This window comes from Butyrivibrio sp. AC2005 (assembly GCF_000424145.1).
Taxonomy (GTDB): domain Bacteria; phylum Bacillota; class Clostridia; order Lachnospirales; family Lachnospiraceae; genus Butyrivibrio.
Genome location: NZ_AUJI01000019.1, coordinates 57,672 through 115,342 on the forward strand (window position 1 = coordinate 57,672; position 57,671 = coordinate 115,342).

The window sequence follows — 57,671 nt, forward strand, 5'->3', positions numbered from 1 at the left end:
TCAGCGAAGCTGACGGATGAGGGGAAATATGGAATACAGAAAACCAATCGTAATTGCAGAAGCCGGTTGCAACCACATGGGACAGATGGACATCGCCCATGAACTCATTAACGTTGCCGCATATTTTTGTAAAGCAGATGCCATAAAATTTCAGAAACGTTGTCCTAAGGAACTTTTGACTGAGGAGCAGTACAATGCACCTCATCCGAATCCGTATAATTCCTATGGTAAAACCTACGGCGAACACAGAGAGTTCCTGGAATTTGACGTGGATCAGCATGCACAGTTAAAAAAGTGGTGTGAGGAGGTTGGAATTATATACTCGACTTCTGTCTGGGATATGACAAGTGCCAGAGAGATTACAAGCCTTAATCCCAGATTTATAAAGATACCATCAGCCTGCAATACGCATTATGAAATGCTTGAGTGGCTCTGCGATAATTATGAGGGCGAGATGCAACTCTCTTTTGGCATGACAAAGCGTGAGGAGGAGGAGCAGATAGTTTCTCTTTTTGAAAAGAAGGGGCGCGCAAAGGACCTGATACTATATAACTGTACTTCAGGTTATCCCGTACCCTTTAAGGATGTATGTCTTCTTGAAATTACCCGTATGCGCGAGCAGTACGAGGGCAGAGTAAAGGCTATCGGTTTTTCCGGTCATCATCTTGGAATCGCTGTGGATGTAGCAGCATATACTCTTGGGGCAAGCTACATAGAAAGACATTATACGCTTGATCGTACCTGGAAGGGTACGGATCATGCGGCTTCACTAGAGCCTGATGGTATCCGTAAGCTTAAGAGAAATCTTGACGCCGTGTATGAGGCGCTTAGATACAAAGATTCTGAGATACTTCCGATTGAGGAAGAGCAGAGAAAAAAACTGAAATATAGGAAGCACTAATGATGCATATAATAATAACGGCAGGTAATGAAATAATCATTAACCTGTCGCTATTTTTATTTGATTATTTGTTTGAACTCAATTTCTTTACGTATTTATACAAACGTTCTTTTGTGTCTTCCGGGTATGATTTGTATTGCTCTATTATGAAACTTAACCTGGAATCAGAGCAGTCTACTATGTATTCTACAGGACGATCGTCATTGGTTTTTCCGGTAAGATATTCTACGGAGGTTCCCAGTGTTAAAGCCATGTTTTTTATGGCAGAGTATGAAGGGAGGCTTTCGCCGCTTTCATATCTAAAATAGACACTTTGTGAAAGATTCATTTCTTCAGCTGCATAGTTTTTACTCCAGCCTTTTTCTAATCGTTTTTCTTTCAAACGTTCTGCATTCATAATAGGTTTTCGCATCAGATTATCCTCCAAGATTATATATATTTATTATATATGTTATTGACATAGGAAATCAAATCGCATAACATATGCATATAACATATGTGATAAATATATATACATAACAAATAGTATATATATTTGAGAATTAAGGGAGGTTGATATTGGTGGTGAGCATTGTGCTGTCAGGATTTTGGGGTTTGACATGCCTTTGACATCAATGATTATGCCTGAAATTAGCATTGATCTATCATCATGGAATATGGATTATTTAATAAAGTGAGGTTGCGGTAAATCATGTTGCAATTAACGATAATAGCACCCTGGGATTTTGCTGATAAATACTGCGGAACAGAAGGCGGTCATATACTTACGGATTCCCGGGAGATAAAAGATTATTTCAGATGCACATTTATGCATGATAGTTTTGACGATATGGAGAGTACTTCAATCTATGATTTAAGAAGGGAGGTTTATAGGGATTATCTACGGCGCTTTCATGGATCAGAATTATATACTGAACCATTTGTGGTGGAAAATAAATGGATTATCAAAAGCGGAGTGATGCATTGTTTGGCGGATTCAATATATAGCGATATACTATTAGGATTGATTATTATGGCTGAGTCGGAAACTAATAAACCTCTGTTAATAAGTGATATAAATAATGTGGCACTTCGATTTCTTATAGAAAGTAAAAATGTATACGTGGCATATTATTCATGCATGGCTGATTTTGGGAGACTATGGGATATCGATGCAGATGTAGGGCGTTCTTATAAGACATCAGAAAAAGCGTTTTTGATAAATGGAAATACTGTAAGTTATGAATACATTAATGAATTAGCGAACCGTTATAAAGGATTAACAGATACAATTCTCAGTGGCTTTAAAAGATATGATAGTCGCTACATATATAAGAAAAAAGAAATACCACCACATTGTTTTATACTGTCTCTTACTAATTTTCAGAGGTATATGGATTGGGCACCTGATAATGATTATGCTGCAGGCCCGGATTGGGTTGTTAGAATATACTCCGAGGCGTTGGAAAATAGTACCATTGCTAAATATGTATCTGCAATTGTGGTCTCTAAAAGTTCGAATGGGGAGTATGGCTATAACAATGAAAGCATTTATACAAACTATGGAGGAGTTTGCAATGCTATAAATAAATTTAGAATAATGATGGATGAAAAGAAACTTGATTCATTAGCAGTAGCTATTTTTTCAAGCGATAAGATGCTGGATGATGCAGGAACATTAGATATATTAAAAGATGTTTCGTGGTATATCTTTATGGATGGTAATATGCGGTCAGTGAAAATCTGGGACGGACATAGTAGAGAAGGAAGGAGCCTTTTTTATGAAGCATTTTTATCGTATGAAATAAATAAAATGCATAATGAATTATCGACTCTGAATAATCTGTGAGGAGATCAAAGATTAAGCAGAGTCGATTACTCTTTTATTTATTCGGATTAATAACTATATCCAATATCCTATCCTGATCCTCCGGTGTCAAATCCTCAAATATAGGAAGCATAAGTACATGGTTCGCCATATCTCTTGCATTCCCCAGATCACAGTGTTTGTATTTGTTCTTAAAGCATGCCTGATCGGAGGTTATTGGATAGAAGTATTTCCTTGGATAAATATTGTGCTCCCTTAGCTTGGTGTAGAGCTCATCGCGAGTGCACTTATATCCATCCCCGATTATGATGGGGTAGTATGCATAGTTCCTGGTGGCGTCTTCGCGGGGAGTGAGGAGCCTTATTTTGGGAACACGGATAAGTGTGTTTGTATATCTTTCGTGGCACTTTTCGCGGGCACTTATTGCCTCTCCGATGTGCCTTAAATTGCACAGACCCATAATAGCGCAGAGTTCGTTCATCTTTGCATTTGCTCCGACTTCAACGACCAGCTCCTCACCTCGGATTCCGAAGTTTTTGAGGTTGTAGAGCTTTTCATATAATTCGGGATTGCTGAAAACCGCAGCACCGCCTTCCACGGTGTTGAATACCTTTGTTGCATGAAAACTGAAAACGGAAGCATGTCCCAGATTGCCGACACCGCGCAGTACTTCTTTACCATGCGAATCGGTAGAAATCATTTTTTCACCAAAAGCATGGCATGCATCGTAGATGACTTTCAGATTATATTTGTGCGCTATTTTTGAGATCGCCTCATCATTGCAGATGTTTCCGTAGACATGTACTGGCATGATTGCAACAGTTTTTTCTGTAATAAGATCTTCGATTTTTGTCTCATCTATTGTTCCGTCTTCAGGTTTGATATCACAAAAGACAGGATTGAGTTTGTTTCTGACAATCGCATGAGTTGTGGATATGAATGTGTATGGTGTGGTGATGACCTCAGAGCCTGCGGGGAATCCGAAGGACTGGAGTGTCAATTCCAGGGACATGTGACCGTTTACCATGAGGGAGACATAGGGGACATCCAAATATTGCTGGAGCTTTTTTTCCAGCTCCTTATGATATTTGCCCATGTTTGTAAGCCAGTGTGAATCCCACAATGGCTTGATGGCTTCAATATATTCTTCATATGAAGGCATTGACGACTTTGTTACAAAAATTGTTTCCATATGAAAATTGTCCCCTTGGTTTATATTTGATTTGGTTAAAAAATATACGGTTATTTATATTATATAGCCTGAATACCGTTCAAATTATTATAAAAGAATAAAAAAAATATGATTTTCTAAAGAATTTTTCACAAAATGTTATTGCGCAAAATCATTTGATGGTGTATAAAAAACTAAGAAAATTTAACAGACGGGAGCTTGTATTACAGGCTGAGAGGAAGGTGCGACCTTCGACCGAGAACCTGATTTGGATAATGCCAACGTAGGGATGCCTAGTATTGTATTAGGAGAATTCGCGGAAGCAACCGGATTGGGGGCTTCCGATTTTTTGCGTGAAATGCAGAGCCATTTAACGCAAAAATCAAGATGCAGAGCTATCTCCCTCACCGTCTGGGATTGGAGAAGAGGTATGAAAAAAAGTAACTATCTGCTTAGGATGGTGATGCTTGCCATGTTTGTGGCGTTGGGAGTTGTCATATCACCAATACTAAGAGTTGAGGGCATGTGTCCGATGGCACATCTCATCAACATCACCTGCGCGGTTTTCATGGGACCCGCATATGCGCTTCTTTGCGCACTTCTGATTGGCATTATCAGGATGCTTGTCATGGGAATTCCGCCCCTTGCTCTTACAGGGGCAGTTTTCGGAGCAACTCTTTCGGGAGTTTTCTACAAATTATCCAAAGGAAAAATAATTGCAGCTGTTCTGGGAGAAGTCATAGGAACCGGTCTTATCGGTTCTATCGTATCTTATCCAGTGATGACGTACCTTTGGGGGAAAGAAGGACTTACCTGGTTTTTCTATGTCCCTTCATTCATTATGGGTACGCTCATAGGTGGAAGTATTGCGTTTTTGCTGCTGATAAGACTTCAGGCAGCAGGTGTGTTATCTAAGATCCAAAACGCACTTAAGGACATTGATACTACAAAAGATGATAAGGAAACGGTGGCATAAATGGCAGAGCTGATCCATTGTATTACAAATCCGATTTCAATGATGCAATGTGCAAATTCAGTACTGGCACTTGGAGCAAAGCCAATTATGGCAGAGCATCCTTTGGAGGTGGGTGAAATAACATCGACAGCGTCGGCCCTTGTGTTAAATGTGGGTAATATATCGGACAGCAGAATGGAAGCCATGAGAATTTCTTTTGAAGTGGCTATGAAAAAAGGGATTCCGGTGGTGATAGATGCTGTTGGCGTAGCGTGCTCAAAGCTAAGGAGAGATTTTGTAATTGATTTACTAAGACTCCATGTAGAGACTGAAGAAAAAACATTTGATAAGTTGTTGGACAGTAAATGCAGATACCTTTCTGAAAGCATAAAGAATAAGGCCTTTTATGAGAAGCAAAGAGTCCGCCCACAGGTAAGGTTACTTCTTCTTAAAGGCAATTATTCGGAGATAAAGGCACTTGCAGAATCTTCCTACAAGGGAAAGGGTGTTGACGCTGATGTAAGTCTTGATGTGAGGGAGATAGATGATATAGCCCTTACGCTCTCTAAGCGCTATAAATCCGTGATTCTTGCGACCGGTGCAAAGGACATCATTGTAGATAGAGAGCGGACATTTTTCATAAGTAATGGTAATCCCATGATGGGACAGATTACCGGAACAGGATGCATGCTTGGAGCAATCTGCGCGACATTTTTATCAAAGGTACCCTGTGTAGGATCAGTGATTAAGGCTTGCGGGTTCTTCGGAATTGCCGGTGAGATTGCTTATGAAAAGCTCTCGGGAAAAGAAGAAATTGCAGGCGAAATTGCTTATGAAAGTCTTCCGGAAAAAGAAGGAAAAGTCGGAAGCGGAAGCTTTCTGGTGGAGCTTTTAAATGAAATCTCTCTCATGGACGAGGAGAAGACGGTGGCGATGATAAAGGTTGAAACAGCTTAGTTGGAGGAATAGGTGAAGAATTTAGAAGAAAAATTGAGATTATACCTTGTTACTAACAGCGATGGTTTGGAGGAGTCTGTTTTCCTAAGAAAAATAGAAGAGGCTATAAAAGGTGGTGTCACCATCGTGCAGATACGTGAAAAAGACAGAAGTACCAGGGAGTATATCGAACTCGCGACAAAGGTTCATGAGATAACAAGGCGTTATGATGTTCCACTTATTGTGGATGACAGAATTGATGTTGCGATGGCGGTTGGTGCTGAGGGCGTGCATCTTGGACAGAGTGATATGCCTGTGAAAATGGCAAGGGATATTCTCGGTGAAAATGTGATAATCGGCGCTACTACAAAGACTGTGGAACAGGCGAGAGAAGCCTATGAGAGCGGAGCAGATTACCTCGGAGTTGGTGCGATTTATCCTACGACGACCAAGGTGAAAACAGTGCTTACTTCAGTGGATACCTTAAAGGATATTTGTGCTTCGGCTCCTATTCCGGCTAACGCAATCGGAGGGCTTGCGAAGGACAATCTGCAGATTTTGAAAGGCGCTCCTGTTGCAGGGATATGCGTTGTGTCCGCAATTATGAAAGCTGAGGATACAAAGGAGGCAGCAGCCGGACTTCGCAGGGCTTATGAAGAGTTGGCTGTGTGAAAAACTAAAGATGCGAGAGCATTTGAAAGGGAAGAAATTGAAAGAAGATTTATCTGAAAATAGACAGGGCAGAATGACTCAAAAAACTGTCCTAACAATTGCGGGAAGTGATTCCTCCGGCGGCGCAGGAATTCAGGCTGATTTAAAGACGATAGAAGCACACGGTCTATATGGGATGAGTGTGATAACAGCACTGACAGCCCAAAATACATTGGGTATTACAGGGATTATGCCAATCAATCCTGAGTTTGTCGCAAAACAGCTTGATGCTGTTTGCAGCGATATATTGCCGGATGCAGTGAAGATTGGAATGCTTCCGGATGCCGGTGTAATGAGCGCTGTTGCTGATGCAATAGATAAATATGAATTGAAAAATGTTGTGTTGGATCCGGTTCTTAGTTCCACCTCAGGAACCCATTTTTCAGGAAAAGAAGCGTTGGAATATATGAAAGAAGAACTGTTTCCAAGAAGCATGATTATTACACCTAATATTCCGGAGGCGGAGATTTTGAGGAGAGATAAGGGGATTTCTTCAAGAGAAGATATGGTTGAAGCAGCGAAATATCTTGCTGAAAGATATGGCAGTAACGTGCTTTTAAAGGGCGGACACAGTAATTTTGATAATGATATAGCAGCAGATTTGTTGTATTACGTTCTTGATTATGACCACATTGGCCCGGAGATGTTTAAAGCAACTGAGCCTGCGAGTTCTGATAATACAGAAACAATGTATGATAGCATCAGAAAAGTAAAGGTTATAAGCGACGGATTTGCTCAAAATGATTTCCGTTTTAATGAGATAAGGTTGGAGTCCAAGCGTTACTCTTGGCTAATTGGAAAACGTTTCAATAATCCGAATACCCATGGGACAGGGTGTACTTTCTCCAGTGCCATAGCCTGCGAACTTGCTAAGGGGCTTGACCTTGAGCAGGCAGTTAAAGAAGCCAAGCTTTATATAGGAAAATGCATTGAAGCGGGGCTGAATATTGGACATGGCAGAGGCCCGCTATTACATGCTGTTGTGTCTGTGACGGATAAGAATTTCACTTTATGAAAGCATGGTGCAACAAGATGCCATTTTGTGAAGAAAGTCAGAAAATTATAGTTTTCGGACTGATATTAAATTTATTTAGCCCAATTTCTACCTTTTGAGTCCTATTGACGTAACCTGATTTTGGGTGTTATGCCACCACAAGAAAAATGGAATTGTTGACGTAATGACTAACGAAATATAAGTAAGATATTTAAGAGAATTGTTACTTGTATTACGTCGAAAATTCTACACAACCCACTGTAGACTGAAAAAATTGTTGGTAAAGACTTTTCAAATTTCATAGTTATGGGATTTCTCCGGAAAAATACGTCAAAACACAGAAAAATAAGAGACTGACATAACGAGTACGAAATAACGTAAATTTTTCAAAAATGATATTAGCCCAAAATTATGTGAAGAAGGAAAATAGACTGAAAAAACAAAAAACTAAGTGAAAATCAAATTTAAAAACTAAAAAACATGACTTAATAAGCGAAAAAACATAAAAGTAAAACGGAAAAACAAAATAATAAAACAAAAAGCAAAGACAAAAAGCAAAGACAAAAAGGAAAGACAAAAAGTAAAAACAATAAAGCAAAAAAACAACAATCTAAAAACACCTAAACAAACATAATAAATACATTAAGGAGACAATAAAAATGAGCAATTACGCAACTCAGATGGAAGCAGCAAGAAAAGGAATTATAACCCCACAGATGGAGAAAGTTGCAAGGGATGAGTATAGAACCCCTGAAGAGATAAGGGAGCTTGTGGCAAAGGGGCAGGTTGCAATATGTGCAAATAAGAATCACAAGTGTATAGATGTAAAGGGTGTAGGCTCGATGCTGCGTACAAAAATCAATGTAAACTTAGGTGTGTCAAGGGATTGCAAAGATTACAATATCGAGATGGAAAAGGTAATGGCTGCGGTAAATATGGGCGCGGATGCAATCATGGATTTATCTTCTCATGGTAATACACAGCCTTTTAGAAAAAAGCTTGTGGAGGAGTGTCCGGTAATGCTTGGGACTGTGCCGGTGTACGACAGCGTCATTCATTATCAGAGAGACTTGGCGGAACTGACAGCTAAGGACTTTATAGATGTAATAAGACTTCATGCAGAGGACGGAGTGGACTTCGTGACACTTCACTGCGGTATTACAAGGAAAACCATTGAGCAGATTAAAAAGCACAAGAGAAAAATGAATATCGTATCCCGTGGAGGTTCGCTTGTGTTTGCATGGATGAGCATGACAGGGGAAGAGAATCCTTTCTATGAATATTATGATGAGATTCTTGATATCTGCAGAGAATATGATGTGACCATATCACTTGGGGATGCCTGCAGACCCGGATGTCTTGCGGATGCCAGTGATGTATGTCAGATTGAGGAGCTTGTGAGACTTGGAGAACTCACGAAAAGAGCATGGGCAAAGGATGTTCAGGTAATGGTTGAAGGCCCCGGCCACATGCCCATGGACCAGATTGAGGCGAACATGAAAATTCAGCAGACAATCTGCATGGGAGCTCCTTTTTATGTACTGGGACCTCTTGTTACCGATATTGCACCCGGGTATGATCACATCACTTCTGCAATTGGCGGAGCAATCGCAGGTGCTGCCGGTGCAGCTTTCCTATGCTATGTGACTCCTGCTGAGCACCTGGCTCTTCCCAATGTTGATGATGTTAAGCAGGGAATCATAGCATCAAGAATTGCAGCTCATGCGGCTGATATCGCAAAGAAAATTCCTCATGCCATGGATATTGATAATGAAATGGCTGACGCACGAAAAGAGTTCGACTGGGAGAAGCAGTGGGAATGCGCACTTGACCCTGAGACAGCAAAGTCAATCAGGGCTGACAGAGCACCGGAATTTGATGATACCTGCTCAATGTGCGGCAAGTTCTGTGCGGTTCGCAGCATGAACAAAGCACTTGCAGGAGAATATATTGATATACTGTAAGCAAATATAATTACAGATGGAAAAAGATTAAGTGATATTATAAAATAATTAGGTAGATTATTTCATAATCTGCAAGGGGATTTTCTAAAGAGGGGAACTATATTATCCAAAGGGAGAAAAGGGGAAGTATGAAGAAAGTTACCAGGTTTTTATCACTTATGGTGGCTGTCGCTCTGACGGTCATCTCTTTTCACAGTACAGATTTATCAGTAAGCAGCGTAAGCGCTAAGGGCGAGAATTATCTTGATCCGATCATGATTCCGATTAATTCGACTTATCAATTATCAGCAACTGATGGGAATGGAGCTATATGGTATGCATTTGATCTTCCGCAGGATGGTGATTTAAAAGTAACCATAACAGGTGAAGTTTTTATTGATAAATTCACCACGGATCATAACTGGATCAGGAGTTGGGACAGTGTTCATAAAAATGAACCGTTTGTAAGTCATTTTTCAGCAGCAGCAGGAAGACATTATTTGAAATTGCATGCTGATGATAGTAATTCGAAGGTAAAGATAGAGTTTTCAGGCTACGGCTTTAAGGATGCCTTCGAAGATGAGTATGAGAATCCCATTACTTATGTGCCCGGAACAGAGAACAATAATGTAGTTTCATATGCTGATCCGATAGATTGGTACAAATTCGAAATTCCTGAAAATGGTAAGTACAAGATCAGCTATATTGCAAATACCGGTCAGTTCAAGTTTTATATAATGGATTCCGACTTAAAGGACTATTGGTCTGATGTACCTGTTTCCGGAAATGAGCTTCACACAAGCACAGCGTATTTCGTAGGCGGAACATACTATATTAAAATTGAGGGTGACTATGCCTCAAAGTATAAGTTCAATATTGAAAGACAGGGAATCAATCCGACAACTATCAGGAAGATCAAGTCCAATAAAAAGGGACAGGCAGAAGTTAAGTTTAAGTGTGTGGATAATGTGAATGGCTACCAGATTCGTTATTCAACCAGAAAAGACTTTACAGGCAATGTTAAGACCAAGGAGGTCAGCAGTTCTTCCTACAGTCAGCCAAAGAGCATGACGGCAACCTTGAAGAAGTTAAAGCGTCACAAGAACTACTATGTTCAGATAAGAACCTTTGAGAAGAGTAGTTCAGGGAATTACTATTTTTCAGACTGGTCAAAGGTGAAAAAAGTCAGAGTGAAATGATAATCAAAAAGCCGCACAGCAGATTTGTTGTGCGGTTCTTTATTTCATGGCTTTCTATGAAATAAAAATTGCTCAGCGAGAATGCCATAAGCGACAGTCTTTCTTATGTATGACTTTCTCATGGTTAATTGGCTGGGATTGATTATGAAAAAATGCCCATTTTTCTGTAAAAATGCATATATTTCTGCTATAATTCAGTTTGGTAAAAAAGAATTATCTATAATTGAATGGATGTTTAGTGTAACTGTTTAGTATAAAAAACTATACTAGCGTCCGGGATAGGATGACTGTGAAATTATTCTATCCGGTGAATTAAATTTGTAAGGAGTTAAAAATGGCACATAAGTTCAGTTTTTACAATACTCTCTCCAGAACAATCGAAGAGTTTATACCAAACGAAGAGGGCAAGGTTTCCATGTATACCTGTGGACCTACAGTTTACCACTTCGCACATATAGGTAATATCCGCACATACATCATGCAGGATGCGCTTATCAAGGCACTTGAATATTGTGGCTATGATGTTAAGCGTGTAATGAATATCACTGATGTCGGCCATCTTTCATCGGATGCTGACACAGGTGAAGATAAGATGCTTGCAGGTGCTAAGCGTGAGCACAAGACAGTAATGGAGATTGCTGATTTTTATACTAAGGCATTCTTCAAGGATTTCGATGCTGTCGGAAATAAGCGTCCTGAGGTTATCGAGCCTGCAACCAACTGCATACCTGAGTTCATTCACATGGTAGAGGTTCTTCTTGAGAAGGGTTATGCATATGTGGCAGGCGGAAATGTGTACTTTGATACCAGTAAGCTTGAGGACTACTACGTATTTTCATCTGCTATAGAAAAAGAGCAGCTTGCAGTCGGTGTTCGTGACGATGTTGAAGAGGACACCGCTAAGAAGAATAAGACAGACTTTGTACTGTGGTTTACAAAATCAAAGTTCGAAGATCAGGCTCTTAAGTGGGACAGCCCCTGGGGTGTTGGTTATCCTGGCTGGCATATCGAGTGCTCATGCATTTCAATGAAGCATCTTGGCGAATACATTGATATTCACTGCGGTGGTGTTGATAACATTTTCCCTCACCACACAAATGAAATTGCCCAGTCCGAGAGCTATCTTGGTCACAGATGGTGCAAATACTGGTTCCACTCAAATCACTTAAATGACAGAGCAGGGAAAATGAGTAAGTCCAAGGGAGCAGTTCTCACTGTTTCCGTTCTTCAGGAGAAGGGCTACGATCCCCTAGTTTACAGATTCTTCTGCCTGCAGTCACATTACAGAAAGCCTCTTGAGTTCTCCTTCGAGGTGCTTGATAACACAGTGACAGCCTACAATAACCTTGTTAAGAAGGTAGAGGCGCTGATTGGTTCTGATGAGAAGATAAAAGCAGCTGCTGAGAAGTTTAAGAACGAGAATGCAGGAAAGGCAAATGAAGGTGCCGGCAGCAATGAGACTTCATCAAGGGATGAGAAAAGCTTTGCTGAATTCCTTGAGGTTGTAAGAAACAGTTCTGATATAGATAAGGACGTGGTAAAGGATTTTGAGGATAAATTTGCAGATGCAATTTCAAATGACCTCAACACTTCAATGGCAGTAACACTCCTTTATGATATCCTCAAGGCTGACACAAACGCAGTTACCAAGCTTGCTGTTGTAGACAGCTTTGACAAGGTTCTTTCACTTGATCTTATCGGACATGCACTTGCGGATGATTCTGCAGATATCGATCCTGAGCTTGAAGCATTCATCAAGGATGCGATCGAGAGAAGAGCAGCTGCCAAGAAGGCAAAGGATTTTGCTACAGCAGATGCTATTCGCGACGAGCTCCTTGCTAAGGGCGTAGAGATCAAGGACACACGCGAAGGTGTTAAGTGGTCATTGGTATAATAGATTTCATATTTTTACCGACCTTCAATAGTTAGACCTGTATATCTAACGATTGGGGGTCGGTATTTTTATGTATGAAAAAATAAAAATGCGAGCTGTTTTATGTTTTTTTACGGTGAATTCATCCGGATTTAATCGTTTTTTACAATATAGTAAGTGTCATGGGCTAGAATTAATGATGATATAAAATAAAACAGGCACTGTGATTTTAAGTCACAATGCCTGTTTTTTTAGGACATCTTCTTGTACATGAAGTTTCCGAGCATCTGAATTGCCTGAACGAAAGCAATCAGTATGATTGAGCAGACAATAAGGTAGTCTGTCTTGTACTGCTGGTAACCATAGCGGATTGCGATATCACCGATACCGCCACCACCGACGGTTCCTGCCATTGCGGAGTAACCGATGAGCGAGATTACGAGGAGTACAATACCGTTCAGCATTCGCGGAATTGATTCTTTTACATAAACACGAAGGAGAATCTGGAAGTTCGATGCGCCGAAGGATCTTGCAGCCTCGACAACTCCGGGATTCGTCTCACGAAGAGCGGATTCAAAAACCCTTGCGATGAAAGGGATTGCTGAAATTGTCAGCGGAACAATTGAAGCTGTTGTTCCGATTGATTTTCCAACAACCATTCTTGTAAAAGGAATCAGAATTACCAACAGGATAATGAACGGAAAGCTTCTGAATACATTTACTATAAAACTCAGAACCTCGTAAACAAGCTTGTTGGGCTTAAGGCCGTCAGGTGCGGTCAATGTCAGGATTATTGCAGGGATAAATCCCAATACTACTGAAAAAAGTGTGGACCAGAAAACCATATAAAGGGTCTGGTTAAAAGCTTTTAAAATGATAGCTGTCATTACTTAATAACCTCCCATGTAACATCGTGTTTATCAAGAAAAGCGCATACGTTGTCCAGGTCATCAGGGTTAATGTTGAGAACAAGGCTTCCGTATACATCCTCTCGGAAATCTTCGAGCTTAGCCCAGCAGATATTGAAATCTCTGTGAAGCTCCTGGGACATCATTGTTACTATAGGACGCTGATTACCTTCACCGTAGAAGAAGAGCTTGATATTAAGCCCTGTAGCAGGAAGCTTATCACTTTCTTCTCTAAGGAAATCTCTGATTTCTTTTTCCTTAGGCCATACAAAGAGCTTCTCAGGCTGACCTACGGAGAGAACCTGTCCGTTACTAAGAAATGCAACCTTTTTACAAATCTGCTTAACAACCTCCATCTGATGAGTTACGACGATGATGGTTATTCCCATTTCCTTGTTGATCTTCTGTAAAAGAGCAAGAATTCCCTTTGTAATCTCAGGATCAAGGGCACTGGTTGCTTCATCGCAAAGAAGGAACTCGGGATCAAGCACAAGCGCTCTGGCGATAGCTACACGCTGTTTCTGACCACCGGAGAGTTCACGGGGCTTTGCGTGCACCTTTTCCTCAAGACCGACAAGCTTGATGAGTTTTAGGATTTTCTCCTTAGCCTCGGGAGTGTTGGTCTTCATGCCCCAAAACTTCATAGGCAGAGCGACATTCTGGTATACATCAAGTCTCTCAAGAAGATTGAAGCTCTGGAAAATCATACCCATACGCTTTTGCAGCTGGCGAAGAGCCTTCTTGTCTCTGATATTAACTTCCTGTCCGTCAACTGTGATAAGACCTGAATCGTAGGATTCCAAACCGTTGATACAACGAAGAAGAGTGGACTTACCGGCACCACTCTGACCAATGATACCGAAGATCTCATGATCCTCGATCTCCATGGAAATACCCTTAAGAACATCTGTATCCTTAAAGGATTTTGTTACACTTTCAATTTTAATCATTATTCAACTTCCCTAACAAATACTTTTTCTAAAAATTACCTATGTATTGTACCACAAAAAGGGGCTCAGAAATGCATTGATTATAAGATTCAAGGCATGCTTTTTGCCTTTTTTATTTCATTGCTTTCTTTTTCTTGTTTTTGGGGATATTGATTGAGTTATTGAATACATTATTGGCAGGTGTATCCTGGGGTATATTTTGTGTATTTTGGTCGTGTTTCAAGAATATATCACCCGCTAATTCCGTATTAAGCAAATTGGATGAATAAAAAACTTGCATACGAACAAAAAATATCATTATATAGTATATGGTCATTCGAAAATGTGAAAACTTTGATAAATGGATGAATTTAAATCTAAATAACAAATGTAAATAAACTAAATATTGATTTGAGGTAACCCGTTTTTTATGAAAAATGAAAAGTGGATGCACTGTATGCATAATGCCGATAATTAGTGAACGATAATATAAATTTTGAACATCCAAAAAGGTAAGAAAATAAATAATGGGTTACTATACGCGATAAAACAATAAAAACATAATGCCAAAACGATAAAATGCTGAATGTATTTCATCCGAAAAGGATAGTATCCAAAAATATTGTCAAAAGATAAAACCATATCTAAGGAATCATTATAAAAAATATACCAACAAACAGTACCCCGGAAGTGTGTGTGTTCAAATCCAATCGATTATACGCATGGGACCTTGTTCCAGCGAAGAAATATACTAATCCAAATGAGATTCATACATAAAAATAGCCCACCCGGATGTGTATGTTCAGATCCAATCGATTATACGCGAAGCGTAACGAGATTGGAAATGAATATACACATTAAGGTGGGCGGACTCTTATATATTACTGAGCATCTGTAAAGGAGGGAATAACGGCTCCCTTATAGGTTTCCTCAATATATGCCTTAACTTCATCTGACTGAAGTGCTTTTACAAGTGCCTTGATCTTGTCAGAATCCTGTGTGCCATCCTTAACTACAAGGAAGTTTGTTCTCTTAATAGTTGTCTCATCATCGAATTCCTCGATATCAAGTGCAGGGTGTGAATCCGGAAGACCTGCTTCAAGAGCGTAGTTACCGTTGATTGTTGCTGCATCAAGATCAGGAAGTGATAACGGAAGAGAAGCTGCCTCAAGAGGTGTGATTACATAACCGTGAGGGTTAGCATCTGCATCATTTGTAAGAGTATCCTCTGTGTAGTTGGCATCTGTGCCGTAGTCACCCTTGGAAGTAAGAAGACCCTTCTGAACAAGAAGATCAATTCCGCGCTCTGCGTTGTCGGGATCGTTGGGAATACCGATTGAAGCGCCATCCGGAAGCTCCTCAAGTGAAGTATACTTCTCGGAGTAGATACCCATGGGCTCGATGTGAACACCTGCTACAGCTGTAAGGTGAAGACCTGCGTCCTCATTCTGCTGGTTCATATAACCAAGTGTCTGGAAATAGTTGGCATCAAGCTCACCTTCTTCAAGTGAAGTGTTGGGAAGTACATAATCATTGAATACAACTGTCTCAAGCTCCCAACCGTCCTTTGCAAGAACTTCCTTAACGATGTTGTCAAGAATCTCAGCGTGAGGAACAGGTGTAGCACCAACGGAAATCTTGTTGTCACCGTCTGTAGGAGTGATTGCTTCAGCATCCTCAGTGCTCTCGGCATCTGTAGCATCCTCAGTGCTTTCAGTATCAGTAGCTTCTTCAGTGCTTTCAGCTTCAGTAGCTTCTTCTGTGGTCTCTTCATCAGAGCCTTCCTGTGTAACAGTTGCTTCTACAGCCTCTGCAGAGCTCTCTGTTGAAGCCTCGCTTGCAGTATCAGCGCTTCCGCCACCGGCGCAGCCTGTGAGTGCACCAAAGCTAAGAACTGTAGAAAGGATAATACTTGTCAAAACTTTCTTTTTCATAAATAAATGTCCTCCTCTTAAAACCTATCGAATAGGTAGTTTTAATATGTGTATGATATACCACTTTTGTTATATTAGCAATTAAAAAAGACGTTTTTTCGAATAACTAAATGTTATAGGCGGCGAAAACAGCTATATTTCGCCATGTAAGAATATGTATAAATAATTAACTATTATTTTAGAAAAAGATTAGGATGTCGAAAAATTGTATATGCTAAGATGATAAGTAGAGGAACCAGCTACAGCTATAAAAAAGGGCTTAAAAAGGGGAATGTTATGAGTACGACAAAGAAAGGCCTGATGGTAATGGCCGGATTCTTTTATCTGCTTACTGCTATTTTCACTCTGACTGAAAATCAGGTAGCTACTGAATTATGTGCACCAATAACAGCTTTTTTGGTGTTCCTGATTTTGATGTCCAATCTTCCCGGACTTGGTCCCCATAAGTTCTCTACAGCCTGTATGGGCATGGGATTTCTCGTAATAGATATCTACTATATTTTTCGATTTTTCAATCATTACATAGTAAACCTTGAACAATATATAGAGATTGTTGGGATAATCTATATTACTCCAAGCTTCTTTTTCTTTTTAAATGAGACGACCTTCCTTATTTACAAACTTAAGGGAAGGCGGCGCGATCTTGCCCATCTGTTTGCAAACAGCTTCGCTGTGGCAATTATCGGTTTTGTTTTCATATATAAATATTTCAGTCAGGTTGTAGGCCATATTCATAACCTGAGGGAACTGATTTATCTGCTGCTGATATTTGCTGCATTTAATGTGGCTATGTTCAGCCTGCAGACCTATCATCTGGTGGGGGTGGAGAATCTTAAAAAAGGAACTCTTATGACCACTACAGCGATGCTCATTTATGAAATAATGGACATCCAGTACATATTCACCCAGGCAATTGGCGGAGTTCCTGATGATTATTACGCTGACCTTGTGTATATGGCACTTCTGATCTTTATGACAATGGGAATTACCATACAGGTTCAGAAAAAATATTACTTTGAATTTAATGGCTGGTCATATTCTGCACCTGCGACAAGGGCACGTTTTATTGTCGCCATTATTGCAGCCATAGCAGCTGTGATAATGGTTGTTGTGGGTTTCGTAACACGCTCGGAGGCATCCTATATTGTAATAGTTGCTATGGCCTACATTATCATGACCTATATTTTGAAGGCAGACAGCCTTAATGATGAGCTGCTTGAGCACGAAAAGCGGCAGAATGCCATGCTTGAGAAAAAGGTGGAGGAGCAGACCAGGGATTTAACAAAGGCAAATGAGAAGCTTGAGCTTTTGTCCTCCACGGATATGTTAACGGGGCTTTACAACCGCTGGTATGCGGGGACTTATATGAAAAATCTGCAGGAAGATCAGATATCCGGAAAAAAGTATGCATTTTTCGTTATAGACCTCAATCATTTTAAGCCGATTAATGATACCTATGGGCCGGAAATGGGTGATAAGGTTCTTGAGGAATTCGGTAATAGAATGCGTGAGCTTCCGGATGATTATACCTGCTTTAGAATGGGCGGTGACGAATTCCTGATCATCATGAAAATACGGGGAGATTTGGAAAATCTTGAAGATGCAGCAGAGAATCTGAGAAAGTTGTTTAATACTCCTATTAAGCATAATACCTATGTTTTCAAGCTCTCCGCAAGTATCGGTGTCTCCGTGTATCCGCAGGATGGAACGGATATAGAAGAGCTTCTTCAGTATGCAGATACGGCCATGAACTATGTAAAACATGGTGGGAACAAGGATGGCTATAAGTTTTTCAATTCCGGTCTTGTTCAGATTATTTCGACCCAGAATGCTATTGAGACCAGACTTAAGATAGCAAAGCCTGACAGGGATTTCGTTCTTTTCTATCAGCCACAGGTCAATGCACAGACTAAGGAAATAATCGGAGCTGAGGTTTTCATACATTTTAATGGTGAGCTGGAAAAAGTATCCCCATTGGAAGTTATTGATGCGGCAGAAGAGTGCGGCTTTATGAATATACTTGGCGAATGGATTGTTAATACCGCAGTCAGACAGATTGCAAGCTGGAATGAGAAGTATCATAAGAATATGGCTGTAACCCTGAATATATCACCGCTTCAGCTGATCAGTGCGGAATACGCAAATGTCCTTAATAAGATAACGAAGGAGCTGAATTACCCTACGTCAATGGTTACACTTGATATAACAAATACAGTAATAATGGGTGCATCATACTCTTCAAAAGCTGCAATGATAAGACTCCATGAGGATGGATACATGCTTTCACTAAATGATTTTGGAGGAGGCGATATAAATCTGGCATTCGTTCAGGATTGTGGAATCGATAGTATTAAGATATCCAGAGCACTTGTTACAAATTCTGTAAATGATCCGAGAATTAAAAAACTGGTAAAATCCATTATGGCCATTGCGGAAACTCTTGGCATGACAGTGTCGGCTGTCGGCATAGAAACAGAGGTACAGTCAGAAAATATGCAGTCTCTCGGGGTTAATACATTGCAGGGATATTACTATGGAAAACCTGTAAAGGCAGATGCATTTGAAATGATGCTCAAGTAGAAAAATTACAAAATTTTACAAATGTTAATAAAATAGTTGCAATTTTGAAAATTACATGTATAATTACTTTTGTCGAGGGGATTACAATTTAAAGATGGTTATTGACTGTTGAGTATTCGGTGAGGGAACACAGAGGATATTCAATGTTAATCGGGGAAATCATTTGGAGGCTGAAATACGATATGTATGGATGCAAAGTTGTAAATCTTTTGGGACTTTTTTAAGATGTTTAGACTGCAAGGTTAGGGATTTTCCTCTGAACTTGCAGTCTTTTCATTTGTTACAATTGTTACAGAAGAAGGGAACCGGTATGAAAAATAATGTGATTATTATGATCCTGAGTGTTTTGATAACAGTGAGCATGACAGCCTGCGGTGGAGTAAAGGAAGCTGATGTTGCTGTAGGAGATAAAGAGCAGGCACCTGAGGAAACAGGCATAGAAGGTGAAGAAGGTAAAGAAGGTAAAGAAAGTTTAGAGGAATCCCAGATAGAGGATTTTGAATATATCTTTTTGGAGGATGGAACTGTTGCCATACGGGCATACAATGGTACGGCAGCCATAGTAAATATACCGGAAGAAATAGATGGAGCAAAGGTTACCAGTATCGATGGAATTAAAGGGGATTCGATAGTAAAGATAGTTATTCCAGATAGTGTAACTACTATTGAGCAGGCAGCATGCTGGGCCAATGATAATCTTGAAGAAGTTGTTATGGGTGAAAATGTAACAAAAATCGGTGCAAAGGCATTTGATCTGGATTCAGAGCTAAAAGTAATAAATCTTCCGGATTCTGTTGAAGAAATTGGAGAAGCGGCCTTTAGCACGGCAGCAATTAAGGAAATAAATATTCCAAAGTCGTTGACGGATATGAGTAAAGGAGTATTCTCTCTTACGGAATTAGAAAGGGTAACCATTCCGGGAAACGTAAAAACAATCGGTATTTGTGCATTTGAAGATTGTGAGAACTTACAGGAAGTAGTTGTCGAAGAGGGAGTTGAAATGATTGATGAAGGAGCATTTAAAGGTAATGATGCTCTTACTCAAGTAGAGCTTCCGGCGTCTGTAACAGAAATAAAATGTAAGTTTCCAGGAGACTGTACTATTATAGCCCCCGCAGGAAGTTATGCAGAATCATATGCCAATGAAATTGGTTGTAATTTTAAGGCGAAATAAGAAATAATAATTATACCGGAACTGTATGAGCGCTTGCTTATACAGTTCCGGTTTTTTATAATTTGAAATTAGTTCTAATATGGAAGGCAGGGATTTGTGATATGGAGAATTTGGTTTTTAGTTTGAATGCAACGCTTCCGATTTTTTTGATGATGACACTTGGGAATGTCTTCAGGAGGCTTGGGATAATAGATGAAAAGGCAGCAGCTTTTATGAATAAATTTGTGTTTAAAGTTGCTCTTCCTGTCCTGCTATTCTCTGACCTTGCAGATCAGGATTTCGTCGGAACCTGGAATCCGGGATTTGTTTTCTTTTGTTTTTCTACAACAATAATCAGCATATTTTTCATATGGATACTTGCTAAAGTTTTTGTGAAGACGCCTTCAAGAAGAGGTGAGTTTCTGCAGGGCTCATACAGAAGTAGTGCTGCACTTTTGGGACTCGCGTTTATCCGCAGTATCTATGGAGACTCAAGTAGCGGGATGGCTCCGCTTATGATCCTGGGAAGCGTACCTCTTTACAATATTTTTGCAGTAATAATTCTTACGCTCAGTGCGCCGGATACAGAAGGTGATGAGGGAGATTTGGCCGATAAGAATCAACTAATAAAGAAGACAATAATCGGCATAGCTAAAAATCCTATAATTATAGGTATTGTGGCAGGACTTCTGTGGTCAGTATGTGAGTTTCCCATTCCCAGAATAATGGGAACGGTTGTGGGAGACATCGGTGCTCTGGCAACACCTCTTGGACTCATGTCAATGGGAGCGACCTTTGAATATAAGAAGGCGCTGCAAAACGTTAAACCTGCACTTGTAGCAAGCTTTATTAAGCTGTTTTTACTGGTAATGATTTTCATGCCAATTGCTGTTCATTTGGGATTTGCAGGCGAGCAGATAGTAGCAATTCTTGTTATGCTTGGCTCTGCCACAACAGTCAGCTGTTATATCATGGCTAAGAATATGGGACATGAAGGCACTCTTAGCAGCAGTATAATTATGATAACGACCTTCGGATGCTCGTTTTCTCTTACTTTTTGGCTTTTTGTGTTAAGGACGCTTGGGGTTATTTGAAAAAATAAAAATATATTTTTTTGCAACATTTCTGTTTCCTTATCTGTATATAGGGTAGAAGCGTAAATAGGTTGCTTCTTTTGGTTGAATTGCAGGAGGAAACAGATTATGAAAATTAAAACATTATTGATACTTGCACTTGTAGCATCAATTACACTTGGAGCATGCTCGCAGCCGACAGTTTCTGTTGATAATGGGACTGTACAGACGCAGCAGGAAAATCAGGAGAATCAGGAAAAACAGCAGAAAAATAAAGAGAATAAAGAAAGTCAGCAGGATAAAGCAGATGAGGATAAGACTGACAAGAAAGAGGATAAAAAGGCAGAGAAGACACCTGCAAAGTCATCAGATGAGATGGATAAGCTTATAAGTAAGGCAGGAGAAGATTATGAGAACTATCTCAAGGATGGCATGTCTTACGATGAAAATGAAGATTATGCTACAGGAGTTATGAAAAATGCTGGCGGATCTTCCAAGAACGATGCAGTAGCAATGGCAGCTGACTGTGTGGAAGAGGCCTGCGAGGAAAGCTACTACGAGGCACCCGGAGCAAGTGAAGAAACCGGATATGCAGAAAGTAGCGCAGTGCCGAATGAACCTGTTAACTGGGATACAGAGTCCTATAAGAATGTTGATGAATCCAGCTTTGTGGCTGTAAGTACACAGCCCTTCTCAACCTTTGGGGCAGACACCGACACAGCCGTATACTCAAATCTCAGAAGAAAAATTCTTGGCCGCGATTATGACTGGTATGGTTATGGCATAGACAATAATGCTATCCGTGTGGAAGAGATGATAAATTACTTTAACTACGACTACAAAAATCCTGAGAACGGTGAAAAGTTCGGAGTAACAACAACACTTAATCCCTGCCCGTGGAACGAGGATACACTTCTTCTGAAAATTGGCTTAAAGACAGAGGAAGCTATACCGGAAAAGGGAAGCAATATCGTATTCCTTATCGATACTTCAGGATCAATGTACGATTTTGATAAGCTCCCGTTGGTACAGGATTCCTTTAAGACACTTACTGACAGTCTTGATGAAAATGACAGAGTATCAATCGTTACTTATGCCGGTTCTTCTGATGTGGTTGCAGAGGGTGTTTCCGGCAATGAACATGAAAAAATAAAGGAGATGATTGACAAGCTTGAAGCAGGCGGCTCAACAAATGGGAGCGAAGGCATAATCACAGCCTATGAGATTGCTGAGAAATACTTTATAGAGGGCGGTAACAACCGCGTTATTCTTGCAACAGATGGTGATCTTAATGTCGGAACAACTTCTGAAGCGGGACTTATAGACCTTATTGAAAAAGAGAAGGCATCAGGCGTGATGTTTTCCTGCCTTGGATTCGGAACAGGCAATTATCAGGATGATAAGATGGAAGCGCTGGCAGATCATGGAAACGGCAACTATGCATATATTGACTGCCCGGATGAAGCAGACCGTGTACTGAAGAAGGAGCTCTGGTCAACAATTTATACAGTTGCCAAGGATACTAAGTTCCAGGTTGAGTTCAATCCCGAAAACGTAAAGGGATATCGTCTTATCGGATATGAAAACAGAAAAATGGCAGCAGAGGATTTTGCAGATGACACAAAGGATGGCGGCGAGATCGGTTCTAATCAGTGCGTTACTGTTCTGTATGAGATAGTTCCTGTAGGCTCAAAGATGGATATGGCAAAAGTACAGTCCAAATATCAGGACACTGAAAAAGAAGAAGCAAAAGCGCCGGAAGGTGAGCTTCTTACAGTAAACATCAGATACAAGGAGCCTGATGCTTCTGAGAGTATCCTTAAGGAATATCCTGTAACCTACGATATGCTTGAAGAGACAATGGATGATGATACCTCCTGGGCAGCAGGCGTTGCACAGTTTGGCATGCTCCTTAGAGATTCCAAGGATAAGGGAACAACAAGCTATGACTCGGTTTATGACAGATTAAAAACTCTCTCCGGAGTTGTTGATGATACTTCCAAGCTTGAGTTCCTTTACATGGTTAAGAAGGTTTCAGAGGATCCGTCCAGGTTCATGCCCGAATAATCTGTATTTTTCAGGAAAAATAGTTTTATTCATCTCCAAAATGAGTTATAATGGTGCTTTGTGAGGGCAAACATACAGTGATGTATGGACGCAAAGTTGTAAATCTTTTGGGGAGTTCTATTAGTTATATATAAAAGATGGTTTGACTGCAAACATTGGCGGAGTAATCCGCCTGTTTGCGGTCTTTTTTGTGGGAAAACATACGAAAATATGGGGAATTACGACTATCTATTTTGCGTCATATTATGTTTATAATTACGATTTATAATTATACAATTTTAATCAAGAAGGGCGACAAAGCAGATAAAACCTGAGATTTATGTGGATAAAAACTCTATATGCGCATAGAGATTTTTATAAATAAACGAGAGAGGAATGAAAAAAGTGAAGAAAAGTAATTTATTATCAAGGGGATTGGCTACAGTATTAACCGTGGCACTTTCATTGGGAGGAGTCATTGTAACACCGGTTGCATCGCAGCCTGTACATGCTGCAAGTGCTGAGATTCATCAGGTAAATCCGGATCAGACAACATTAACTGTTAACTGGACAAAGTATTCTGATGTTTCAGACCAGAAAATTGATAAGATGCATATTGGTATCGGAAGAACTCTGGAAGATGCCAGAGCAATGACTAAGGCAAAGAAGCTTGCGATTGATCCGAATCTGACATCATATACATTTACAGGTCTTCAGCCTTCATGCCAATATTATGTGAATATAACTGTGGATTATAAAAAGTATGGTCTCAACTGGGACGATTACGGATATTTATGTGATCCTTTTTATACTACACCTGATAAGGCAGCAGCACCTTACCAGACTCATAACTGGAGAAATCTTGGAAGCTTCTCTTTTGAATGGGAGCAAAAGCCTGATGTTTCCGGATATGAATATGAAGTCTATGAAGGCAACACAATGATAAAGAACCAGGAAACCGGCACGGGCGTATTTAGTGGCGGCGGATTGAGCAGTGCTAAAAACAATAAGAAATATAATGTTAAGGTAAGAGCATTCACAGAAATCAATGACGAAAAGTATTATGGTGACTGGTCCGATTTCACTCAGCTTCTTGTAGACTCTGAGATTACATCATCACGCAAAGGCTATGATGTAAAAATCAAGAAGGGCAAGCTTAGTGTAAAATGGATGAAGACCAAAGGCGCCAGCGGTTACCTTATTTATGTTTCAGATAAGGAAAAGACAGGCTATAGTGTATACAATGTTAAGGGCGGTAAAAAGCACAACGCTACTATAAAGAAATTCAGAGGCAGCAAGTTTAATAAGAACACAGGATACTATATTGCTGTTATGCCTTATAAAAAGGATGACGGAAGAACTTATACAGGAACTATCGGAGGAAAAGTATTTCTCAAGGGCAAGGTAACAAGATATGTTTCCAGCGATGAACTTATGCAGTAAATAATTAAATAAGAAATACCTGTGATTTAGATGATTGCACCCTCACTATCGTATAATCGGTAATGAGGGTGTATTTTTATTGTTTTTTCATAAATAGAACACAATTTACTGCTACTATGTAAACTGTTATTGGTATAAACTAATAAATAAGATGAAATTTAATAAGTTGGGAGGATACAAAAATGAGTCAGGAAAAAGTTGATGCTTACAAAAAGGAGAAGAAGGGCAGAAAGGCAAGGATTGCAAAGCATAAGAGAAATGTGAAAATAGCAAAATGTGTCAGTCTTGTTTTACTTCTTGCAGTTTGTTCATTGGTAGGATGGAGAGTATATGCTTCAAAGAATCCCGCTGAGCAGGTTGCCACAACAGAGATAACAGAGGAGGAGACTCCTACAACATCTGAGGCAGAGACAACAGATGGTGCTGAGGCTACTGATGGAACAGAGACAGCAGATGGTACTGAGGCCACTGATGGTACAGAGACAACAGATAGCTCTGAGTCTGCTTCAGAATAAATAAGAGTTTTCTTATGAGGGCTTAACGTTTGAAACAGATTCTTGTCGAATTAAAGGACAGACCTGAATTGAATATTCAGGCTGAGGAAATCATAAAGACCTGGAAATCCGGCAAATATAAGCAGGTCCTTTTCCATATTTACAGTGGTATGGAGGAGGAAAAGTTTACGGCTTATGCTGCGAAGAGACTTCAGGAACTTTTCCCTGAGGCTGATATAGCAGGAACTATGTCAGCCGGGGAAATTATGGAAGGACACCTTATAAAAAGAGGTATCCTTATTGGCGCGCTCTTTTTTGAGAGTACCAATGTGGAAGTCTTTCGTTATGACAATATTAAAGGAAATGAGACCTCTGTTGGAAGGAAAATCAGGGAAAAGCTTGATAGCATTCCGGATATTAAGGCCGCAGAGCTTTTGCTTCCGGGGACAGAGTTTGATACAAAAGAATTATTCGACGAGATTGATGAATGTGATAAGTCCATTAGGATTTTCGGCGGATATTCGGGCGGACATACGATGAATTCCCCGGTGCATTATGTTTTTGATGCAAGCGGAATAATGTATGATTCCATGCTGGTAACGACCTTTGCGGGCAGGGATTTTCATATAGACATAGACAAGGTCATAGGCTGGGAGCCGCTCGGAGTACCCTTCAGGGTTACGAAGGCTGACGGTCACAGGCTCATGGAGCTGGATAACAGGCCGGCTTCCGAGATTTATGAAAAGTTCCTGGAGATTGACAGAAAGCTGAATAATAATGCGAAGGAAGGTTATACCTTCCCGCTGCTTGCAGAATATAAGGGTGAGGAGTGGCTTAGAAGTGCCATTCATATTGAAGAGGACGGATCTCTTAACATGCATGGCTCTGTAATGGCTGGCATGGATATTCAGCTCTCTTACGGTAATCCTGCGACAATTGTTAAGCAGGTAAATGAGAGACTCGAGAGAGTTCGCGAATTTAAGCCGCAGGCTATTTTGATTTATTCATGCATAGTTCGTAAGGCGTTTTGGGAAAAATATGTTGATCTGGAACTTAAGCCCTTTGATCAGCTATGTACCACTACGGGATTTTATACCTGGGGTGAGGTCATCCGTGATGCGGAATCAGGAGAGATTGTAGAGCATAATGTTACGCAGCTTTCCATTGCTATGCGTGAGGGAGCACCCTCTGATGAAGAGCTTCCTGTGGTTCATGTGGATGATTCTGTATTAAAGGGGCCTGCTGCTCAGATGAGAAGGCTGACAAGTCTTGTCTACACGACAATGGAGGAACTCCATAAGGCGCAGAACGACCTTAGAGTCCTTAATGAAAAGCTTCGACTTATGGCGGAGAGAGACGCCCTTACAGGTCTTTATAACAGAGGAAAGACTGAGGAGATCATCTATAACCTGCTGCGTAAATCAGCTTCAAATGAAACGCCGCTTAGTCTTCTTATGATAGATATTGATTATTTCAAGAGTGTGAATGATGAATATGGTCATCAGACCGGAGATATAGTTCTGAAAGAAACTGCGGCTATTCTTGATGATGTTGCAAGTGGAGGCAGTGAGGGTCGTTCAGATAATGAAGGACACGACGAACATGTTACAAGCGATGGAAAGAGTGCCTCTGTCGGAAGTGAAAAACAGGACAGCTATGCGGAAGAAACTCAAAAAGGTTACGCCGGAAGATGGGGCGGAGAGGAGTTCTTCGTGATACTTCCTGATACGGAGTCTGAGACAGCAATATCTGTCGCAGAGACTCTTAGGAAAAGGGTGGAGGCTCACGTTTTTCCTGATGTCGGACATCTTACTATAAGCCTTGGAGTTATAACGGTGAAAGAATGTGTTAACGAGAAGGATATGTTCCTTAAAGTTGATAAGGCGTTGTATGACGCCAAGGAAGGTGGCAGAAACCGCATAGTAAAGGTTGAGATATAACGCATAGATATTTATTTTTCTAACATAAAACGGGAATGGTCAAATACCATTCCCGTTTTTGAGATTAAAGAATTCTCTCGTAATGATCGCCCTTTTGAACGAAGCCTGTCTTACTGAGATAAGCTTTGTGATTTTCATCAGATCCTTTGTAAATTAGCTTGTCTATACTCTCGTGTACAAGATTTGACATAAGGAATTCACCAATTGAAAAATCACGATATTCAGGTATTGAATAATCAAGCTTGATATCAACAGTGTGATCCTTCAAATTTCCAAGCATTATTCCAACTGGTTTACCTTTATGGCATACAACAAAGCCGCAATTTACTCCTGAGAAATCCATGGATATTCCGGGGAAGCATTTCGCGATGTCATCCTTATACAAGTCAATTGTGTATTTCGTAAGCCCATCATCACCGGATACTTTGACCAGATCATAGTTCTTTTCCGTATTTAACATTTTTGTCAGGTAATAGACATTGATTGCCACAAGCGCTATGTTCATGACAACAGTGGGATATGCGTGAATAAGCAAACCGTATATCACACAGAATAAACTACCGATGGTGTTAACGATTCTCAGCTTGTATACAGAGACCATCATAAATGAAAGAAGTACAAGCGCTGAGCCAATATAACCGATTACTTCAAAAATAGTAGCTGTATTCATAACTATCTCTCCTTAAGAAAAATGAAGTTTTACATATATTAACTATACCATAAGCGGAGTAATTAAGCTAAGTTTTACTCACTATTTGGTGTCTATAGGAAGCAATTTGTTTATTATTTCATCCGCGATGAGATCAGCTACTATGAGTTTGTACTCATGCCTGGAGGATGCTGAGGGTAATGTGAAGCTGCATGCGTGACAAAGGCAGGTGAAGGTGCTGTCTGGCCTGTTGTTATCAGCATCTGGGGTGTCAGAGGTTGTACTGGCGTTATCAGGGATAATTAATCCGATATGAACTTCGCCAGGGACGCTGTCTGTGTTATTGGGATCTGTGTTTCCGAGCGTGCCTGTAACACCAATTCCTATATCTGCGCTGTAAGAATCCATGCAGGCAGTAGCCATGGCAAGAGCAGTTTCTTTTGAATAAACACCATATTTATCTATTGTTTCAGCAGGTACTCCCTGCTTGATTTTTGCCTCATTACAGTATGTTATATATGCGCCTTTCAGAGTGGCGGAGGATCCTTCGGTATCCGTCAGGAATGATGCCACCATTCCTGCTGTGCAGCTCTCCATTGTACTGATGGTAAGCTTGTGTTTGATGAGATAGTTTGTTATGGATTCATATTTTTTTACAATTTTTTCTTCTATAGATTGGGTAGAGTTGTCTGTTTGGTTATGCATGTGTGGGTTCCTTCATTTTGTTTTTGCTATATTTTCAACCCCATAATCTAATATTTCTATTGCGGGTGTACTAAAATTTATAGTTTTCATACATAAGACGAATATAGTAGATATTGGATGAACGAAAAAAATAATAATTCATCCGATATGTTAATTTATCTATATGAGAATGAAAAAAGTATTCAAATAGTCAGTTACTAAATTAGTATAGTTCACCCGGATTTTTAAGCATGATGTATAGGGATGAATTGAAGATATAAATGGTTCACCCATAAGTAATCTAACTGAAAATAAGAATGAACTGCTCTAAAAATTTTTCACCCCCATCTGGGAAATACATATTTTTGGGTACTTTCTCATCATAACATAAATATCCTACATTATAATAATGTTTGCATAAAACAATTTAGTATGGTAGAGTGTTAAAGGGTGAAGATACTAATTTGTTATCAGACGTTTACATAAGGAGGAAAATATTATGAAAAGAAAGCTTATAGCAGCAATGCTTACTGCAACAATGGCAATCGGAATGACTGCTTGCGGAGGAAACGGTGGTGCACAGAACAGTGCAGAGAATGCAGCAAGTGAGGCAGCAGAAGATAATGCAGAAGAAGCAGAAAGTACAGCTGCTTCAGAGGATACTGCAGAGGCAGCAGATGACGGTGCAGAGGCAAGTGATGCAGCAGATGACGGTGCAGAAGCAGGTGATGCAGCAGATGACGGTGCAGAGGCAAGTGATGCAGCAGGCGACAGTGCAGAAGCAGGTGATGCTGCAGAGAGTACCGGTGATTCAGATGTTGAATATATCAAGGGAAAGGGTAAGCTGATCATTGGTATTACAGATTTTGCCCCCATGGATTACAAGGATGACAATGGTGACTGGATCGGCTTTGATGCAGACCTTGCAAAGAAGGTTGCCGAGTCACTTGGAGTTGAAGCAGAGTTTGTAGAGATTGACTGGGATAACAAGATTCTTGAGCTTAAGAATAAGTCAATTGATGTGGTTTGGAATGGAATGACTCTTACAAATGAAGTTACAAGTTCTATGGAGTGCACAAAGCCTTATCTTAACAATGCACAGGTAGTTGTTGTTCCGGCAGACCAGGCAGACTCAGTTAAAACTGTTGAAGATGCTGCAGCGCTCAGCTATGCGGTTGAGGCAGGATCTGCAGGTGAGCAGGCAGCTACAGATAATGGCTTTGATTTCATTTCTGTAACATCTCAGGCAGATGCAGTTATGGAAGTTCAGGCAGGTACTTCAGGTGCTTGCATCATCGATCTTCTGATGGCAGGAGCAATGATCGGAGAGGGAACAAGCTATCCGGATCTTACACACACTGTTGAACTCACAACTGAGGAGTACGGAATCGGATGCCGCCAGGACTCTGACCTTGCAGCTTATATTGAGGATCAGCTTAAGGCTATGTACGCAGATGGCAGCATGCTTGAGATCGCAAAGACTTACGGCGTACAGGATGCTGTGATCGAGCAGTAATTCAGATTAAAAAAAGGAACTATGCCATATAAAGATTCCCTCATGGGGATGCATATTCCCTGTGGGGGTATATTGTTCTTCGTCAAACTAAGATGGTTTTGACGATACATACGTATGAGGGAATTATATAGTATATGGCATTATGGGTATATATATGTTTGTAACAGTAACATTGTCCCTTCTTGAAGGGTTTTTAGGAACATTAAAATTATTTATACTGACACTTGTTTTTTCATTGCCGCTGGGACTGATTATCAGCTTCGGATCAATGAACAAGGCGCCGGTAATAAAGCTTCCCATTAGATTTATTATATGGGTGGTTCGCGGAACACCGCTTATGCTTCAGCTTTTAATCATATATTACGGCCCCGGAATTTTTCTGGGGCTTAATGTATGGGGCTCAGGTGGAAACGGAAGATTTATGGCAGCGCTGGTGGCTTTTGTCTTTAACTATGCCTGTTATTTTTCGGAAATATTCAGAGGTGGAATTCAATCAATTCCGGTTGGACAGTATGAGGCCGGAAAAGTGCTTGGCATGACCAAGAGCCAGATTTTCAGAAAAATTATTCTGCTTCAGGTTATTAAACGTATCGTCCCGCCCATATCGAATGAGGTTATCACCCTTGTAAAGGACACTTCCCTTGCGAGGGTTATTGCGGTCTATGAGATTATTTGGAATGGCCAGGCCTTTATCAAAAGTAGCGGAATTATCTGGCCGTTGTTCTATACAGGAGCATTTTATCTGCTGTTTAGCGGACTTTTGACCCTGCTCTTTGGACACATTGAAAAGAAATTAAGTTACTTTAGATAATATTCTCCTGCAGAGTACTTTAAGAGATGGCTTAGAGCTTAGTGCAGGTCTGGAGAATAAATTTGTAGAGGAAGATATATGCCGATACTTGAGGTTAATAATATAAAAAAGACATTTGAAAGCAATAAGATTCTGAAGGGAATCAGCTTCAGCATGGAAAAGGGGCAGGTTATATCCATAATAGGATCATCCGGAAGTGGAAAAACAACCCTGCTTCGATGCCTTAATTTCCTGGAGAGACCTGATGAGGGAACGATTGCAGTGCATGGAGAGACAATTTTCGATGCGACGCTTCCAGAGGATAACGCTGAGACTCTTCGTGAAAAGAGGCTGCATTTTGGAATGGTTTTCCAGCAGTTTAATCTGTTTCCGCAGTATACAGCTCTTGAAAATGTAGCACTTGCACCCAAGCTCCTTGCATCTACGGAGAGCAATGATGAAATTGAACAGCGCGCGCTTGTTCTTTTGGAGCAGATGGGACTTGGAAATAGAATTGATAAATATCCGCATCAGCTTTCCGGTGGACAGCAGCAGAGAGTTGCTATAGCAAGAGCACTTGCATTAAAACCGGATATCCTTTGTTTTGATGAGCCGACTTCAGCGCTTGATCCTGAGCTTACAGGAGAGGTTTTACGCGTAATAAGAGAGCTTGCAGACAAGCACACAACAATGATTATTGTTACGCATGAGATGGCATTTGCAAGGGATGTTGCAGATGAGGTTCTTTTCATGGATAATGGAATTGTACTGGAAAAAGGTCCTGCAGAGCAGGTTATAAATAACCCGAGAGAGGAGAGAACCAGAAAATTCCTCTCAAGTCTAAACTAGTGTAGCTGTTTTTATATTTCTCGACTATATTATTTAGATAAAATCTGTAATTTACAAGGCGGAAGAAGGAGGCGATGGGGCTCCATCGGCGACTGATGACAACGCAGTAAATTCGGATTTTAGCAAATATATAGTCGAGTTAATATGAAACAGCTACACTAGTGCCGCTGTCATCCAGACACTACGCTATGGAACGGGATAGATAATAAATAGAAGATACCATAAAGTAAGCCCGCCTATAAATATATATGTGATTTCAAGCGATTATAGCTCTGCTAACGAGTGCGAAATCACATATGTATATATAGACGGGCTTATTATTGGATTTATGGTAAATCTTTACACATCAAGTTGTACTGCATCAAGGTTAATGGTTGCGGTGAAGGTACTGCCGAGACCTTCTTCGCTTTCAGCTGTGATATCACCCTTCATGAGGCAGGCAAGACGCTTGGCAACAGACAGTCCCAGACCGGTCCCGGTACCGTACTTGCTGGGATTTCTTTTTTCCTGAGCAAAGGTCCTGAAAAGGCTTGGCATGAAGGAACTACTGATTCCGCAGCCCTCATCCTTGACTACGAAGGTGATGTGATAGTGATTACCTGCTTTTTTTGAAGTAATTGTTAATTCAATGGTATCGCCCCGTTCACTGAATTTTACAGCGTTGGAGGTGAGATTTATTACCATCTGCTGTGTTCTTCCAAGGTCGCAGATCACTTGAGGATTAGCTCTGTAATTTCTGTTTACAATGACCTCTATGTTCTTTTCCTGGGCAAAAGCACGTGTAATATTTTCAACACCGTCCACGATATCATCAAGAGATGTCTTCATGGGGTCAAGGCTTAAGTTACCGCCGTCGATTTTGTCTATATCAAGGATGTCACTCATAAGCCTTGAGAGATAATGACTTGAGGTATATATCTTTCTCATGTCATTTCTTAAGACATTTATGTCTTCCTGGTTCATCCCCAGATATGAGAGCGCAGAAATTGCATTCATGGGGTTTCTGATTTCATTGCTCATGCGGGATAAAAACTCAGACATGCGTCTGTTGGCACGCTTTTCGTTTTCGAGAAGCTGATCGTTTAATTTATTAAGCCGCTCTATTTTTGCAATGCGTTCCTGTTCCTCCGTGACATCCATGAAGGAACCAACGAAACCAATTATAATGCCATCATCGTAAATGGGAGTTTTGGTTGCGATGATCTCGCGAACCTGACCTCTAATAATGCATTGTCCGTGAACGTTGTGAGTACTCTCACCGCGAAGAACCCTGAGCTCATCCTCCATGAAAGGTCTCGGATCCGGATGCCAGTTCATGTCCTCGTCTGTCTTTCCAATTACTTCATCTGCTGTATCAAAGCCGAAAAAATCCAGAAATGCCTGATTTACACCAACGAATCTTCGCTCAGTGTCCTTCCAGAAAATGCAGTCCTGAGTAGTATTTATAATCTTATCAAACAGCTGGTCAGCATGTTCGTTAAGGGAAATTTTCTTTAGTTTTTCGTTTTTATCACCCATGATTACCTCTTAAAAAAGTACATACTATTCCCCAAATGTATATATAGTATATCACGAAATTTCGTAAATGCTAGAGTGAAAGCATTAAGTTTTCATTATTAATTGTCTGGTCTATGAGAGCGATATTTTCAGGAGTAAGACAGAAGAGTTCAAAGCATATTTTATCTATCTTATTGTATAGGCTTATGAGCTCCTGTCTGCGTTGTTTTGTATCTGAAAAAATATTGTCATCGTTTCTTGAAAGAGTAATAATCTGGTTGGCTAACGCTTCTATTTTACTTTGGGTTTCCTTGTTTGCATATGGAATCGGAAGCCTTTCAAGATGTGAACGAAGTACCTTTACAGATCGGAATTTTTTTCTGAAATAGTACTCTGAAACACTTGAATTCAGTATCGCCATAATATACTTAATACTAAGATTTTCTATGTTCGGAATTACGATATTACAGCTGTTAAGTGAGAGGGTCTGTTTATCATCATATGCAAAAACAAGGTGGCCTCCGATGAATCTGTAAAGGAGTTTTTCGGGTGCCCTATACATGGGAACAGGTGCGACCTGCTGGCATTTTTCGGGAACAAAGGAGATGTAACACTTAGGTTCCCTGAAGGTGTATCTGAAGATATCAGTCCCTTTTAAGATAATCTCGTTCTTAGGACTCTTCCGTGATTTAAGCATATCCTTATTGGCTCCTGTAACTATGCCAAGAGCAAAATCAGCATTGCCTTCGAGATAGCGGACATCAGGAAGATTAGCGAGTTTTTCAAGGAGTTCATATTCATTGTCGGGCATAAGGAAATCAAATCCGGTGTCCGATATATTTCTCTCTGTCGTTATCTTATAGGATGCATCCTTGTCATATATGATGGGCTGCCTGGACAAAAATCCGGAGTCTGGATCGGTTCTCTCAGTCTGAAAAATGATGGAAGGGCACTGAACATGGTCGAAGACATCACCAAGATACTCTAGGTGTGTGAGTGCTGATTCCTCCATGAGGAGCTTCCTTGAAGCAGTGTGAGACTTTACAAGTAAGACCGATTCGGGAAGAACCAGTGATAACGCACCTCCGGTTTTCAAAAGACGCAGCCCCTGCTCTATGAAAAGGTCATAGGAGTCAAGGGATTTCTCGGCAGCAGTAATAAACTTACTGCAAAGGTACTGTTTTTCTTCTTCGTTGAAGGATGACCCCCAGGGTGGGTTTCCAAGTATGATGTCGAAGGTCATCTCAGAGGGATCACGATGCAGGAAGTCTGTTACCAAAATGTGCGCTTTCCAGAAACCTGCATCGGGAAGCTTGTATTTGAGGGCGAGATTAATCCTGGCAAGCTTAACGCTAAGCTCGTCTGTGTCGAATCCATAGATGTTATCTGCAGGGATTCCGGGAGGAAGGCAGAGCAGGAAATTACCTGAGCCGCATCCGGGATCGAGAATAAGCTTATCCTGGCCGTCAGTTAGTATGGAAGCTTCAAAGAGGTGTCCCAGAAGCCTTTGTACTATGCTGCCGGGAGTGTAATAAGCGCCTGTACTTTTTCTCGTCTGAAGGTGCCTTAGTGATATGTAAATAAGGCCAAGAGTGTCCTCTCCGGCGACGTAGGTGAGGCTGGATAAAGCTTTGGTGATTTCTGAAAAAAAGGCAGAATTATCCTGCGAATTCTCAAAACCTGAACTGAGATCATCTACAAGCTCCCGGTATTTACATATATCATCCTCTTCAACGCGGCTTTTAATAAGGCTGTTTGCACATTCGGTAAGAAGGCGGCAAATGAGATTATCGGTAGTAATTGAGGATATGGCAGTGTGTTTGGCATCAGAATCTGCTTGTGACTGAAGATTCGCCACGTCCATTACAAGTTTTTGGACGATAGGCAGATTAGGAGATGTGCCTGTAATGTAAGAGCTGTAAAGGAGATTACCTGATACATAGCTTTTATTACGTCTGCTCCTTAGAGATTTCAGCTTTCCGCTTTCGAGGTCTTCCTTAAGAGAGTGTACGTAATCATCAGAAAAGAAAAAGGAGCGGCCTTTCTTTCCTGTGGGCTTTAGTTTTCCGAGTTTTATCCAGTTTCTGCCTGTGGCAGGGGTTATGGATAATTCAGTACATAGCTCTGTAAGAGAGAACATGGTTGCTCCTTTCGATTAACATTACTTACTTACTCTTTTCTTAAGGAAGAAAAGAAGCACGAGTCCCAGAATGCTTAAGATGAATCCTGCAAATAGTCCGGGGGTGTGGTATACAAGCTTTATGTCGTGGTGACCTGCTGTGAGCTCAAGTGCGCTAAACATGGTATCGGCAGGGAGAAGCTCCTGCTTTTTACCGTCAACATATGCCTTCCAGCCCTTTGTATAAGGAATGGAGAGGAAAAGAATCTCGGAATCTGTGGTGTCGATAGTTCCTGTGATCTCATTAGTTGCAAATGAAATAGGATTCTTGTGCAGGTCTACGTTTTCCAGGGTGTGCTCTTTTAAAGCTGAGAGCTGTGCGTGCATGGTTGAAAGTGATCTGTTATAAACGCTAAGCTCATCAAATTTGTAGGTCCCCTTGTCGTTAAAGGTGATTCTGATTTCGGTTTTTCCGGCATCTGAATAACCGAGGTTCACTATATAATCATGCCAGCCTGAGTAGTACCAGGACCTCTCTGTTTTGTAGTCAATGTTCTTCTGAATTGTTGTTCCGTCAGCAAGAGTAGAGGTAATGGCGATCTGAGTTATATCGTTTTTGCATTTCACATTAAGATTCTTGAAATATAAAAGTGTCTCAGCGTTTGCAGCTCCATTGAAGGAAAGAATAACGGTAGAGCCTCCTTCCTTGGCTTTAAAGCCTTCGGAGACTTCTTTGATATCACCCTCAAAGGAAATGTCGTAGGGCACTTTCTCACTGGTGTAGACAGGCTCTGCCTCGGGATAACCTGCTGCCTTGTCATCGGAGAGAACCACGCCGTAGAGAAGTGCTTCCTCGCGCTCTATGGGAGTGAGGGCTTTAAAATCACTCTCTGAGATGGCCTGTCCATAGGTAAAACCAAGAGGCATAGCATCCGGATTTTCATAGATTCCGAAGTTGAACTTTTCATAAGATGGCGCGTAGCCGTAAGGTACGAAGGCCTGCTGGTCCGGTGTGTTGTAGCGAAGAGAGTAGTACCTTACTCCGGCGATAGCATTTAGAATTGCGCGGTCATCAAGGGCAAAATATGCAAAGCTCTGCTGGTCATTATTGGCCATGAGCTTAAAGTATTCGGATACATTTTTATCAGCAAGACTCCAGAAAAACTGTGTGGAGGAAATTCCGTCGAGCATTGCTGCGTTCCACACAAGGTCGCGGCCGGAGTAGCGGTAGAAGGAGCCGGTTACATCGAGGCCGTCTGCTGCGGCATTTTCCTCGACAACCTGAACCTCGGTGCTCTGGAGCTGTGCATACATCTCCTCCGGTGTGCAGGCATCCAGGTAATCCTTTACCATGTTGCCCTCTTCGGGAGAGTATGCGACGCGGCCATTTTTTACAATGAATCCAAGTGTCAGCATGAGGATGAGAGTACTAATCGCAACAGACAGATACTTCTCCGGAGTAGTATTTTTGACGCTTAAACGCTGTGTAATAATTATGCCCAGGTAATCAGCAAATTCTGCTGTTATAAAGCCTGCAAAGAGTGCACAGGCAAAGGCCCATCTGTTAACCGCATAGGAGAAGGCGGCAAATATGTATCCGCAGAAGGGAAAACACAGGAAGGCCGTCAGCAGAATCGCAAAGACAAGCTCCTGGTAAAGAATAATACGGTTCTCGTATTCGGGTGTTTTTTTCCATGCTATAAATACGCTGGTAGGCCCGTCGGAGGTCTCTGTATTCTTCAGGAGTTCTTTTTTCTGCTTAATAAGTTGAAGCCTCGTGGTTATGAGATTGTAGATGCTTCTTATAACAACAACTATGAGAGCAGCTACAAACACAGGTGTAAAGCCAAGCTGAGTGTCGCTCTGACCGTGATATACGAAGGTGTGAACATTCTTTATAAGCTCTGTGTAGTAATCGGCGGGATACAGGAAGGGTATCTGTATACCTGAATCCGAGCGCGGGTTGTTGGGAAATGCAAGGAGCACGGGGAGCAGGATGAACATGCTCATAAGCGTTCCTGTGATTCCTGATAAAAAGAAGGTGCCGATAGCTTTTGCCATTCGTTTTTCATGGGTTCCCAAATATGTAAAGAGGAGCCTTACCACAACATAGATTATGGTGAGAAGCACGATTATGTAGAAGAAATAGAAGTTGTTGGTTGCTGCAAGGAAAATTGAAACCGCAAAGAAGATGGGCTTCTTTTCCTTAATAATCTTCTCTGCTCCAAGGAGTACCAGTGGAAGATATATCAGAGGGTTTGCAAAGAAGGGGTGCCACAGTCCAAGGTACATGAAATAGGAGCCGAAGCTGTAGGTGAACATTCCGGCAAGAAGGGCTGTGGGTGTCATATCTTTTCTCATATATTTTGCATAAAAAGAGAATGTTATACCGGCAAGATATGCACGAAGTATCATTACAACCTGAAAATAGATATGGATGTATTCTGTTTTTACAAAGGCTGAAAAAAGATTGAGAATATCGCCAAGTGCGTAGTACTGCAAAGTGGGGTACATATCACTTCCGTAGCCTATGCCAAAAGCAAAGGTCTGCAGGGAAAGGCTGTGATCGTGAATTATATGGTAAAAGACACCGCGAAGCCATTTTGAGTAGTAGGCAGCGGCCTTAAGATGCTGTCTCCAGGTATCACCTTCACAAATCAGCGTCTTGCCGTTTTTTAGGAAATAGCCGTAAACAAGATATGACATGATGGCAAACAGGACGGTATAGACAATGTAGAATGATGCGATGCCCGCCGCTGAACCAGTGGATTTACTGTTTTTGGAATTGATATTCATTTGTATATGTCCTTTAAGTAGATTATTAGCTATTTTTATTGAGAAAATAAGTAAATAAAAATCGCCCCGGACTAGTGTCCAAGGCGATTATATCATATAATTCAGAACCAGGCAGAAATTAAAAAAGATACAGATATTGAACTTGTTCAAATGTCTGTATCTTTTTTTATTTCTATCTGGCGAGAAGCCAGAACGAGGAAATATTTATATTTCCGAGTGCATGGTTCTGAATTTAAAGTGCATGGTTCTGAATCATGGGAAGGGAAGAAATTACTCGTTATCCTCATCCTCCTCGTCGTCTTCTTCCTCCTCATCATCCGCTGTAGGAGTTGCTTCAGGCTGAGGTGTTTCTGCAGGTGGTGTCTCTGCAGCAGGAGCAGCCTGTTCTGCTGCCGGCTGTTCTGCAGCGGGTTGCTGCTCTGCGGGCTGCTGTTCTGCAGCCGGCTGTTCTGCAGGGGCTGCATTAGCATCAGCTGCCGGAGCAGCAGGAGTGTTAGCTCCATTACTGTACTGAGTATTAACGATACCCTGTTGTATCAGTGCTGTCTCCTGAGCCAGAATCTCCTGGATATTGGGCTGGGCCATAAATTCAGGTGTGTGATGGCAGGTGGTTGTAGGTGTGACTACTGTATTACCGTTTTCATCAACCGTGGAAGTAAATCCGTGTGAAGATCCTCCGCTTGAAGGCGACTGTGCCTGCAATGCAGCAGGTTCTGCGGGAATAAGCTCAAATACACCGGTTATCTTGAATGGACACTGCTCAGAAGCAGGGAACTGATCAGACTGGCAGATGGTTCCTGCATAATGAACGTTACAGCTCTCTGTTGGAACGGTTCCTTCTTCAAAATACTCGGACATATGAGTGCCGTCACAAAGTCCGCCAATTGGCTGTCTTCCTGATCTTGAACATACTGATGCGGTTATTACCGAAGAGGGCTGTTCAAATGTGGTTGACGGCAGATCCTCATGAATTTTGGACATTACCTCTCGCCACAGAGTCTTTGCAAGGTGCTGTTCTGCTTTGGTTGTAAGGTTTACGTTGTTGTCGTAGCCTGCCCAGGTTGTTGCGGTGTAGTAGGTTGTGTAGCCTGCAAACCATACGTCGTTGTCATCGGAAGTTGTTCCTGTCTTACCTGCGATAGCTGTTGTTCCGAAGTTAACGGCAGTACCTGTTCCGCTTGTTACTACGTCCTCCATCGCGCTTGTGAGTAGGTAAGCTGTGGATTCCTTAAGAATTCTTGTGGAATCTACATTGGTGTTATCAAGGATTGTATTACCCTCATGATCCACAACCTTGGTATAAAGCTTGGGCTTAATGTAAACACCGCCGTTGGCGATTGTTGCATAGGCTGCGTTGAGCTCCATGTTGGTAACACCATGTGTCAGACCGCCGAGAGCAGTGGGCAGCTGATTATCTGTGTAAATCTTGCCGTTTATCTCTTCGTTGTCAGCAAGAGTTGTGAAGCCGAAGTTTTTCAGGTAGTCAAATCCAAGCTGAGGGGTGATGAGCGTCAATGTCTTAACGGCAATGACATTCATGGAATCCTTGATTGCAGTTCGTATAGTTGTAAGTCCTCTGTAGGATTCTCCATACCAGTTGTTGACGGGGCGTCCGTCAGGATAGTTGAACGGTGCGTCGTTGAATACTGTTGCAAGTGTAAGTCCGCCACTGTCAAGGGCAGGAGCGTAGGTTGAAAGCACCTTAAAGGTTGAACCGGGCTGACGAACGGTATCGGTTGCACGGTTTAGCGTTCTTGATGCGACCTTATTTCCTCTGCCACCGACCATTGCCACCACGTAGCCCTGCTTGTGATCCTCAATGGTAAGCGATACCTGAGGCTGAGGTGTGAGGTTTATGGATTCGCCATCAACAGTGTTGTTGCCGACAACAGCAGCCTTGTATTCATCGATTGCTGCCTGAGCCGCTTCCTGAGAGTCGAAGAGCATATTGAAGCCCTTTGTCTCCTGCTGGAAATAACTCCTCATCATCTCTGAGCTATAGTTGTTTTTATTGCCATCGCCATCCACGGTGGTAAGAGCATATTCGAGAAGGTACTTGGTGCCTTCAGGATAATTGGCCTCATCCATGAAAACAGAATCCGCAATTGACTGAATCTTAGGATCCTGAGTTGAGTAGATTTTAAGACCACCGCTGTACAGAAGAGTGTAAGCCTGAGTTTCGTTGTAGCCTGCATCAATGAGGTCATCTATAAGCTGGTTTGTGAGGGCGTCAACGAAGTAGGAGTTGATGCTGTCATCGGATGTCTCTTCATCAACCACCTGAATTCTTGCGTATACGTCATCATTAGTAGCTTCATCGTACTCAATCTGTGTGATGTAACCCTGCTCAAGCATGTTCTTCAGAACCTTTGCCCGACGCTCGGCATTTTTATCAGGGTGTGTGATGGGGTTGAATCTGCTGGGGTTCTGTGTAATACCTGCGATAACCGCACACTCTGAAAGTGTCAGGTCGGATACGGGCTTATTAAAATAACGAAGAGATGCTGCCTGTACACCAAGGGTGTTACTTCCGAGGTTGATAGTATTCAGGTAATTGAGAAGGATTTCGTCCTTGCTCATTGTTTTTTCCAGCTGAATCGCAAGGTATTGTTCCTGAATCTTTCTCTTTATCTTGGCGATGTCAGAGTTTTCACTGGTCCAGCTTGTAAATACGTTGTTTTTCAGAAGCTGCTGGGTTATGGTACTGGCACCCTGAGAGAGGTCTCTGCTGGTTATTCCTACGTATGCAGCTCTGAAAATACCCTGAATATCAATTCCCTTGTGCTGATAGAAACGTTCATCCTCGATTGCCACAAATGCATGGGCAAGGTTCTCGGGAATCATGTCCCAGGTTACAGGAATACGGTTGGAATCAGTTGATACAAGCTTGGCTGTCTGATTGCCTTCCGTGTCATACACAAAGGTTGAATATCCGGTAGGAGTTACACTTATATTTCCTATTTCGGGAGCAGTGTCAATTATGCCTCTAAAGACACCGATACCTGCGCACACACCAATAACTGCAAAGCCAATGCACGCTATAAGTATGAGCTCAAAGGATATGAGGGAAATTTTCTTTCCCCATTTTGTGGTACTTGAGACTAATTTGTGTTGCTGATCTCGTATACCTTTTCTGCCAAAATTCATATTTTCCTCCGATTGATGTGATATGATACTAGGGTATCAAATTCATATAACAATAAGTAGGTATTCTATTTTCAAACTACTATTATAACAAATTAGGAAAATAAAAGGTAGTCTATCTAAAGCCTTCCCCTTGGGGGCGCACATCGTCCGGGGGACGATGGCTTTGCGCGGACCGAAGCAGAGCGTAGACAGGTGTCAGCGAAGCTGACGGATGAGGGGTAGGACAGTAAAAAAAGGTGGAGCAAATATATTTTTATGGGAAAAACAGACAATTATAAAGTTATTCTCAAGCCAGGGTGCGACGAGATTGTTGAAAAAAAATCAAGATTTATAGCAAATGTTTTACCTGTACAGAGTGTGCAGGAAGCAGAAGAGCAGATAGCAGCTTTTCAGAAAAAATTCTGGGATGCAAGACATAACTGCTATGCATTTGTAATAGGCTCTGACTTCGGGACCACAAGGTGCAGCGATAACGGCGAGCCTTCAGGCACGGCGGGGAAACCAATCCTTGAAGTGATTAAGGGGGCCGGTGTCACAAATGTACTTATTATAGTAACAAGATATTTTGGCGGAGTACTTCTTGGTACGGGCGGCCTTGTACGTGCCTATACTCAGGCTGCCCAGGCCGGACTTGCGGCTTCGGAGATAGGTGAAATGGTCTATGGGAAGAGGTATCATATGACGGCAGACTATACACTTATAAACGGAATACAGTATTATTTGCGTCAGGAGAACATTCCGCTTGAGAACGAAATTTACACAGATAAGGTCGAGTACGACATAACTGTCCGAATGGAGGATTCCGGGAGGATTGTGGAAGGGCTTACCCAGAAAACTGAGGGCAGGCTCGTGATGGAGGAGATAGAGGAAGGATACTTTGCCTTCTGAAAAAGCTTGGAAAGAGGAAATATATTATGAAGAAATTTAATCATTTCATGGGGGCTATGGCAGCAGGACTGGCTGCCTGTCTGATATTTACTGACACCATGGATACACGTGCGGAAGGGAAAACAGAGCTGCTTCCGGATAAGCCAAAACAAACGGGAACCACACTGGAAGATCCGGAGGAAACAAAGACTCCATCAGAAGATATAGAGCAGCCGAAGGTTACATCAGGAGATATAGAGTTGTCGGAGGTCACCTCAGGAAATGCCGGCCCTTCGGATGATGACATTCACGGAATATACGTAAGCGCCCATGTTGCAGGCACCAAAAGTATGATGGACGAAATCATAGAGCATATAGATGAAACCAACATAAACGCTGTGGTAATAGATGTAAAAACTGACGAAGGCACTATAGCTTTCGATATGGATTCGGAGCTTATAGACGGGCTTGGAGTTGAGGATATTCTTGTAAAGGACATGCCGGGACTCATGGATACACTTCATGAGCACGGAGTATATACAATTGCAAGGTGTGTTGCCTTCAGAGATCCTTTTATAGATGAGGTGAAGCCTGAATGGATGCTGAAAAATGCAGATGGCAGCATTTACGAGGATGCCAAGGGCTTTAACTGGATTAACCCGGGAGCACAGGAAGCCCGTGAGTACCTTGTCGAAGTTGCAAAGGGCTGCAGGACAGCAGGTTTTGATGAAGTTCAGTACGACTATGTCAGATTCCCCACAGGTATTAAGGAAGAAGACATAGGAATAAACGGCTACGGCAGACGCAGAGCGGTCTACGAGTTTGTAAAATATGCATATTTCAATCTGCAAAAAGAGGATATACCGCTGTCTCTTGATGTTTTCGGAACAATAATTGGCTCGACTGTGGACAGCAATATTGTCGGGCAGGATTATTCCTGGCTTTCCATGGACTGTGACTATTTATCACCTATGATTTACCCTTCGCATTATTATGAAGGCTCCTTTGGACTTACTAACCCTGACCTTTATCCCTATGAGACTATCGATGGTGCCATGAAGGATTCTGCCACTGCATTAAAAGTGGTTAACCCAAAGGGTACAAGGAAACAGGCCAAGGTTCGCCCCTGGCTTCAGGGCTTTACAGCTTCTTATCTTAGCAAGTACAGGACTTACGGCGCTGAAGAAGTGAAGGAACAGATAAGAGCGTTAAACGATAACGGGATTTATTCCTGGATCATCTGGAATCCTTCCTGCAAATATCAGTGGGAGGCTTTTAAATAAAGAACATCATTTTTTGTCATATGGATTTATAATTATGATAATTATTACTATTTTGTATAGCAGATAGGAAAACGGACGATGGATTACAGCAATTACGAAACCTATGATTTTGATCATGTAAGTGCTTTTAATATGGCTACTGGCTTCAAGGAGAGAAGCTACCAGATGCACTGGCACTCCTATGGAGAAATTCTCCTTGTTGGTCCGGGAAAAACGAATATTTATAAGGTAGGTAAGAATACCTATGAACTGATTCCTGACGACATTGTTCTCGTGTGGCCCATGGAGATGCATGCGATAGTCGATGCGGATAGGGAAAAGGCCCTTGTGATTCAGTTTTCAAATTCCTTCATGAATTCACTGTTTGACCTTAGAAGAATCATGCATCTGTACCGGAATCTTCATATTATCTGTGTTGCAGCTCATCCGGTTCTGGCAGGAAAATTAAAGACAATCATTCTCCAGATGCGTGATATTTTCTTTTCCGATTCTCAGGGGAAAGAGATAAGATGTTGTATGCTTTTGATGGAGTTCATGCTGACACTTTTTGAGCATAGAAATGAACTTGCTCCCGAGATTGATGATGAACCCTATGGATATACAGATGATGTGATGCAGCGCATGATGATGGTTACTGAGTATATCAAGAATAATCTTACTGCAGATGATTTGTCCCAGGGCACAATGGCCAAAATGGCGGGTATAAGCAGGGATTATTTTTCAAGAATATTTAAGAATGCAGCGGGTATGAATTACAGCAAATGGCTTAACATGATACGACTTGAGAAGGCGTCAGAGCTTCTTTCGGAAGAAGGAAGAACCCTGACAGAGGTTGCGATGCTGTCAGGGTTCCAGAGTATTCCCAGCTTTAACAGGGTCTTCCGTGAGGAAAAAGGGATGACTCCCAGGGATTACAGAGCACTTTTTGTAAGGCAGACCGACTAATGTTTTTTGTCTGTAACAGTACGAATTATTCATCCTGATATTTGTCGATTACCTTATTGAGCTCATGATAGGGATTCTCAATAAGTCCGATCTCGTCATTTAATTCCAGTAGCAGATCTTCTTCGCTGTTCCACTGCGGCCAGTAGGGAGCACCTCCCTTATTAGGGTCGCCTGTTTTGGCGAAGTTTGTCCAGTAGGTCTGCATTATCTCTGAGAGGGCTTCATCCTTTTTGTTGTACATACCGGGATGTCGCCAGAGGTTGCCGTAGGCGTAGACCATCTCTCCGGCGTGGTTGTTGCTCAGATATTTATTTGTTTTTGTGAAAAAATACTGATATACAGGGCGACCCTGCTGCTCCATATATCTGCTCCATACGTAGTGACTGTAGGAAAACCAGGCATCGCTGTAGACATAGGAAAGGCTTCCCTTGGCTTCGCCACCTGCATCAACGATGAAGGTCTTATCACGTTTGATGCTTTCGGGAGGCACTATGGCAGCGGCCTCTGAGGTGTAAGATCCAAGGATAGGCTCCAGCTCTTCCTTATAGTTTTCACTTGTGACTTTTCTGTCCAGTAAAAATGCATCAGCTTCCTTTAAATTCGAGCCGTTAAGAAGCGCTTTTTCATGATTTTTTCCTTTTTCATAGGTGAGATAGGGCTGCTCTGTTATGGCGTAGCCGTCTATACACATGCTGTCGTTGACGGACTTTGTGTTCACGAGCTTACGGGCATTGACTTTTCGAAGGTCAGATATGTTCTTTACTTTGAATTCATTCATTACAATCTGTCCTTCATCAAGCGCTTCCTGCATATCACGGAAGGTGTGATAGGGCTTTTTTGCTGCAATTCCACTGCTCTCGGCTATGGCTCTTACGAAAAGGCCTTCGGTAAGAGGTGATACGCATAGGGCATTTACTGATGAGGAGCCGGCTGATTCACCGGCAATAGTGATGTTGTCAGGATCTCCGCCAAAGGCGCCAATATTTTCATGAACCCATTTTAATGCCATAATCTGGTCCAAAAGGCCGTAATCTCCGGTTGTTCCGTTAGGAGATTCTGCAGCCAGAGCCTCGTTTGCCATATATCCGAAAACTCCAAGTCTATAGGCAAAATTGACGAGGATGACACCTTTTTTGGCAAAGCTTTCTCCGCGATATTCCGTGTAATATGAACGACCTGTAGTTAATGAACCGCCGTGAATAAAGAAGATTACAGGTAGAGGCTCCCCCTCATAATCCGCAGGTGCGAAGATATTGAGGTACAGACAATCCTCGCTCATGGCTTCCTTATATTGATCCTTTAGCGAAAAACGGTAGTCATGAGTTCCGATAATGCTTGCAAGAGAGGAATAAAGGGGAGAGGAGACCGGCTGCATTGCCATGGGTGCGAAGGTGTCGCATTTTTTAACCTCGTTCCAGTTTTCCGCAGGCTGAGGCTCCTTCCATCTCAAGGCATCAACAGGTGGCTTGGCATAAGGAATACCGGCATATATTGCTACCTGATGATCCTCAGTATAAACGCCTGTAAGGTCACCCTGCGCAACATGAACTACACCTGTGACCTCCGGATTTTTGTAATCCACCGCAGGAGTAAGCTCTTCCCGAGGGCCTGTCACCAGGTAATTAACTAAAAGAAGTGCTATGAAAAGAAGTGATCCTTTTACGAAATACTCCCTGTTCCAGTGTTCATTTTTTATAAGGAAAAAACGGAGACAAAAAAAGAGAACGGCAAGAAGTATGCCAATCCCCCAGCCTATTAGAATGTTTTTTGAAAGTTCCAGAAGAACCAGATATAAAACTGTTATTACAATGAGAGAAATGGTGAATGCTTTAGTGTGGTTAGTATTGTTTTTTTCCATGAATTAGCCCTCATTAGTGTATTCGCACAAAGTATTTGCCCTTTAAAAAGAAGACAAGAGGTGAATTATCACTTCTTGTCATCTTCAATGAAATGCATCTTGTTGTCGCCATTAGCTTTGGGATTCCCGATGGCAACGCCGATCTGTTCGGATCGTCTCTTATCACGCATGCACTGAGAGCAGATAGTACCAAAGCTCGTCGGCTTTCCGCATACCTGACAGTAATTACCCATGATTATCTGCTTCATAGAGGGATCGTCTTTGTACTGTATGCGTCCCTGCTTTATCCATTCCTTGACCTTGGATAGAGGGAGATTAAAGTGTTCAGCGACTTCATAATCCTTCACATCGTTGGCACGGATATAATCGCGGACTTCACAAAAAAGCTCCTGTTCAGCGCACCTTGGACACAAGTTGCCCTCAATATCTCTCAGGAGCCGTCTTCCGCAATTAATGCAGATTCTGGGCTTTGGACCCTCGTCCTTATGAAGTTTTAATTTATCGCCCTGAAGAGCTTCAAATCTTTTCAGGTTCTTCTCGTAATCATCCATAACCTTATTTTAAAACGTCTGCAATCAAATTGAAATATTATGGACGCAGTTTATATTTATTTAATTATCTTGATAACTTCTATATTATTGCATCAATCAGATTCGCATGCTATACTATGTGAGTTTTGAAATAAGTTAGATAAGTAATTTCCTTATTTAATGCTTTTTCAGATGATTAGCAAAGCATAATATAAAGCATTTAATGCTTTTTCAGATGATTAGCAAAGCATAATATAAAGCATTTAATGCTTTTTCAGATGATTAGCAAAGCATAATATAAAGCCTTCCCCCTGGGGGGAAGGTGGCAGCGTAGCTGCCGGATGAGGGGATTACTGTAACAAAGATATTTATTAATTACGGAGGAAAACCATGAAACAGACAAGAAACGATGTCAGAAACGTAGCAATCATAGCCCACGTCGATCACGGTAAAACAACACTGGTTGACGGACTGCTCAGACAGAGTGGTGTATTTCGTGAGGGCCAGGACGTCGTAGAGCGTGTTATGGACTCAGGCGATATCGAGCGTGAGCGTGGAATCACCATCATGTCCAAGAACACAGCCATCACCTATAAGGATATTAAGATCAATATTATCGATACACCAGGTCACGCAGACTTCGGTGGCGAGGTAGAGCGAGTTCTTAAGATGGTTAATGGCGTTATTCTTGTTGTTGACGCTTTCGAGGGTGCAATGCCCCAGACCAAGTTCGTTCTTGGAAAAGCAATGGAGCTTAAGCTTCCCGTAATCGTTTGTATTAACAAGATTGACAGACCTGAGGCTCGTCCAAACGAGGTTATTGATGAAGTTCTTGAGCTTCTTCTCGACCTTGGCGCAGATGACAAGCAGCTTGACTGTCCTTTCGTATTTGCTTCAGCCAAGGCAGGCGTTTCATCCATGTCACTTGATGAGCCCGGAAGCGATCTCAAGCCTCTTCTTGATACAATTATCAATTACATTCCCGCTCCTGTGGGTGATCCTGATGCAGGTACACAGATGCTTATCAGCACAATCGATTATAACGAGTATGTTGGCCGTATCGGTGTAGGAAAAATCGACAACGGATCAGTTAAGGTAAATCAGGAAGTTCTCGTTGTTAACCATCATGAGCCCAATAGATCTTTTAAGACAAAGATCAGTAAGCTTTATGAATTTGAGGGACTTGGCAAAAAGGAAGTTACAGAGGCTGGAATTGGCTCAATCGTGGCTATTTCAGGTATCGAAGATCTTAAGATCGGTGATACACTTTGCGCTACAGATGCTCCTAATGCAATTCCTTTCCAGAAGATTTCTGAGCCTACAATCTCAATGAACTTCATTGTTAATGATTCACCTCTTGCAGGTCAGGAAGGAAAATACGTAACATCACGTCATATCCGTGAGCGTCTCTACAAGGAACTTAACACAGATGTATCCTTAAGAGTTGAGGATACAGATACTACAGAGACCTTTAAGGTTTCAGGTCGTGGAGAGCTTCACCTTTCAGTACTCATCGAGACAATGCGTCGTGAAGGCTATGAGTTCGCAGTAAGTAAGGCTGAGGTTATCTACAAGACTGATGAAAACGGTAAGAAGTTAGAGCCTATGGAGAAGTGCTACATTGATGTTCCGGAGGAATTTTCAGGAAGTGTTATCCAGAAGCTTGGTGAGCGTAAGGGTGAGATGATCAACATGGGACTTGCAAACGGTGGCTATACACGCCTTGAGTTCCTTATCCCTTCAAGAGGACTTATCGGTTACAGAGGTGAGTTCATGACTGACACTAAGGGTAACGGTATCATGAACACAATCTTTGATGGCTATGCACCTTACAAGGGAGACATCTCCTATCGTAAGCAGGGTTCACTCATCGCATTCGAGACAGGTGAAGCAGTTACTTATGGTCTGTTCAATGCACAGGAGAGAGGTCAGCTCTTCATCAGCCCCGGCGATAAGGTTTATTCCGGAATGGTTATCGGTTCTTCAGGTAAGAGTGAGGACATTGAGGTTAATGTTTGTAAGACAAAGCACCTCACTAACACAAGAACATCATCATCTGATGAAGCGCTCAGACTTGTTCCTCCGAAAATCATGTCACTTGAGCAGAGCATCGACTTTATAGATACTGATGAGCTCCTTGAGGTAACACCTACAACTCTCAGAATCCGTAAGAAGATACTTGATCCCACACTCAGAAAGAGAGCAAGCTTCGCAGCTAAGAATAAGAAATAATTGTTTAAGGTCGCCCCTTTTATATAAAGGTGTTTAAAAATCCCCTTTGGAAGTGTGTATTCATTTCCAGCCTCGTTACGCTTCGCGTAGAATCGGCTGGGAACTGAACACCCACTTCATGGGGGATTTTTTTACTCTTTTGAATAGGGGCTACTTTTTTGCAACCTTCGCACAATTATTAAGGTACAAGGAGGAACGATGTAGAATCGGCTGGGAACTGAACACCCACTTCATGGGGGATTTTTTTACTCTTTTGAATAGGGGCTACTTTTTTTGCAACCTTCGCACAATTATTAAGGTACAAGGAGGAGCGATGTAGAATCGGCTGGGAACTGAACACACTTGTTAGGGATTAATAAGTTGTGCGGGAGTAGGGCAGAGGTTTGTGTACGTCAAGGCGCGAACAATTATTTATTTTGACTGATAAGGACGCTGTTTTGTTTGGAATAAAGAATATAATTTTAAGGGGCATACGTCACCATAGTCTATCGTCAGTATATAGACGTAAATTCTCATATGCTTGGATTGTGAGAGGAAAATAAGTTATGATATTTATATAAAATTTTAGCCCAATATTTGCTTATAAGGAAAACTGACGTAAGTGCAAATGAGGTAAACGAAATTACGTTTAAAAATGCAAAAAATAGTAAGTCAAAATCCATGAAAATGGGATTGTTGGTGTAAAGGGTAAAAATCAGTTAAGTCTATGATTAGATTTGTTCGCGAATAGACTGAAAATCGACCGGAATATATAACCCGCAGGCCAACCAAGAGTGACCGATATCAGATATATTCTCCACAAACAAAGAAAACATAATACAAATGTCACGCAACCATCGAAAAGGGCGATGTGCCAAAAAAGGAATCAACTATGAAATATTCAAACATACAAAAGGCAACCTTTATAAAGCGTCCGAACCGCTTCATAGCAGAGGTGGAGATAGAGGGGCAAAAAGAAATAGTACACGTAAAGAACACCGGAAGATGCAAGGAATTGCTGATACCCGGGGCAGAGGTGTGGCTTACTGCGCCCGGGACTCCTGACAGGAAGACAAAATATGATCTTGTTGCAGTGAGGAAAAGTAATGGGATTCTTTTTAACATAGATAGTCAGGCCCCTAATAAGGTGGTAAAGGAGTGGCTTGAGAAAAAGGATTATGATCTTATCAAGCCTGAGTATACTTATGGAGATTCCAGGATCGATTTCTATATGGAAAAAGCAGTAAGCAGAGAAAGATATCTAAAAGAAGATAGAATTCTGGCAGGGAAACAATCACTAGGTGAAAATAGCATTTCAGAGAAAGAGCGATTTCTCATGGAAGTCAAGGGGTGTACTCTTGAGGTGGATGGAATAGGATATTTTCCGGATGCTCCTACAGAGCGCGGTGTAAAGCATATATATGAGCTGATAAAGGCTAAGGAAGAAGGCTATAATGCGGCACTTGCTTTTGTGATTCAGATGGACGGTGTAAAGGAAGTGAGACCTAATATTGAGACTCATCCTGAGTTTGGAATCGCTTTTGAAGAGGCAAAAAAAGCAGGTGTAAAAATAATTTTCTACACCTGCCATGTAACATCGGATGAACTTGTAATAGTGGGGATGACCTGATGTTATGCCCTTAAAATCTATTATTCCAGAGATTCATCATAATGAGCGCGGATTCCGCCAATAAACTTGGGGCGAACTCTTGCTGCAACAATATGAGCCTGACCAATCTCGTGGTTATCAAGTCTTAACGGAACAGCAACCTTTTTCAGGTGCATGCCGATGAGAGTGTCACCAATATCCAGTCCTGCATCAGCTCTGATTTCTTCTACTGCAACCGGATGCTCAAAGGTTTTGTAAGCAGTGGTAGCGAAGGAACCGCCTGCCTTGGGCTGTGGAACAACGTTGACGATATCCTGGTTGGGGACAGCATCAGCTTCGATTATGATTGCCCTGTTTAAATGCTCGCAGCACTGAGCTGCAAGGAATATGCCATATTTTTGAGTTACGGAATATATTCCGGAAAAGACAGCTTCAGCTGCTTCCAGGTTGGAACCTGTGCCGATCGTGTCACCGCAAACTTCTGAAGTGGAGCAGCCTACTACAAGAATCTGTCCTTTTTTTAATTTTGATTTTTCTATTAATTCTTCTGCGACATTAGACGCCTGTCTGGTCAGTTCTTCGTACATTTTTATTATCTCCTGATTAGTGTTATTTTTGTTATGTGTCTGGTATATCTATAAAAATGATCGCCTGTGAATTATAATTATATTCCGAAAAGAACGATAATACTTATTATTGTAAGCAATGGGGATTTTGTCAAATATATGACTGGTCATGACTTCTTGTGTGTAAAAGGCAGAAATGCATGCAAGAACCTATATCAAACGAGAGGAGAAGAGAGTATGAAAAAAACAAATGTGCTAATTTTATTGGGGATGCTTGTGGCGCTTAGCGGATGCAGCAATAAGAGTGTGGTTGGAAATAATGAAGCCGCAACCAAATACGATGAAGAGGCAAAGAGCGTGCTCGAGGAAGTTATCGATGAGAATTTGTCTTCAGATGAAAATTTGTCTTCAGATGAAAATGTGTCTTCAGATGAAAATGTGTCTTCAGATGAAAATGTGTCTTCAGATGATAAGGCTTCAGATAAGGATAAGGCAGATACAGAAAATTCAGATGAAGGAAATTTGAATAAGGAGACCAAAGGGGTTTCTGGTGAAAATGAGAATAAAGATGCTGATGGCATGGTTGTCGATGATAATTACGCAATTTTCAAAAGCTATGTAAATGATGAAATAAAGGTGAATGATAAGACTTTTACAGAAAGATTTTCATATGTAAAAGAGGACTTCGATCAGGATCCCGCTGTTTATACCTATGATGTAGATGAAGATGGTGAAGATGAGCTTCTTGTCAACACATTTTATTATGGCTTTGACATATTTGATGTGAGAGATGGAGAGTTGTATCTGCTTGCATGGGGAGATGGAACGGCAGCTGTGTGCAATGTCTATGCGGGAGACGGACATACCTATGTGGGACACAGCGATTTTACTCATGCAGGAAGACAATACCTTACTCTTGAACGCTATGACGGTACAGGGCAGGTTGTAGAGACACTGGAGATAAATGCTGAGTACTGGGATGAGGAGGATGACACTTACAAGGAAGATAGTGATTTTTCCTATAATGGGCAAAAGATTACCATGCAGGAATATGAGGACTATATGAATACATACTCTGCAGTTATAGATGAACTTAAAGCATTTGATGCTGATAACATAAGCGGAGAAGCTATGTCCGATATAGATTATGTTGATAAAGACACAATGCTGAAAATGCTTAGTTCTTTTTGTTAAACTTGAGGAAATCATCTATGACTTACATTGTAGTTGAAGATCTAAAGAAAAATTTCGTGGTTAAAAAGAAACGTGAAAAGGGGAAGCTTTTCAGAGAAAAAGAGAAAGTTAAGGCTTTGAAGGGAGTTTCGTTTTCAGTTGATAAGGGAGAACTGGTCGGTTACATTGGCCCCAACGGCGCAGGAAAATCGACTACAGTCAAGATTCTCTCCGGAATCCTCACTCCGGATGGAGGAAGTGCTAGTGTAGGCGGAATTGTTCCCTGGGAGGAGCGAAAGACTCATGTTAAAAACATAGGAGTCGTGTTTGGGCAGCGCAGCCAACTCTGGTGGGATGTGCCCATCATCGACAGCTACAATCTTCTAAAGGACATATACAGGATTCCCCAGAGAGATTATGAAGCGAGATTAAAGGAACTGACCGAGGCTCTTTGTCTTGATGAATTTATGAAGACACCGCTTAGACTTCTGAGTCTTGGACAGAGAATGCGTGCAGAGCTCTGCGGGTCATTGCTTCACAGACCGGAGCTCCTGTTCCTGGATGAGCCCACAATCGGTCTTGATGCGGTAAGCAAGCTTTCGCTCCGTGAGTTTTTAAAATGGGAAAACAGGGAATATGGCACCACGATTATGCTCACGACTCATGATATGGAAGATATCGCAGCGCTGTGTTCAAGGGTTATGGTGTTAGGACATGGCCAGAAGCTTTTTGATGGAAAATTGAATGAGCTTCTCGAGCACTATGACACCGTTCGAAATGTCCATATTAAATACGAGGGAGCTGTATCTGATATAAAGCTTCCAAACGGCGTTATCAGTAATCAGACTGAGGATGGAATTGAACTTAGCTACAATCCCTCTGAAATACCGACATCACAGCTTTTATCGATTCTTCAGAGTGCAGGTAATATCAGCGAGCTCACCCTGCAGCCTGAAAATACTGACCACATGATTGCTGCGATGTATAAGGAACTGGATCTATGAGGTTTACTATGTCTTACTTTACTGTTTTCAAAATGCGTCTTCGCATGGAGCTTCAATACCGCGGCGCAATGATCGGCGGAATCCTCTGTCAGATGTTTTTCGGGATGATACTGATTGCGCTGTATAGAGCGCTCTATGAAGGAAAACCCCAGTCTGTTCCAATCGAAAATATCGCTACCTACGTATGGCTTCAGCAGGCATTTTTCCGAATGATGCTTGCTTCTGATAATGAACTGGTAGATAAGATCAGAACCGGTGACATATCCTATGACCTTTGCCGCCCTGTGAATATGTATGGCTTCTACTATGCGAGAATCATGGCTCAGAAGCTGATGGGAAGCCTTATGCGTGCGGTCCCGATGCTTATAATGGCGGCACTTCTCCCCAGAGGATGGAGAATAAATTTTCCTGCGTCTCTTCCGGGATTTCTACTGTTTATTCCGGCACTTGTTTTGGGACTATTATGCGTCTGTGCCCTTGAGAACATCACTATAGCATTCACCATGATAACGCTTGATCCCAGAGGCATGCAGGGACTTCTTAATCTTTTGATGCTGACTCTTTCAGGAAATATTTTACCGCTTAATCTTTTCCCGGAAAGCTGGCAGAAGGTCATCACACTTTTCCCGTATGCGCAGCTCCTTGATGCACCTATAAGACTGTATACAGGAGAGTACCTTCCTGCTGATGCAATGAGGATTTATGCGGTTCAGATATTCTGGGTAGTGGTGCTGATAGCCCTTGGTGTTTCTATGTGGAGTGCAAACAGGAAGCGCATGATTGTGCAAGGGGGATGATTTGTCTCTGACTTATTGATGTGAAGCTGGAGAGAAATATGAAGACTATGAATTAAGAGGGCAGAGTAATGGATATTTTCAGGTTGTATATAAAATCAATCGGGATGCTTCTGAAAAGTCATCTGCAATATACAAGCTCATTCATCATGCAGGCTCTTGCACAGCTTGTGATGGAGGGCGGAGAGATGATGGTGGTCATCCTCATCGTAGACAGATTTGAGGGTCTTAAGGGATGGCCAGGAAGCAATCTCTATTTCTTCTTTGGAATGATGTCCGTATCATTTTATCTTACGGAATTCTTTGGACGTGGAATCACCGGAAACTTTCCTTCAATGGTGAGAACAGGACGTCTTGATACCTTCCTTGTAAGACCACGGGGAGTGTTGACTCAGGTACTGTGTGCAGGAACTGATCCCAGAAGAATAACCTGTATCGCCGTGGGAACCGCAGCACTTATCATGGGCAGCAGGCTTTCAGGAATATCATGGAATCTTCTGAAGGTGCTGGTGCTTGTGGAATCTATTGCCATGAGTATGCTTCTTATTCTGGGACTATTCATGATAGAAGCTGTCTTTAGTATTTTCAGTGTAAAATCAGTCGAGCTTGTTAATGCAATTACCTATGGCGGTCGAAGCGCCTGCCAGTATCCGATCGATATTTATCCGGTTCCGCTGCGCGCACTGTTTACGGTTATCGCACCTTTTGCACTTACTCTTCATGTTCCTGCTTCATGGATTCTTGACAAGCCCCTCTATGGCTGGCCCATGTGGACAGCATTTGTGATGCCACTTTCCGGTGCTGCGGTATTTGCAATCATGACAGGAGTGTTCCATCTGGCGCTAAGACATTACAGATCTACGGGAAGCTGAGGCAGCAATTGTTGTGACTAAATCATTAAAAAAGTCAGGCTTTATATCAAGAAATCATTGACTAAGATATGTCCCAGGCGGTATATTATTAAGGCTAGCAGAAGTGATGGAATTGGCAGACATGCAGGATTTAGGTTCCTGTGCCGCAAGGCGTGTGGGTTCAAGTCCCATCTTCTGCATTTATTTTTATCAGTATTCATAGAGTGTTATGGAAGTACCGGAACACTAGATGAATACTGATTTTTCTTTTCTTTCACATTGTTTATCTTATGGTGTGATATATCACCGAAATACCCCTTATTTTGATATAGATGTAGTCAGAAATGTAGTCAGATTTGTAGTCATGAAAATGCAGTAACAATGAGGGTGGAGGGGTTATTATTGTTAAATTTATTCCGGCGCTTAAGCCCTCCCTAGTCCCGAAAAATCAAAAAGGGTTATCTCTCAGACTTCCAACGTTCCAACCAATCATGATATAGTTCCGGAGAATTTATCTCTAAAAGTTGTAGCCTTCTATTATCTTCTTTATATGCATCTATGTATAGTACCTGATATAAGGAGCATGTACTGATGAATACAGCTTGTTTGAAAGAATCATAGGTTGTTATACGCAGCATATTATTTCCCCTTTCGTTTCTTGAGCATATCTTTATACTTTACCCCTTGTGCATGCTGAGTTTTAATATAATTGTCGGTTTCCTTTTCAAGTTGTTTTCTTTTCCTGGTTTTATGAGTGACAGTTATAATTTCATCTATTCTGCTGCTTTTTATATCTAAGCAATCATTTAATGCACTCATGACATTATAGCGGAGAATGGATTTATCAGCTTTGTTTGGAACAAATGATTCGTGATATTTATATGCTGAATTACTAACGGAGATTGTAGTTCTTGAGGAAGAAGTAAGAAGTATATAGTTACATATTTCATCCAAAAGCTTTTCTAGATAGTCCATATTCTGACTATTATCCCATATCAATGCTTCCAAAATATTTTTTGTATATTCGTAGTTCTTAATTCTTTCGATAGCAATAGTATCTAATCCTAGATTTTCGGCAGATGATTTATTTTCTTTATTCATGGTAACTTGGTTTGCTATGAAATATTCTATATCTACATCATACAGATTGCAGATATTACATAGCTTTTCTAAGGATGGGGTTTGTTCTCCTGAAAACCATTTGTATGCAAGTGATTGTACTGATTTCTTTTCATCATCTTTATAGTGAGGATACACTTTATCGTAGTTTCTGATAAATTCCTTTTTCAGATCACTATCTTTTGTGATATCCGGATGATTATATTCTACTAATTTCAATAATTTGTTACCAAAATCTTTTAAATGTTCTATATCATACATAGTTAACCTCGATTAGATAATATATCCAAAAATGAAACAGTAATATTAAGATAAATTATATAATACATAAACCACTTCAACAAGAGAACATGCAACAATATGCATAACAAATATAGCGCATGCGTGATTTTAAGATTATTTGCAGAATAACAATGAAAGGATTAATAACTATGACGAAGCTACTAAAAACAAAAGAAGCGTGTGAATTACTTGGAGTATGTCCCAATACGTTAAAGAGATATGACAGAAATGGTATCTCGGTTCGAATTGGTAGAGCTGTTAGATATGATAGTGAGGCTCTTATTGCAGCTGTTAAGGGAGAGCAGCAGGCAGCAGGCGTTAAGGAGGAAAACAATGCTTAAGGAGATTGCAGATATTATTTCTAACGAAGTGGATGATTTATCCGGAACGATTTCCGGTATGACGCATGCAAGCAGAGAAGAGGAAATATTTATCACGGATGAGTTGATGAAGTCCTTTGAAAATGTTGCGAAGCTTTCATATTGTCAGGCTTTGAAAGATGGAAAAAGTTCTCTTGATCAGCTTGTACAACAGAATTTGTGGGGGACGTAAAGGATTGCGCTATGAATATGTCAGATTTGAATACATGGAATGAGTATTGCGATGGGGATACATCAACCGGGCGCCCACAATGGTACAAGCTATGGGTTGAAAAGTATGCTACTGCTTTAGATATTGAGAACCTTGACGATGATTTGACCCAAACAGAAAAAGACATACTTTTTAGGGAGATAGGAAAAGTCTTTATAAATTCTCTGTTTTATTTTTTGGGGCATGATGAGGGAAAATGGAGCGAATATAAGCCCAGTACCCGTGATGGCAGGATATTATGGAATGCTCTGAAAAGAGATATTGACCAATCATACCGGGATTATGACAAACGAGTGATTGACGGTAAAAAGGGAGGTAGACCACCTAAAAAGGATACCTTTGAATAAACCCAGTAAATACCTGGTAAAAAACCATTGGTTAGTAATACTAAGTATTGCTAAGTATAGCTAAGTATATCGAACAGAAGAAAGAAGTATAGAAGTACAGAATAGATGTATAGAACAGAATTACAGAATTATAGAAAAGAATAGATATATGTATGTGCAACTTCTTTGCACGGATATTGATTAAAGGAGGTATTGGATATGGATTATAGCATTGAAAATATTTTAGTGGATTTTATAACGGTTTATCTGCATGACCGTAAAGCGGATAAGGCAAATGATGAATGTATCAAGCAGGAGTTAAAGAGATTATACATTGAATGTGATGTGAATAGCTCTATGTTGGTTGATGATGAAAATGAGGGTTGATATATAGGGAGTACATACAAATATATTATACGTTTTAGGGAGGTTCAGAGAATGGTGAATATAAATGAATGCTCAGAAGAGTATAAAAGCTATTTGAGAGATGATCCTAAGTGGCAGGTTATTAGAGAAAATATTTTGTTTCGTGATGGATATAGATGCAGGTTATGTGGTTCTACTCAAAAACTGAATGTTCATCATATACGTGGAACTCATAGATTTCATGAAGAAGATTATCCTG

48 protein-coding genes, 1 tRNA gene and 2 riboswitches (1 of these 51 only partly in view) are annotated in these 57,671 nt (G+C 41.3%); of the genes, 34 read left to right on the plus strand and 15 right to left on the minus strand.

From position 1 onward, the window contains the following. Positions 1 to 28 precede the first annotated feature (28 nt). Positions 29 to 901 carry an N-acetylneuraminate synthase family protein gene (locus tag G602_RS0106710; RefSeq protein ID WP_026658304.1) on the plus strand — a complete coding sequence of 291 codons (873 nt, stop codon included), beginning with the start codon at positions 29 to 31 and terminating at the stop codon, positions 899 to 901. A 64-nt stretch (positions 902 to 965) separates the two neighbouring features. Here G602_RS0106710 and G602_RS28695 read toward each other — a convergent pair whose 3' ends face one another. Continuing rightward, a complete protein-coding gene (locus G602_RS28695) occupies positions 966 to 1,313 on the minus strand; it encodes a helix-turn-helix domain-containing protein (RefSeq protein WP_049945095.1) in 348 nt (115 codons plus the stop codon). Positions 1,314 to 1,592: 279 nt separating this feature from the next. On the opposite strand from G602_RS28695, the gene G602_RS0106720 reads away from it, so the two are divergent. Further along, positions 1,593 to 2,729, plus strand: coding sequence for a hypothetical protein (locus G602_RS0106720; RefSeq protein ID WP_026658305.1), 1,137 nt, complete (start codon positions 1,593 to 1,595; stop codon positions 2,727 to 2,729). A gap of 34 nt (positions 2,730 to 2,763) precedes the next feature. Here G602_RS0106720 and G602_RS0106725 read toward each other — a convergent pair whose 3' ends face one another. Continuing rightward, positions 2,764 to 3,900: a DegT/DnrJ/EryC1/StrS family aminotransferase gene (locus G602_RS0106725; protein WP_044931306.1), complete on the minus strand. Its 1,137-nt coding sequence runs from the start codon at positions 3,898 to 3,900 to the stop codon at positions 2,764 to 2,766. 183 nt (positions 3,901 to 4,083) lie between these two features. Further along, positions 4,084 to 4,186, plus strand: a riboswitch (TPP riboswitch). Between the two features lie 123 nt (positions 4,187 to 4,309). Here G602_RS0106725 and thiW point away from each other — a divergent pair. The 7 genes from thiW to cysS all read left to right on the plus strand — a co-directional run bounded on the left by thiW (position 4,310) and on the right by cysS (position 12,511). After that, a complete protein-coding gene (gene thiW, locus G602_RS0106730) occupies positions 4,310 to 4,855 on the plus strand; it encodes an energy coupling factor transporter S component ThiW (protein ID WP_026658307.1) in 546 nt (181 codons plus the stop codon). Continuing rightward, complete coding sequence (locus tag G602_RS30880; protein WP_049945096.1) at positions 4,856 to 5,791, plus strand: hydroxyethylthiazole kinase; 936 nt, start codon at positions 4,856 to 4,858, stop codon at positions 5,789 to 5,791. A gap of 12 nt (positions 5,792 to 5,803) precedes the next feature. Beyond that, complete coding sequence (gene thiE, locus G602_RS0106740) at positions 5,804 to 6,442, plus strand: thiamine phosphate synthase (protein WP_026658308.1); 639 nt, start codon at positions 5,804 to 5,806, stop codon at positions 6,440 to 6,442. A gap of 37 nt (positions 6,443 to 6,479) precedes the next feature. Next, complete coding sequence (gene thiD / locus G602_RS31360; RefSeq protein ID WP_242835504.1) at positions 6,480 to 7,496, plus strand: bifunctional hydroxymethylpyrimidine kinase/phosphomethylpyrimidine kinase; 1,017 nt, start codon at positions 6,480 to 6,482, stop codon at positions 7,494 to 7,496. 638 nt (positions 7,497 to 8,134) lie between these two features. Beyond that, entirely contained in the window at positions 8,135 to 9,439 is a 1,305-nt protein-coding gene (gene thiC / locus G602_RS0106750; RefSeq protein WP_026658309.1) for a phosphomethylpyrimidine synthase ThiC, read from the plus strand. Between the two features lie 128 nt (positions 9,440 to 9,567). Beyond that, complete coding sequence (locus G602_RS0106755; RefSeq protein WP_026658311.1) at positions 9,568 to 10,617, plus strand: PPC domain-containing protein; 1,050 nt, start codon at positions 9,568 to 9,570, stop codon at positions 10,615 to 10,617. Positions 10,618 to 10,951: 334 nt separating this feature from the next. After that, positions 10,952 to 12,511 carry a cysteine--tRNA ligase gene (cysS, locus tag G602_RS0106760; RefSeq protein ID WP_026658312.1) on the plus strand — a complete coding sequence of 520 codons (1,560 nt, stop codon included), beginning with the start codon at positions 10,952 to 10,954 and terminating at the stop codon, positions 12,509 to 12,511. 230 nt (positions 12,512 to 12,741) lie between these two features. Here cysS and G602_RS0106765 read toward each other — a convergent pair whose 3' ends face one another. The 3 genes from G602_RS0106765 to G602_RS0106775 form a co-directional block, all read right to left on the minus strand. Continuing rightward, positions 12,742 to 13,377 carry a methionine ABC transporter permease gene (locus tag G602_RS0106765; protein WP_026658313.1) on the minus strand — a complete coding sequence of 212 codons (636 nt, stop codon included), beginning with the start codon at positions 13,375 to 13,377 and terminating at the stop codon, positions 12,742 to 12,744. Next, entirely contained in the window at positions 13,377 to 14,348 is a 972-nt protein-coding gene (locus tag G602_RS0106770) for a methionine ABC transporter ATP-binding protein (RefSeq protein ID WP_026658314.1), read from the minus strand. Before G602_RS0106770 ends, G602_RS0106765 begins: the two co-directional genes overlap by 1 nt. 860 nt (positions 14,349 to 15,208) lie before the next feature. Then, positions 15,209 to 16,261, minus strand: coding sequence for a MetQ/NlpA family ABC transporter substrate-binding protein (locus G602_RS0106775; RefSeq protein ID WP_026658315.1), 1,053 nt, complete (start codon positions 16,259 to 16,261; stop codon positions 15,209 to 15,211). Positions 16,262 to 16,537: 276 nt separating this feature from the next. Here G602_RS0106775 and G602_RS0106780 point away from each other — a divergent pair, with 276 nt between their 5' ends. From G602_RS0106780 to G602_RS31795, 7 genes are all read left to right on the plus strand, one after another. Continuing rightward, positions 16,538 to 18,841 carry a putative bifunctional diguanylate cyclase/phosphodiesterase gene (locus G602_RS0106780; RefSeq protein WP_196808605.1) on the plus strand — a complete coding sequence of 768 codons (2,304 nt, stop codon included), beginning with the start codon at positions 16,538 to 16,540 and terminating at the stop codon, positions 18,839 to 18,841. A 310-nt stretch (positions 18,842 to 19,151) separates the two neighbouring features. Further along, positions 19,152 to 20,015 (plus strand): leucine-rich repeat domain-containing protein, encoded by an 864-nt coding sequence (locus G602_RS0106785; protein WP_026658318.1) that lies wholly within the window; start codon positions 19,152 to 19,154, stop codon positions 20,013 to 20,015. 101 nt (positions 20,016 to 20,116) lie between these two features. Then, positions 20,117 to 21,088 carry an AEC family transporter gene (locus G602_RS0106790; RefSeq protein ID WP_026658319.1) on the plus strand — a complete coding sequence of 324 codons (972 nt, stop codon included), beginning with the start codon at positions 20,117 to 20,119 and terminating at the stop codon, positions 21,086 to 21,088. A 108-nt stretch (positions 21,089 to 21,196) separates the two neighbouring features. Continuing rightward, positions 21,197 to 23,134: a vWA domain-containing protein gene (locus tag G602_RS25570; RefSeq protein ID WP_049945097.1), complete on the plus strand. Its 1,938-nt coding sequence runs from the start codon at positions 21,197 to 21,199 to the stop codon at positions 23,132 to 23,134. 55 nt (positions 23,135 to 23,189) lie between these two features. Beyond that, positions 23,190 to 23,288, plus strand: a riboswitch (cyclic di-GMP riboswitch). 230 nt (positions 23,289 to 23,518) lie between these two features. Beyond that, positions 23,519 to 24,556 (plus strand): fibronectin type III domain-containing protein, encoded by a 1,038-nt coding sequence (locus G602_RS0106800; protein WP_196808606.1) that lies wholly within the window; start codon positions 23,519 to 23,521, stop codon positions 24,554 to 24,556. Between the two features lie 182 nt (positions 24,557 to 24,738). Next, on the plus strand, positions 24,739 to 25,071 hold the full coding sequence (locus tag G602_RS25575) for a hypothetical protein (RefSeq protein WP_044931308.1): 333 nt from the start codon (positions 24,739 to 24,741) through the stop codon (positions 25,069 to 25,071). Between the two features lie 29 nt (positions 25,072 to 25,100). Next, positions 25,101 to 26,990: a sensor domain-containing diguanylate cyclase gene (locus tag G602_RS31795; protein WP_026658321.1), complete on the plus strand. Its 1,890-nt coding sequence runs from the start codon at positions 25,101 to 25,103 to the stop codon at positions 26,988 to 26,990. A 64-nt stretch (positions 26,991 to 27,054) separates the two neighbouring features. On the opposite strand, the gene G602_RS0106815 is transcribed toward G602_RS31795, so the two are convergent. Both G602_RS0106815 and G602_RS0106820 read right to left on the minus strand, forming a co-directional pair. Continuing rightward, complete coding sequence (locus G602_RS0106815) at positions 27,055 to 27,660, minus strand: hypothetical protein (protein ID WP_044931310.1); 606 nt, start codon at positions 27,658 to 27,660, stop codon at positions 27,055 to 27,057. A gap of 81 nt (positions 27,661 to 27,741) precedes the next feature. Continuing rightward, positions 27,742 to 28,344: a CinA family protein gene (locus G602_RS0106820; protein WP_044931313.1), complete on the minus strand. Its 603-nt coding sequence runs from the start codon at positions 28,342 to 28,344 to the stop codon at positions 27,742 to 27,744. 478 nt (positions 28,345 to 28,822) lie between these two features. Between G602_RS0106820 and G602_RS0106825 the strand changes: the two genes are divergently transcribed. The 3 genes from G602_RS0106825 to G602_RS0106835 all read left to right on the plus strand — a co-directional run bounded on the left by G602_RS0106825 (position 28,823) and on the right by G602_RS0106835 (position 31,478). Then, positions 28,823 to 29,839 (plus strand): transporter substrate-binding domain-containing protein, encoded by a 1,017-nt coding sequence (locus G602_RS0106825; protein ID WP_026658324.1) that lies wholly within the window; start codon positions 28,823 to 28,825, stop codon positions 29,837 to 29,839. Between the two features lie 154 nt (positions 29,840 to 29,993). After that, positions 29,994 to 30,650: an amino acid ABC transporter permease gene (locus tag G602_RS0106830; protein ID WP_155829713.1), complete on the plus strand. Its 657-nt coding sequence runs from the start codon at positions 29,994 to 29,996 to the stop codon at positions 30,648 to 30,650. Between the two features lie 78 nt (positions 30,651 to 30,728). After that, on the plus strand, positions 30,729 to 31,478 hold the full coding sequence (locus G602_RS0106835) for an amino acid ABC transporter ATP-binding protein (RefSeq protein WP_026658327.1): 750 nt from the start codon (positions 30,729 to 30,731) through the stop codon (positions 31,476 to 31,478). A gap of 339 nt (positions 31,479 to 31,817) precedes the next feature. Here the strand turns inward: G602_RS0106835 and G602_RS0106840 are convergent, their stop codons facing one another. The 4 genes from G602_RS0106840 to G602_RS25590 all read right to left on the minus strand — a co-directional run bounded on the left by G602_RS0106840 (position 31,818) and on the right by G602_RS25590 (position 41,037). After that, positions 31,818 to 32,996, minus strand: coding sequence for a PAS domain-containing sensor histidine kinase (locus G602_RS0106840; protein WP_026658328.1), 1,179 nt, complete (start codon positions 32,994 to 32,996; stop codon positions 31,818 to 31,820). A 70-nt stretch (positions 32,997 to 33,066) separates the two neighbouring features. Further along, on the minus strand, positions 33,067 to 35,115 hold the full coding sequence (locus tag G602_RS25580; RefSeq protein WP_049945098.1) for a TaqI-like C-terminal specificity domain-containing protein: 2,049 nt from the start codon (positions 35,113 to 35,115) through the stop codon (positions 33,067 to 33,069). Positions 35,116 to 35,136: 21 nt separating this feature from the next. Then, positions 35,137 to 37,890 (minus strand): YfhO family protein, encoded by a 2,754-nt coding sequence (locus G602_RS0106850; protein WP_026658329.1) that lies wholly within the window; start codon positions 37,888 to 37,890, stop codon positions 35,137 to 35,139. Between the two features lie 270 nt (positions 37,891 to 38,160). Then, on the minus strand, positions 38,161 to 41,037 hold the full coding sequence (locus G602_RS25590; RefSeq protein WP_081675871.1) for a transglycosylase domain-containing protein: 2,877 nt from the start codon (positions 41,035 to 41,037) through the stop codon (positions 38,161 to 38,163). 255 nt (positions 41,038 to 41,292) lie between these two features. Between G602_RS25590 and G602_RS0106860 the strand changes: the two genes are divergently transcribed. From G602_RS0106860 to G602_RS0106870, 3 genes are all read left to right on the plus strand, one after another. Continuing rightward, on the plus strand, positions 41,293 to 41,925 hold the full coding sequence (locus tag G602_RS0106860; protein WP_044931316.1) for a YigZ family protein: 633 nt from the start codon (positions 41,293 to 41,295) through the stop codon (positions 41,923 to 41,925). 26 nt (positions 41,926 to 41,951) lie between these two features. Beyond that, entirely contained in the window at positions 41,952 to 43,187 is a 1,236-nt protein-coding gene (locus G602_RS25595; RefSeq protein WP_049945099.1) for a putative glycoside hydrolase, read from the plus strand. Between the two features lie 78 nt (positions 43,188 to 43,265). Next, positions 43,266 to 44,132, plus strand: coding sequence for an AraC family transcriptional regulator (locus G602_RS0106870; RefSeq protein ID WP_026658331.1), 867 nt, complete (start codon positions 43,266 to 43,268; stop codon positions 44,130 to 44,132). Positions 44,133 to 44,157: 25 nt separating this feature from the next. On the opposite strand, the gene G602_RS0106875 is transcribed toward G602_RS0106870, so the two are convergent. Next, on the minus strand, positions 44,158 to 45,990 hold the full coding sequence (locus tag G602_RS0106875) for a carboxylesterase/lipase family protein (RefSeq protein ID WP_026658332.1): 1,833 nt from the start codon (positions 45,988 to 45,990) through the stop codon (positions 44,158 to 44,160). 68 nt (positions 45,991 to 46,058) lie between these two features. Beyond that, the gene (locus tag G602_RS25600; RefSeq protein ID WP_049945100.1) at positions 46,059 to 46,541 is read right to left on the minus strand and encodes a hypothetical protein; all 483 of its coding nucleotides are present in this window, start codon (positions 46,539 to 46,541) and stop codon (positions 46,059 to 46,061) included. A 369-nt stretch (positions 46,542 to 46,910) separates the two neighbouring features. Between G602_RS25600 and typA the strand changes: the two genes are divergently transcribed. Next, entirely contained in the window at positions 46,911 to 48,752 is a 1,842-nt protein-coding gene (gene typA, locus G602_RS0106885) for a translational GTPase TypA (protein WP_026658334.1), read from the plus strand. Between the two features lie 871 nt (positions 48,753 to 49,623). Beyond that, entirely contained in the window at positions 49,624 to 50,361 is a 738-nt protein-coding gene (locus G602_RS0106890; protein ID WP_026658335.1) for a DNA/RNA nuclease SfsA, read from the plus strand. Positions 50,362 to 50,381: 20 nt separating this feature from the next. On the opposite strand, the gene G602_RS0106895 is transcribed toward G602_RS0106890, so the two are convergent. Continuing rightward, positions 50,382 to 50,927 carry a TIGR01440 family protein gene (locus G602_RS0106895; RefSeq protein WP_026658336.1) on the minus strand — a complete coding sequence of 182 codons (546 nt, stop codon included), beginning with the start codon at positions 50,925 to 50,927 and terminating at the stop codon, positions 50,382 to 50,384. A 216-nt stretch (positions 50,928 to 51,143) separates the two neighbouring features. On the opposite strand from G602_RS0106895, the gene G602_RS0106900 reads away from it, so the two are divergent. From G602_RS0106900 to G602_RS0106920, 5 genes are all read left to right on the plus strand, one after another. Beyond that, entirely contained in the window at positions 51,144 to 52,100 is a 957-nt protein-coding gene (locus G602_RS0106900) for a hypothetical protein (RefSeq protein ID WP_026658337.1), read from the plus strand. A 17-nt stretch (positions 52,101 to 52,117) separates the two neighbouring features. Next, on the plus strand, positions 52,118 to 53,083 hold the full coding sequence (locus G602_RS0106905) for an ABC transporter ATP-binding protein (RefSeq protein ID WP_026658338.1): 966 nt from the start codon (positions 52,118 to 52,120) through the stop codon (positions 53,081 to 53,083). An 8-nt stretch (positions 53,084 to 53,091) separates the two neighbouring features. Beyond that, positions 53,092 to 53,880, plus strand: coding sequence for an ABC transporter permease (locus tag G602_RS0106910; RefSeq protein WP_026658339.1), 789 nt, complete (start codon positions 53,092 to 53,094; stop codon positions 53,878 to 53,880). Between the two features lie 68 nt (positions 53,881 to 53,948). After that, entirely contained in the window at positions 53,949 to 54,749 is an 801-nt protein-coding gene (locus tag G602_RS0106915) for an ABC transporter permease (RefSeq protein ID WP_026658340.1), read from the plus strand. A 97-nt stretch (positions 54,750 to 54,846) separates the two neighbouring features. Continuing rightward, a tRNA-Leu gene (locus G602_RS0106920) sits at positions 54,847 to 54,928 on the plus strand. Positions 54,929 to 55,367: 439 nt separating this feature from the next. Here G602_RS0106920 and G602_RS0106925 read toward each other — a convergent pair. Next, positions 55,368 to 56,108 (minus strand): transcriptional regulator, encoded by a 741-nt coding sequence (locus G602_RS0106925; protein WP_026658341.1) that lies wholly within the window; start codon positions 56,106 to 56,108, stop codon positions 55,368 to 55,370. Positions 56,109 to 56,278: 170 nt separating this feature from the next. On the opposite strand from G602_RS0106925, the gene G602_RS0106930 reads away from it, so the two are divergent. From G602_RS0106930 to G602_RS25610, 5 genes are all read left to right on the plus strand, one after another. Continuing rightward, complete coding sequence (locus G602_RS0106930) at positions 56,279 to 56,470, plus strand: helix-turn-helix domain-containing protein (protein WP_196808607.1); 192 nt, start codon at positions 56,279 to 56,281, stop codon at positions 56,468 to 56,470. Then, on the plus strand, positions 56,463 to 56,681 hold the full coding sequence (locus tag G602_RS0106935) for a hypothetical protein (protein WP_026658343.1): 219 nt from the start codon (positions 56,463 to 56,465) through the stop codon (positions 56,679 to 56,681). Before G602_RS0106930 ends, G602_RS0106935 begins: the two co-directional genes overlap by 8 nt. Positions 56,682 to 56,692: 11 nt before the next feature. After that, positions 56,693 to 57,067, plus strand: a complete 375-nt coding sequence (locus tag G602_RS0106940; RefSeq protein WP_026658344.1) for a hypothetical protein — start codon at positions 56,693 to 56,695, stop codon at positions 57,065 to 57,067. Between the two features lie 198 nt (positions 57,068 to 57,265). After that, entirely contained in the window at positions 57,266 to 57,433 is a 168-nt protein-coding gene (locus G602_RS30190; RefSeq protein ID WP_155829714.1) for a hypothetical protein, read from the plus strand. Positions 57,434 to 57,484: 51 nt separating this feature from the next. Continuing rightward, positions 57,485 to 57,671: the 5' portion of an HNH endonuclease gene (locus G602_RS25610; RefSeq protein ID WP_044931322.1), read on the plus strand. The gene runs 107 nt beyond the window's last position; 187 of the gene's 294 nt are visible here — the first part of the coding sequence; its start codon is at positions 57,485 to 57,487; its stop codon lies off the right edge, out of view.

Bases quoted from the DNA above. Each gene is read 5' to 3' on its own strand.
- G602_RS0106710 (WP_026658304.1), top strand. From the start codon at position 29: ATGGAATACAGAAAACCAATCGTAATTGCAGAAGCCGGTTGCAACCAC.
- G602_RS28695 (WP_049945095.1), bottom strand. From the start codon at position 1,313: ATGCGAAAACCTATTATGAATGCAGAACGTTTGAAAGAAAAACGATTA.
- G602_RS0106720 (WP_026658305.1), top strand. From the start codon at position 1,593: ATGTTGCAATTAACGATAATAGCACCCTGGGATTTTGCTGATAAATAC.
- G602_RS0106725 (WP_044931306.1), bottom strand. From the start codon at position 3,900: ATGGAAACAATTTTTGTAACAAAGTCGTCAATGCCTTCATATGAAGAA.
- thiW (WP_026658307.1), top strand. From the start codon at position 4,310: ATGAAAAAAAGTAACTATCTGCTTAGGATGGTGATGCTTGCCATGTTT.
- G602_RS30880 (WP_049945096.1), top strand. From the start codon at position 4,856: ATGGCAGAGCTGATCCATTGTATTACAAATCCGATTTCAATGATGCAA.
- thiC (WP_026658309.1), top strand. From the start codon at position 8,135: ATGAGCAATTACGCAACTCAGATGGAAGCAGCAAGAAAAGGAATTATA.
- G602_RS0106755 (WP_026658311.1), top strand. From the start codon at position 9,568: ATGAAGAAAGTTACCAGGTTTTTATCACTTATGGTGGCTGTCGCTCTG.
- cysS (WP_026658312.1), top strand. From the start codon at position 10,952: ATGGCACATAAGTTCAGTTTTTACAATACTCTCTCCAGAACAATCGAA.
- G602_RS0106765 (WP_026658313.1), bottom strand. From the start codon at position 13,377: ATGACAGCTATCATTTTAAAAGCTTTTAACCAGACCCTTTATATGGTT.
- G602_RS0106770 (WP_026658314.1), bottom strand. From the start codon at position 14,348: ATGATTAAAATTGAAAGTGTAACAAAATCCTTTAAGGATACAGATGTT.
- G602_RS0106775 (WP_026658315.1), bottom strand. From the start codon at position 16,261: ATGAAAAAGAAAGTTTTGACAAGTATTATCCTTTCTACAGTTCTTAGC.
- G602_RS0106780 (WP_196808605.1), top strand. From the start codon at position 16,538: ATGAGTACGACAAAGAAAGGCCTGATGGTAATGGCCGGATTCTTTTAT.
- G602_RS0106785 (WP_026658318.1), top strand. From the start codon at position 19,152: ATGAAAAATAATGTGATTATTATGATCCTGAGTGTTTTGATAACAGTG.
- G602_RS0106790 (WP_026658319.1), top strand. From the start codon at position 20,117: ATGGAGAATTTGGTTTTTAGTTTGAATGCAACGCTTCCGATTTTTTTG.
- G602_RS25570 (WP_049945097.1), top strand. From the start codon at position 21,197: ATGAAAATTAAAACATTATTGATACTTGCACTTGTAGCATCAATTACA.
- G602_RS25575 (WP_044931308.1), top strand. From the start codon at position 24,739: ATGAGTCAGGAAAAAGTTGATGCTTACAAAAAGGAGAAGAAGGGCAGA.
- G602_RS0106815 (WP_044931310.1), bottom strand. From the start codon at position 27,660: ATGAATACAGCTACTATTTTTGAAGTAATCGGTTATATTGGCTCAGCG.
- G602_RS0106820 (WP_044931313.1), bottom strand. From the start codon at position 28,344: ATGCATAACCAAACAGACAACTCTACCCAATCTATAGAAGAAAAAATT.
- G602_RS0106825 (WP_026658324.1), top strand. From the start codon at position 28,823: ATGAAAAGAAAGCTTATAGCAGCAATGCTTACTGCAACAATGGCAATC.
- G602_RS0106830 (WP_155829713.1), top strand. From the start codon at position 29,994: ATGTTTGTAACAGTAACATTGTCCCTTCTTGAAGGGTTTTTAGGAACA.
- G602_RS0106835 (WP_026658327.1), top strand. From the start codon at position 30,729: ATGCCGATACTTGAGGTTAATAATATAAAAAAGACATTTGAAAGCAAT.
- G602_RS0106840 (WP_026658328.1), bottom strand. From the start codon at position 32,996: ATGGGTGATAAAAACGAAAAACTAAAGAAAATTTCCCTTAACGAACAT.
- G602_RS25580 (WP_049945098.1), bottom strand. From the start codon at position 35,115: ATGTTCTCTCTTACAGAGCTATGTACTGAATTATCCATAACCCCTGCC.
- G602_RS0106850 (WP_026658329.1), bottom strand. From the start codon at position 37,890: ATGAATATCAATTCCAAAAACAGTAAATCCACTGGTTCAGCGGCGGGC.
- G602_RS25590 (WP_081675871.1), bottom strand. From the start codon at position 41,037: ATGAATTTTGGCAGAAAAGGTATACGAGATCAGCAACACAAATTAGTC.
- G602_RS0106860 (WP_044931316.1), top strand. From the start codon at position 41,293: ATGGGAAAAACAGACAATTATAAAGTTATTCTCAAGCCAGGGTGCGAC.
- G602_RS25595 (WP_049945099.1), top strand. From the start codon at position 41,952: ATGAAGAAATTTAATCATTTCATGGGGGCTATGGCAGCAGGACTGGCT.
- G602_RS0106870 (WP_026658331.1), top strand. From the start codon at position 43,266: ATGGATTACAGCAATTACGAAACCTATGATTTTGATCATGTAAGTGCT.
- G602_RS0106875 (WP_026658332.1), bottom strand. From the start codon at position 45,990: ATGGAAAAAAACAATACTAACCACACTAAAGCATTCACCATTTCTCTC.
- G602_RS25600 (WP_049945100.1), bottom strand. From the start codon at position 46,541: ATGGATGATTACGAGAAGAACCTGAAAAGATTTGAAGCTCTTCAGGGC.
- typA (WP_026658334.1), top strand. From the start codon at position 46,911: ATGAAACAGACAAGAAACGATGTCAGAAACGTAGCAATCATAGCCCAC.
- G602_RS0106890 (WP_026658335.1), top strand. From the start codon at position 49,624: ATGAAATATTCAAACATACAAAAGGCAACCTTTATAAAGCGTCCGAAC.
- G602_RS0106895 (WP_026658336.1), bottom strand. From the start codon at position 50,927: ATGTACGAAGAACTGACCAGACAGGCGTCTAATGTCGCAGAAGAATTA.
- G602_RS0106900 (WP_026658337.1), top strand. From the start codon at position 51,144: ATGAAAAAAACAAATGTGCTAATTTTATTGGGGATGCTTGTGGCGCTT.
- G602_RS0106905 (WP_026658338.1), top strand. From the start codon at position 52,118: ATGACTTACATTGTAGTTGAAGATCTAAAGAAAAATTTCGTGGTTAAA.
- G602_RS0106910 (WP_026658339.1), top strand. From the start codon at position 53,092: ATGTCTTACTTTACTGTTTTCAAAATGCGTCTTCGCATGGAGCTTCAA.
- G602_RS0106915 (WP_026658340.1), top strand. From the start codon at position 53,949: ATGGATATTTTCAGGTTGTATATAAAATCAATCGGGATGCTTCTGAAA.
- G602_RS0106925 (WP_026658341.1), bottom strand. From the start codon at position 56,108: ATGTATGATATAGAACATTTAAAAGATTTTGGTAACAAATTATTGAAA.
- G602_RS0106930 (WP_196808607.1), top strand. From the start codon at position 56,279: ATGACGAAGCTACTAAAAACAAAAGAAGCGTGTGAATTACTTGGAGTA.
- G602_RS0106935 (WP_026658343.1), top strand. From the start codon at position 56,463: ATGCTTAAGGAGATTGCAGATATTATTTCTAACGAAGTGGATGATTTA.
- G602_RS0106940 (WP_026658344.1), top strand. From the start codon at position 56,693: ATGAATATGTCAGATTTGAATACATGGAATGAGTATTGCGATGGGGAT.
- G602_RS30190 (WP_155829714.1), top strand. From the start codon at position 57,266: ATGGATTATAGCATTGAAAATATTTTAGTGGATTTTATAACGGTTTAT.